Below are 57,671 nucleotides of genomic sequence, written 5' to 3'. Positions count from 1 at the left end.
CAAATGCAGATACTGGTTGAAACCTTATTTTTTTCTCTCCAAATGCATTTGTTTCCACAATGCTATTATCGATAGTTTTGAATTTCCCCTTATGATTTTCAGAAGAGTAATAATACAACCTACTATGAAGAGTCAAGATATTATTTTTCGTAAGGTCAATATCCGTATAATTTTCGTGGATAATATCCAGCACTTCCCTATATCCATATATTTCCTCTTCATTTCTATTTCTAGGTTCACTTTTTTTATTCATCAATTCTTCTAATCTACTATCATTTGTAGAAATCCCTTCGATTGCATTAGAAGATTTTGTCGACTGAATCTTCGCAACCTCCACCATCTTTTCAAGTACATCCGAAAAATTTGCTACATAAAGTTCCTGTTTGCCTTTATATTCGTAAATTTTTGATATCAAATTGTACATATTTGCAGGAATATTTAGATTTAATAATTTTGAATAATCAAATTCTCTCATACATTCTCACCATCTTTCTCGCCATTATACCATAAATGGCGTAGATAAATCAATATTGGCGAGATTAATCTCGCCATTTTTATCGATTTGGCGTAGATAAATTAAATGTGGCGAGGAAAAAATTTTATTACTACAATTTCTGGCTCCAATATATTTTCAGTATCAATGTTATAATTATTTGTGCAATGGCTACTGCTGTAAGTGCGATGAACACTTCATAGTTTACATAGGACATGACGCAGGCGATTACTGCTATGACTAATGACAATATTGGTACAATGTTTTTTCCGGATTTCATTCTTATTAATATTTCACGTTCGTCTGTTTCTTTTGTATACATTTCTTTTAGATATTTTTCATCTCTGTAGGCTCTTATCAAACATCCCATGTAAAATACGCAAACTAATTCTATTCCTGTGAAAAATCCCAAAACATAGTCCGTTCTATCTGTAGTCTTTGGTGATATATCTTTCAAAAAGTCCGCTCCTAGAACAATAGCTAAGAGAGCTATGACGCAAAATACTACTAGCAAAGATATTCTACGCGCTATTTCTTTTCTGTAGTTTTGTAAGTTTTTCATTTAATCGTCCCCCTCCATTGTAAATATGTCTTCGATTTTCATTTCGAAAAATTTCGCTATTTTGAATGCAAGTGGGAGTGATGCGATATATTTTCCGTTTTCTATCGATGTGATAGTTTGTCTTGTCACTCCAACTTCACTCGCCAATTCTTCCTGAGTAATTTTGTTTTCTTTTCTTAATTGGGAAATAATATTTTTCATTTTTTCTCCTTTGCAAAGTTCACTTTACATTTTTAGTATAGTATGCTTTACATATTTTGTCAAGTATGCTTTACATTTTTGAAATAAAAAAACTACGAGCCTTATCACCCGTAGTTTTCGTTTTAAATATCAAATTAAATTATCTGTATAATCCACCAACTGATTTCAAGTTGGAGTTGATGATTTCCATTACTTTCTCGTAAGCTTCTGTTGATGACATTTCTACATTTTCAAGCGTTCTTCTTTCAGAAAATTCTACGATATCTTCAGCAGCTTTCTTACCGACTGTTATTCTTAGTGGAATTCCTATCAAATCACGGTCGTTGAATTTTACTCCTACTCTTTCTTTTCTATCATCAAGTAGAACTTCTACTCCTTGAAGAAGTAATTTTTCATAAAGTTTTTCTGCAAGAGTGTTTTGTTCTTCATCTTTTGTGTTAACAATTGTGATGATCACATGATATGGAGCTACAACTAATGGCCAAATCATTCCCTTGTCGTCGTGGTTTTGTTCTACAATTGCGCTGACACTTCTTGTTACGCCGATTCCGTATGATCCCATCCAGAAGAATTGTTCTTTTCCATTTTCATCAAGGAATGTAGCGTTCATGCTCTTGGAATATTTTTGTCCCAATTGGAAGATATTTCCAACTTCGATTCCTCTTTTGAATTTCAATGGAGATTTTGTTTCAGGATCGATATCTCCTTCTTGTACCATCAACAAATCTTCCACGATTTCTCCTTCGAAATCATCTCCATAGTTTACATTTTTGATGTGATAGTTTTCTTCATTCGCTCCAACGACGAAGTTTTTCATTTGCTTAACTCTTGAATCGATTATGATTCTACAATCTAATCCTATTGGGCCTGTAAATCCTGGTGAACTGTTCAATGCCAAGATGTCTTGTTCTTCCATCATTTCGATTTCGTGTTCTGGACATTTCAGATAACTTACAAGTTTGGACATGTTAAGTTCACGATCTCCTGGTATGAACACTATTACAGGTTTTCCTTCTACCATCAAATCCACAGCCTTCAAACAATGTGCTGCGTCAACATTCAAGAAATCACTTACTTCTTCAATTGTTTTGCAGTTTGGTGTGAGGACTTTTTCTGATGAAAGTTTTTCTACATTTTCATCGTTTACTTGATAGTAGACGTATGCTTTTTCGTCTGTTGCTGCGAAATCACTGTCATCGCTGTAGCAAATCACACCTTCACCTACATCACTTAATGCGATAAATTCGTGTGAACTGTTACCACCCATTGCGCCACTGTCTCCTGCTACGATTTTGTATTCCAAACCAAGTCTGTTGAATACAACTTCATACGCTCTCCACATGTTCATGTAAGCTTCACCCATTGCTTCTTCGTTGACATCAAATGTATAAGCATCTTGCATCAAGAATTCTCTGGAACGATTGATTCCAAATCTTGGTCTTTTTTCATCACGGTATTTTGTTTGGATTTGGTAAATATTAAGTGGAAGTTGCTTGTAGCTTTTGATTTCACCTTTTACTAAATCTGTAAAATATTCTTCTGCTGTTGGTCCAAGGCAAAATTCACGGTTGTTTCTGTCTTTGAGCTTGAACATTTCTGGTCCAAATGTCTTCCATCTTCCAGATTCTTCCCAGATTTCACGAGGTTGAGTTATTGGCATGTGAATTTCTTGTGAACCGTAGTTGTCCATTTCTTCACGAACTATGTTTTCTACCTTTCTTACAATTCGATATCCCAATGGCAAATAACTGTACAATCCTGCTGCTGTTTTTCTAATCATGCCAGCTCTTAATAGAAGCTTGTGGCTTGCTATTTCTGCATCTTGTGGATCCTCTCTTAAAGTTGGCATATAAAATTTATTCATTCTCATAATTTATAAGTTCCTTTCTTTTAGTAGTTATATGTATCTAAAAAAAGATCCCTCGTCACGAAGACGAAGGATCGCTATACCACTTCTAGTTTGTTAGTTATAAGGTGACAACCCTATGATTTTGACATAATCTCCGAGTTAGGTTCATTCTATCGTAAATGAAAGTTTCCACCTTACACTTTCTCTCTGAAAAATCGTATAGAACTAATATTCTCTTCATCGATACATTAGATTGTATCAGAATAGAATGTTTTTGTAAAGATTACTATTTTATTTTTTCAATAATTCTTGATTTTGTTTCAAAATTATTGTCTGTTCCTGTGAATGAAGAATCTTTTACTGCCAAATCACTCATAGCATCGATTATGTCTTTGAATTTGTTCAAATCTTTTGTCTTGTTGGATAATTCATCAATTCCTTTTTCTTTGTATTCTTTTAATTTGGAACTGAATTCTTTTTGTCCAGATGAAAGCTTGTCACTACCTGATTTTAATTGTCCAGTTGATGAATCTAATCGTCCAAGTCCATCGTTTAACATATTGATTGCGTTACTCATTGGAATGATGGCTTTTTCATTTATTTGTGACAATGAAGATAAAAGAGCTGATTGTTTGTTGAACTCTTGCAATCCACCAGATAATTTCTTAGAGCCTTCAACTAATGCACTTGAATTCTTATCCAATTCTTCCATTCCATTTAAAAGCATTGCCATTGCTTGTTCGTTTTGCAATGTACCTTCTTTTAATGATTGTGATCCACCTTTGATTTGACCTGTTGCATCGTCAAGTTTGTCGATGGAATCCTTTAATGTTGATAATCCATCTGCGCCATTTAATGCGCCACCCATTTGTCCCAATCCTTGAGATAATTGGTTAGAAGAATCCACAAGTTTTGATTTTGATTGATTCATGGCAGCTGATGTTCTCATAAGTGCATTTGATAAATCGGCGTTTCCTTGGGACAATGCACTTGAACTTTGTGCTAATTCATTTAATGCTGCTTGTAGTTTTTGTTGCCCAGCATTTTGTGAACCAGCATTTCTGATTGATTGTGCTTGAACGTACATTACGTTTTTTTGTGCTTGAAGATATGCTATTGTGTCGCTTAGTTGTCCATCTCCATTTTTTGCTTGTAATTGTTGGATTGCGTTGTTCAATCCTTCGGCAGATGTTTCAAGTCCAAGGGCTATTTTTTCTGCGTTTGCACTTCCATCAGCACCACCTGCAAGTTGTGCTACTTGTTGTAGTTTTTCGTTGAATTGTGCGCTTGAATCTTTTAATTGTTGAGATTTTCCAGAAATTTGTTCAACTGTATTTGCTAATTGACCATAACTTCCTGCCAAACCATTCAATCCATTTGATAATTGAGTTGATTTTTCAAGTAATTGGTCTTTTTGTGCGCTCATTTGTTTCATGTTTTCAGTTCCTGCTCTTAATTGTGAAGTGGCATCTTTTAATTTGCCAACTCCATTGTCCAAATCAGTCGCACCTTTCGCTAATTTTTCTGATCCTTCTTTGATTTTGGCTGTGTTTTCTTTGATTTTTCCAACTGCAGCTGTGTAGTCTGAAATTCCGTTGTATAGTTTCAAGCTACCGTCATTCATTTGAGCTACATATCCTTGTATAGGGCCTACTTTTGATTGTATTCCTGAGAATTTGCCTTGCATTTGTTGTGTTGATGATGCAAGTTTTTGTGAACCATTGCGTAGTTTGGTAACTCCTGTTTGCATTTGTGAAATTCCTGAGTTTAGTTTGTCTTGTCCTTCAGATAATTTAACTGATGCATCTACAAGTTTTTGTGAATTATCTTGTAATTCTTTAACACCGTTTTGAAGTTTATCCAATGAATCGATGTTTTTCTTTTCTTGGAAAAATTCATTAGTGATTACAGAATAGATTTCTACTGGTTTGTAATCCTTGATGTCCATTTCAACTGAAACTTCGTCTTTGAATTTGTTCAATTCTTTGTCTTCTACAATCCCACTCAAGTTTTGTTTCATGCCTGGTGTCATAACTGTAGTTACTATTTCGTTTTTGCCGTCTTTTACGATTTTAACATCGTCTGATGATACGTTGTTTACTTTTTCATCGTCAAATGTCATCGCTGCTACAACTACATATGGTGAATATACATTTCTTGATTGTCCGTCAATTGTCTTCTTTTCGTATCTGTTGTTTTTAGAAGTGATTACAATCTTCAAATGCCCAGATTTTCCTTCCAATTCAGAAGCTTTCATTTCTTTTCCATCCAAGAAATATTTTACAGATACATCCACTGGAAGTTTCTTGTCAGTGTCACCTTTGTAGTAGATATCTTTTTTGTTTTCATCTAATTTCAAATATCCGTTTTCAGATTTTAGTTCTTTGTCTGTTTTCAAATCTTTTACATTTGTCAAATTAGATTTGTCGTTTGCTTTTATATTTTTATCTGAATTTAACCACACAGAAACTGACTTGTCTTTGATTTCATTACCTTCTACTGTTACATAAACAGTTTCTGATTTTTTGATTAAATCTTGTTGTTCTGCAAATGATAAATTAGCAAATGTCATCGAAGAAATTAATGACAACGCTAAGATTTTTTCGATATTTTTCTTCATGTTTGTACTCCTTTACGCTAAATTTTTAGTTGTTTTCTTGATAAATGGGAATGTAACGCTCAATATTGCTGGAAGTAATATGATAATTACAAGCATACTGATGATTGCTCCCCTAGCAAGTAACGTACATATTGTGGATACTATTTCCATTTTTGAATAAATTCCTACGCCAATTGTAGCTGCCATGAATGATAAGGCACTTGTAACAATTGATTTGGAAGTTTCTTTTACTGATGTTTTCAACGAACCATTTAAATCTTTACTCTTTCGATATTCGTACAAGAATCTGTCCGTCATTAATATAGAATAATCTATCGTAGATCCCAGTTGGATTACGCCGATTACTATTGATGTGATAAACGGAATTGTTTGATTGAAGTAGAATGGGATTGCCATGTTGATTTGAATTGCAAGTTCTATGGCTGCTATCAATACAACTGGAATTCCAAATGATTTGAACGATATTGCGATGATTATGAATACTGCAATTAATGATGCTATGTTAACCATCTTGAAATCTTGGTCAGAAATATCTGTCAAATCGTCTGTAAGAACAGCTTCGCCTGTCAAATATCCGTCCTTGTCGTGTTTTGCAATTACATCACGCATTTGTGTGATTTGTTTGTTCACCTCTTCAGATGCTGTTTGGTATTTTGAATTAACCATAATCATTTCGTAGCCGTTTTTTACGAAATTATCTCTGAGTTTATCTGGTAAGAATGTTGCAGGAATTGTAACTCCAGTAATCGAACTTGTTCCAACAACTGAATTTATTCCGTCGATATGTTTTAGTTCATCAATCATAGAATTCATAGCAGTGTTAGATAAATTGTCTTTTACGACGATAAAATGAGTACTTGCCATGTTGTAGTCTTTTTTCATTTTATTAAGAGATACAATGGAGTCCAAATCTTGTGGCAATGATCTATCCAAATTGTAGTATAATTTTGTGTTTACAGATCCATAAATCGCTGGAATAAATAACACTACAAATACCATTGCCAACACTTTTCTCTTGTCTACGACGAAATTTGGTAATTTGTTAAATTCTGGAAGTAATACCTTGTGATTGTATTTGTCCACAGCTTTTTCTGTAAGAAGTAGCATTGGTGGAAGAACAATCAAAGTAGATAAAAGTCCGATGAAGACCCCTTTGCTCATTACAAGTCCAATGTCTTTACCCAAAGACAATCTCATCAATATTAAAACCAAGAATCCTGCAAAAGTTGTAAGTGAAGATGAGAAAAGAGATGAGAATGTCGCTTCAATTGCTTTCGCCATTGCCTTTGCGTGTGAATCTCTCTTTTTCTTTTCCGCTGCATATCTGTGATACAAGAAAATCGAATAGTCCATCGTTACAGCAAGTTGCAACACTGCTGCGATTGCCTTGGTAATGTAGGATATTTGTCCCAAAAATATATTAGTCCCAAAATTATAAATAACTGCATATCCTATATTCAACATAAACACGAATGGAATTACAGTCGATTCATTCGTCAAGCTTAACACCACAAGTCCAAGTGCCACAGCCAACATTACATAAATCGGCGTTTCCTTGTCAATCAAATCCTTCGTATCTTTTACAAGAGCACTAATTCCGCTCAAATATTTTTGTTTCGATTCGATTTTTTTGATTTGTTCGATTGCCTTCATAGTTCTCATTGAAGATGAGGATTCGCTAAATTTAACCATCATCAACGTACTATCTTTTGCGTAGAACACATCTCTAATATCATCTGGCAAAAATTCGTTGGGAACAGTTGGCCCAATAATCGAAGTCTTAGATATAACATCCTCAACCCCGTCGATTTTTTGCACTTGTTCTCTCAATTTCTCGGCATCATTGTCGCTGCCTTCTAAAATCAACATCCCAGTAGCTGCGTTTTTGAAATCTTTATCCAAAATAGATTGACCTTGTGTTGATTTCAAATCAGTTGGCAAATAAGATAAAATATCGTAATTGATATTTGTCGCCTTGTAACCAATTATTGATGGAATCAACAACAAAGTCATAACCAAAAGCACTAGCTTGGGATGATTAGCTATAAATTCTGAAAATTTCTTCATGTAAATCACCCTTATCTATTTAAAATTTGTTTAATCACCTCAACCAAAACAGACTTCATTTCATCAATCGATAAAATAGAATCCTTTCTGATTGCAAGTTTGCAAGTTGAAATCACAGTCTCAATAGTCAAAGAAAGAATATACAATTTTTGTGAATCAGAATATTCCTTTGAGAACAACTGTGAATACTTGTTCAAAATGTATTTCAGTGTAGTGTCCGCTTCGGCAAATCTTTCTTCATTTTCAACCTTCGCATACAACGCCCAGTTCAAATTGCTCGCAACAAGTTCAAACTCAAAAGGATGAGCAATGTAATAATCAATTATAAAATCTGTAAAACTAATAAACCTCTCGACATGATCTTCTTGCGTGCATTTTTTCTCGGCTTCAAGCACCAAATCAACAACCTTTGACAGGACGATTTGTTCCTTCAAATCTTCCTTGTCCTTAAAATACGAATAAAAAGTTCCCAATCCCAAATCAGTGTTATTCATAATATCCCTGATAGTAGTCTTCTCAACGCCCTTTTTCTCAAACATCTTAATTGCAGATTGGATTATTTGTAATTTATTATCCTTTTTCTTTTCATCCAAATACGACACAACTAACCTCCTTTCATCTATTGAACAACGTTCATTTCTTTTGACGTTTTTTATTGTACCACTTTTTTGAACTATGTTCAACAATTTTGAAAAAATTTTTTTATTTTTATTTTTATAATTTAAAACATTGAAAATCCAACATTTGTTTTGCAAATTTCGTTTTTATTTGATATTTTTTAATTTCATAAAACAAAATTTTTGAAATTTTGTAACATTTTTTATAAATTTTCGGGAGTTGGAGTCTGATGTAAATTTGAGCAAAAAAAATACCAGAGCCACAAAATGCTCTGATATTTTTCATGAAAGGAATTGTGTATGATAATTGTAATATTTAACCTTTTACAGATCCTTGTGTTAATCCTGAAATAAGTTTGTTTCTAAAAATAATCGCAACTATTGCCGGAATAACTAATGATACCAATCCGCACAATGCAATTAATCCGTAACTTATATCGTTTCTACCCATAAATTCCGACAAAATAAGTGTGACAACTTTGTTTTCCGGTGAAGATAGAAGTATCAATGGAATTTGGAATTGGTTCCAACTCATTATAAACACCATCAAAACACAAGTGAGTATAATTGGATAAGAGATTGGAAGTATTACGTAGAAAAATATTTGTCTTTCGTTTAATCCTTCTACTTCCGCAGCTTCGAGCAATTCTTTCGGCAATGTTTTGAAATAGTTCATGATTATCCAAGTGGTTATCGGAATAAATGCCGATACGTAAATTATGGATACGTAGAATAATTTATCCAAGAATCCAAATCTCGCAAATGTCGCATATATTGGAATTATTGTCGTAAATACTGGAATTACTATTGTTATCATCAAAAATTTAATGATGAAATTTTTCGCAAAGAATTTGTATCTATAAAATGCATATCCCGCCAAAACTGCTGTCGGTATTCCAATTAATATTGTCAACGCTGCCATTTTCAACGAATTCATCAATCCACCAAATAAAACTTCGTGTGATTTGGTAGTTGCATCGAAAATTTCTTTGTAATTTCCCCAATAAATTTCTGATGGCAAAAAGCTTGTAGTGTTTTTTAACATTTCATATTCAGGAGTAATTGTGATTACAAAACACCAAATAAGTGGTCCCAATGTAAACAATACGAATAATATGATGCACAAATATTTAATTATCTTTTCAAATAAACTGTCTTTCATATTCACTCCTTAATTTGCATCCTTGATGTAGAAATATCCAATAATTCCGGATAAAATCATAATTATATAAGTGATAGCTGATCCATATCCGAAATTCAAATAACTAAATGTGTGCATGTAGTTGTAAATCAACAACGTTGCTGCTTCAAGCTTGTATCCTGTTATCGTAACAACTTCGTCGAACACATTGATTGCTGCCATTGTGATTTGGATAAGAACTATTGCCATCGATGGAAGTAACATTGGTAGTGTAATTTCTCTAAATTGTTGGGCTTTTGATGCTCCGTCAACTAATGCTGCTTCGTACAAATCATCTGGAATGTTTTTCAATGTAGAAAGTATTAGTATCGCACAAAATGGTACAACTCTCCACGCGACAACGACACTTACTACAAATAAAGTCGTCTTCAGATTCACTGTCCACAAAACTGGTTTTTCTATTAAATGTAAATTTATCAATATTTTATTCATAAGTCCATATCCAGGATAAAATATAAATTTCCAAATAATACCATTTACCAACGGTGGAAGTGCCCACGGAATTATCGCAATAGCTGTAAGAATAGGGCTTAGGCGAAGTTTTTCGTTCAAAATCAATCCTACGATTACGCTGCATACAAAAGCTATGATTACTGTAAGCAAAAGTATGATTAAACTGTTTTTGAGTGCGGCGTAAAAATCAGGTGATTTCAAAACTTTTTCGTAGTTTTTGAGTCCAATCCATTTTATATTGTATGGTTCTGTCAAGTTATAATTTTGTAAACTGAAAAAGAACGTCCTGATTACTGGATACACTACTGTTGTTATGATGATAAACAATGCTGGAAGCAAAAGTAGGTATCCTTTTTTGCTTTTTTTCATTTTTGCTCCTTAGATTTTACGATAGTAAAAAAAGCTCAAATTCCGAAAAATTTGAGCTTAGTTTGTTATTTATTTTCTTCAACTATCTTATTAACATTTGTTACCATTTGTTTTGCTGCTTGTTCTGGTGTTAATTTTTCGTTAGCCATTTGGTTGATAGTATTGAATATTTCTGTGCTCATTTTTGTATAATAAATAGGAACTCCATTAGGGAATGGTGTTTCGATTACTTTTGCAAGTTCTAACATAGCTCCTGGGTTTTTGATTTTACCTTCGTTTAGAAGTTGTTCAATTACAGAAGTTCTTGTAGGTAAGTTAGATAATGCATTATACAATTTGTATTGTGTTTCTTTTGAAGTGTACCATTTTGCAAATTTCATTGCAGCTTCTTTGTTCTTGCTATATGGTGATACTCCGATTGCTTCAGCAAATGGTACTGTAGCTGTAGCTTTTTTGTCTTTTCCTGGTAATACTATTGGCATTACTTGGTCAACTACTTTTGATTTTTCTTTGTCGTTAACACTCATTACGTTAGATGATGGTCCTACCATGAATGCACATTCGCCATTTTTCAATTTATCAAATGCACCAGAAGCTGTTCTGTTAGCTGGATCTGATAATCCAGGACGATTTATTTTATCCAAGATTGTAAGAGCATCCAATGTAGCTTCTTCATTTAATGTGTTGTCATCATTAAATACTTTGCCATTTCTTGTGTAAGCTAACCATAAGAATGTAGTAGTTGTTTTTTCATCAGCTGCCATTGGGTTACTAATAGGATATTCGCAAACCTTCTTTTCTTTTAGAACTTTTGCATCGTTGATAACATCATCCCATGTTTGTGGCTCTTTTGTTAAACCAGCTTTTTCATACATGGCTTTGTTGTAGAATCCGATTCTGTAGTCGTTAGAATATGGAATTGCATATAACTTATTGTCAATCATAAATGTTGAAGTAGTCTTCATATCTTCCAAATCTGCCTTGTCCATTTCGATTGGTTCTAACCAGCCAGCTTTTTGGAATTCACCAACCCATGACCAGTCAACTTCATAAACATCTGCTGCTGCATTCTTTCCTGCTGCTGCTGTAGAGATTTTGTTTCTGATATCATCCCAGCTCGTTGGCATTACATTTACTTTAATGCCTGATTCTTTTTCAAAATCAGCCAACATTTCTTTTGTAGGAACTCCCCATTCAGGAATCATAAGTGAAACTTCTTTAGTTTCTGCTGAATTTTTATCATCAGTTGTTCCTTTAGAGGATTCATTTGTGTTTCCTTTGGAGCATCCGCTCATAAGTAGTGCTGTAACCATTAAGAATAAAGTTACTTTAAAAAGTTTTTTCATAGTATACTCCTTTAATTTTTATATTGACACAGATTCGCCTGTGTTCTTATCAAAATAATTTAATATGGCATCATTTTTTATTCTAAGAGAAATCTTATCTCCAAGTGAATATTCTGTTTCTCCGGAATATTTTATAGTAAGTTTGATGCCTTCTCTTTCAACGTGAACGAATTTTTCGCTACCCAAATTTTCGATAACAGTAATTACATAATCGTCGCCTTCAACTATACGCAAGTTTTCTGGTCTAAGACCAACACACAAGTTGGATTCGATTTTCTTTCCAGACGCGATATAAAAATCCTCAGCTCCCAATATATTAATAGTTGGGCTGCCAATGAATTCTGCAACAAAAATATTGATAGGATGCTTGTAAATCTCATCCGGGGTGCCTATTTGTTGGATAACTCCATCTTTCATGATAACTATTCGGTCTCCCATAGTCATCGCCTCTGTTTGATCGTGAGTTACATAAATCATTGTCGTTTGTAAATCTTTTTGTAGTTTTACAATTTCTGCTCTCATTTGAACTCTAAGCTTTGCATCCAAGTTACTCAACGGTTCATCCATCAAGAAAACTTTTGGATTTCTGACAATAGCTCTTCCAAGAGCGACTCTTTGTCTTTGTCCACCTGATAATTGTCCAGGTTTTCTGTTGAGCAAATCTTGCAAATCCAAAATCTCAGAGACTTTCTTGACCTTCTCATCAATTGTATTCTTGTCTACTTTTCTAATCTTCATCCCAAACGCCAAGTTATCGTAGACGTTTTTGTGAGGATAAAGTGCGTAATTTTGAAAAACCATAGCGATGTCCCTATCTTTTGGACTCACATCATTTACGCATACATCGTCAATGAAAAGTTGTCCTGATGTGATATCTTCCAGTCCTGCTATAATTCTCAAAATAGTAGATTTCCCACAACCTGATGGCCCAACAAAAACGACAAATTCCTTGTCCTTTAGTTCCAAGTTAAAATTTTCGATAGCTTTGAAATTGTTCTCATAAGTTTTGCAAATATTGCTAAATTTTAAAGTTGCCATTTCTACTCCATAAAAATATATTCTTCTAATATATATTATATCCCTTTTATTGAATAAAAAATCGATTTACTTATTGAAATATCCTATAAATGGGCGCCTTTTATACCAAATCCCACACCCATGCACTCCGGATGAAGTTTCATATTTTTTTGAAGAGAAGTTTCGTTGTTTTTATCGTGATTTTTGTAAATTCTTTCCTTCGCCATGGAAGAATCGTCGATATTTATTATTTTTTCAAATAAGTTTTGAAATTGCAAAATTTTTGAACTAGGTTTCAAAACATCTCTCATATTTTCATATAACAACCACGAATAACAAACGTAGTATTTGTACTCATTTGAGAAAAACTCATCTGCAAGTTCAAAAGATTTCTCACAAGATTTTCGTGAAATATCTTCATTCTCCATTATGTGAACCATAATTACATCTTTATTTACGATATCTTCAAACTCTTTCAAATCTTCTTGTTTCATCTTCATTTCATCAAGATTAATCCTACCAGTTTCAAATTGAAGAGAACCTAATTTGAAAATATTCAGATAAAACATTCTTAAAAGCCATTTTCCTTCGAATCCTTCAAGACCGTATTTTCCATTTCTCAACTTGTAATCTGAAATTCTGAAAATCAAATCGGAAATAGTTTGGAAGAACACTTTCTCATCAATTTTTTCTCTTTCATACGACTTTTTCAGAAAATCCAACATGCTCACAAGAACCACGGCGATTTGTTCATCGGATAAATTTTGAATATAACTATCAGCTTCATATCCTTTTTCAATACATTTACAAGCTTCGTTCAAAATATCTGGGCTAATCTTTTCGATTAAATAATCCATATCACAAGACTTGTATTTTTCAGTCGTTTGATCATAATCTTTGATTATTTGATAAATTCTCGATCTCAGTTCGTATGTCTTATTGATATTTAATTTTACATATTCGATAAATAAATTTACTGTATCCATTTAAAAAAATCCGCAGTCTTTTAAACTGCGGATATCTCCTTTTATTTTATATTCATGATAAAATCTCTTTTTTCCATAATTTCTTCTGTTTTTGGTCCATAAGAAACGTAAGAGATTTCTGTGTCTAATTCTTTTTCGATAAATGTCATGTATTTCAAGAAGTTTACTTCAAACACATCGTTCCAACCGTCAAATTCTTTGTAGATTGGTTTTGCTTTTTTGAAATCATTAGAAATGAATGGCATTTTTTGTTCAACTCCATCTATTTCATATCCAACGCATACTTTTACTTTATCGTAGCCGTTCAATACGTCTGCTTTTGTCATGACGATTGAGTTGATTTTGCTCTTTTTGATTGCATAACGTAATTGTGCAAGGTCAATCCAACCTACACGTCTATTTCTTCCAGTTGTAGCACCGAATTCATTGCCTAATTTTCTAAGCTTGTCAGCTTCTTCATCGAACAATTCTGTTGGGAATTCTCCTTCTCCAACTCTGGATGTGTATGCTTTTACAACTCCCATGATTGTGTCATCATCAGTCAATGTAACATCTGCACAAGATGCGCTGTAGGCAGTTGTAGTGCTTGATGTAACGTATGGATATGTTCCTGAGTCCAAATCAAGCATGATTCCTTGTGCGCCTTCAAACAAAACTCTTTTGTTTTTGATTTCATCTTCAATTTCAGATGCTGATGTGAATGTAACGCCTAATTTTAGTAATTGGTCGAATTTGTCAAGCAAATAATTTACTGTTTCATCGACATCGATGTGCATTTTGCCTTCGTAGATGTTGTTTTTCAAATAAACTATTTCTTCAACGCGTTCTCTTAACAATTCATCGTCAAACAAATCAATAATTCTAACGTTTTGTCTTGCAGCTTTGTCTTGATAAGCAGGTCCGATACCTCTTTTTGTAGTTCCGATAGGATTTTTTCTCATAGATTCCAACAATCCATCTTCTTCTTTATGGTAAGGTAGAACGATAAATGTTTCTACATCGACCATGAATCTCTTGGAAATTCCTGGGAAATCAGCTTCCAAAACTTTCAACTCTTCAATCATTTGTTCTAATTCGATTACCATTCCTTTTGCCAAAAATCCCTTAGAATCTGTGTCAAAAGTTATAGATGGTAGTAAATGATGTACGTATTTTTTGTCTTTAAAATAAATAGTATGTCCTGCGTTGGCTCCACCAGAAGATCTTACAATAATATCATTAAATTGAGAAAAATAATTTACAACCTTTCCCTTACCTTCGTCTCCCCATTGTGCGCCAATTATCGCTAATTTATTCATAACAACTTCCTTTCAAATTATTAGATTCATTTAACTGTTAAGTTAACTACAAATCACAACTACTAATTATACCATATTCCGCCATTTAAAAATAGTATGAAAACTGTAATTTGACTGATTTGTTATTTTAAATTATTCTTTCATTTATATTATACACCAAGTTATATCTAATTCTGATACCAACAAAAAAGTCCTCACCAAATCTCTACCAAAATCCAATGAGAACTTCGCTATGTTACGATAAGAATATTTCAATTTGCTATTAAATCATATTAAAATTAAGAAAATTACGTAAAAAATTACCAAAGACAAAATTATGCCAATTTTTAACTTTTTTGATATTTCCGATAAAAATATATTTGCGGCAAAGCTAAACATATTTATTCCCACTAAAAGAATCAATGTGATTTTTGGTAATTGAATATTTCTCTTGTTAACTATAAATATTAAAATTACTGTTATTAAATAAATTAATTTGCATATTCCAGATAAGTACTTTCTTCTCATTCTTCTCCCTCTTGATAGTGAATATTCTTATCACTTATATATTAATTTTCGATTTCTCATTTGTCAATAAAAAAACTAGCTATTTCTAGCTAGATTTTCTCTCAATATTCTCTTTTAATAATATCCACGATTTCTTTCTTGTAATCGTCTGTATTTGGATAGCCCACAATGAAATATCCCTTGTCTTTAACTTGACCGACTATCATTTGGTTTCTGTATAATTTGTTCTCTCCAGTTCCCAAATATCTCATGTCTGTCACAAAACCAATTATAATTCTTTTCTTGTCAGTAAATTTGTATTCTTCTTCGTAATCTTTCATCACAGAAAAAGCCATGATTTCTCCTGCAACACCATCGTCAATCGACAATCCATCAAGACATGCTATAAGAATGTCTGCTTCTCTTAGCTTCGCCATGTCATTTCTTGCGATGTCGATGTCAGTGATTGTAGCATCATTGTCTTTTTTGTTGTTTATCGAATCATTTCGTTGTGGCACATACAAATCAATGTCCACTTCTTTCTCTATAAATCTCGCCAAATCTTCAGTCCAACGAAACATTGCGTCGTTGAAGAAGTGCGATGCAAAATATCCTTTCATTTTTCACCTCAATTAATTTTATCATAATAATTTACCTAAATTATATACCAAATGCACTTTAAATCCACACCAGCATTTTATTATATAGATAACAAGGAGGAGCTTATGATTAAATTAAATAACGTTAAAGTTCAATACAAAGACAAAATTGCTGTTGATATTAAAGATGAAATCGTCCTAGAAGATGCTCATAAAATAGGAATTATTGGATCAAATGGTGCCGGAAAATCCACGTTAATTAAGGCAATTTTGGGATTAGTTAATTATAGTGGAAGCATTTCAAGTGATATACCCAAAGAAAAAATTGCAGTTCACATGCAGTTTAACAATTATTCAGAAACGGTAAAAACAAAAGATATTATTCAAATGATTACTAATAAAAAAATAGAATCAGATGAAAATTTGATGGATTTAATAAAGTATTTCGATTTCGAAAAATTGCTTCACAAATCATTTAAAAAATTATCTGGTGGAGAAAAACAAAAACTCACTTTGATTTTGGTTATGTGGCAAAATTCTCCAGTCACTATATTTGATGAGGTAACAACAGGGCTAGATTTTGTGAGTCGACAATCATTAATGGAAAAAATAGTAGAATACTACAAAGACAAGTCGACAACAATCCTCATGGTTAGTCATTATTATCAAGAATTAGAGGATATTTGTGATAAGTTGTTGTATTTACATGAAGGAAAAGTTCTTTTCTATGGGAAAAAAAGAGAGATGTTCTTAAAGTACTGTACAAGTTCAGTTATTTTAACCGAAAAAAACAGTATAACAGAATCACTTATACCAAAAGATATAAGATTAGAAGCAATGGAAAACAAAATAGCTGCAGGATTTCATGATATAAATACAGAGAAAAGATTGATATCCACTCTTGTGGATAATGATCAACAATTCGAACGTTTGAATGATTCTATTGAACTTACAGTTCTTAATGCATTGAAGAAGGAAGGAGCAAAATAATGAACAAATACATTTTTAAGTTTGAAACAAAGTTACTTTTACAAAACTTTACAAGTTTATTTTTCGGAATGGTATTTCCAATATTGATGTCGTTTCTAATAATATCGGGACTCAAAGATGTTCCTGCACCTCTCATTGATGAGGTAAAAAGAAGCATAGTTTTAAGTATTAGCATTATAAGCCCATTTTCTATATTCTTAGTTGGATTATCAGCATTATTTGCTAAAGATTTGGAAGAAGGTGTCTATGATAGGTTAGACTTGTTTTCAATTAATCATTTATCAATGGCAAAGTACAAATTTATAGTCTATTATTTATTCTGGACTGTATGTAATATTTTTTATTTTGTGGTTATGAAATACACTTTAGGTGTTAATATTCCTTTAATATCAATAATAAAACACACAGGATTTGTAACTTTGATTGCTGTTGCTTCTTTTTTTATCGGATATTCTATTTGCATATTCTTTAAAAAATTCTCTATTTCTTTTTCCCTTTCAATGGGAATATACTTTTTGAGTATGATACTTGGAGGAATGATGGGGATTCAAGTAGAGGATATGCCAAAAGGAATCAAGAAGATTGCACAATTAATTCCAATTAGTCACTTTTCTTCTATAGAATATGTGAATGAAGTAGCAAAAGGAGCAAAATTAAACTATTCATTCTTTCAATCTTTAATCGTATTAGTCTTATTATCATTAGTATTATTTACTATATCTATTTACAAAAACAAACGCAAATCGAACTAACAACTACATTTTTTATCAACTTATTATATAATTATTGTAGGATGTGATGGTATGAAAAAAATATTCTTTTTAGAAGACGAATTGCAAATAAGAGAGATTTTAACCGAATACATGAAAATAGCTGGATTTGATGTGTGTCAAAGTTCAAATGGCGATGAAGCGATTAAAATTTTAAGTAGTAATAGTTTTGATGCTATCATTTTAGATATTATGGTTGAGGGAGAAAACAGCGGAATAGATGTATTAAGGTTTATACGAAATACCCCGTCTATATCAAACTCTAACGTATTGATGCTGACCGCTCTTGATGATTTAAATACTCAAATTAGTGCTTTTGATCTGTATTGTGACGATTATATTGTCAAGCCAGTTCAGCCAATACTATTGATTAAAAAACTAGAAATGATAATGAAAAGAAGAAGTTTTTCACAAAACACTTCACAGGTGGGATTATCCTTAGATGAAGAAGGTTTTCGTGTATTATACAATGGAATGGATTTGAAATTAACAGTTACAGAATTTCAAATTATGTCGTTGTTTCTAAACAATCCAACAAAAGTATTTTCAAGAGAAAATCTCATTAATTCTCTCTACAACACAGATTTTTATGGAAGCAGTAGAACTATAGATTCCCATATAAAAAATTTAAGGAAAAAACTACCCAAAGACTTTATTAAAACAGTTATAGGAGCGGGGTATAAGTTAAATGAAGAAGCCTAAATTAAATATTTCATCAAAAAATTTTCTCTATAATATCATCCTCACTCTCTTGATATGTACTATTATATTTTCCTATATGGCTTTTTATATGCCCAATGTATACTTAGAAAAAAAAATAGAATCAGCAGAGAATATTGCATCATCAGTTCATGATTCATTTATAAAAAACAAAAATTACAATAATCTAAATGAAATCGCAAAAGAGGGTATGTATTCATATTTTATTCCTAAAGGAAAAGATAAAGTTGTGTTTTCAGGTCTGCGATTTAATTTAAGTATGACAATTAAAAATGAAAATATAAAAAATCTTTTACGCTCTCTTGAAACCGATGAGTTCAAAGAGATAAATTCTAAAAATTCTGAAAGATTAATAAACCCTTTAATAAAAGAAGCAAAAAAAGAACTAGAAAAATACGTTATAATTGATAGTTACAGTAATATCAATAATGTATCAAAAGACACTTTTAGTATTAAAAGAAAGAATAATTCAATACTAATTAAAGCAGAGTCCAAAACAAAAGATTCTATCGCTACTAATCTTATTTTAATATCAAAACATTCTGAAGGAACTTATGTTTCTATATATCCTTATATATTTAACAGCATTTCCGATATAAAATCTACTGTGATTTCTGCATTTCCTGTGATTTTCTTGCTTATAGTAATGATAGTGTTCTTACTAAATAAAATCTACTCAAAATCAATAACACAACCAATTCTAAAGATGAATAATTTCACTAAAGTATCCAAAAACCAAAAAAACGCCAAATATGATTTGGAAATTCATACTAACGATGAGATCGAAGAACTTTCTAATAACTTGAAATTACTGTACGAAACACTAACTGAGAATTATAAAATATTAGAAAAAAACACGAAGAAAAAAGAAATCTTCATCAAATCTACATCTCACGAATTGAAGACACCTCTTCAAACTGCTATTTTATTGAATGATAGTATGATTGAAAAAATAGGAAAATACGAAGATACCGACAAGTACTTGCCAGAACTTAGGAAAAAATTATACCAAATTCAAATTCTAATAGATGATTTATTATTCATGAATAAAATTGATGAAAATCCGATAATGGAAAATTTGAAATTATCAGAGATAATGAAAGAATCCGTTAAAAATCATCATGATTTAATAGCTGAGAAAAATTTGAAAGTAACGATTAAAGGAGAAAAATCCGACATAGTAGATTATGACCATTTCAGAATAATTTTTGATAACTTACTAAAAAACGCAATAGAATACACAGATTTCGGAGGAAACATATGCTGCGATTTTAATGATGTTATTGAGATTTCAAACAATCCTACAACTGTAGATAAAAATCTTTTAAATAAAATCACACACCCTTTCGTATCATCCACAAAAAATAAATCTAAAGGAATTGGAATGTATATCGTCGAAAACTTACTTGAAGATATGAATTATAAAATTAAAATAGTGTATTCAAACGAAACATTCACTGTGAAAATTTTAAAAACCAATTAATCTCTTAATCATTAACGAAAACATTAACTATGAGCTCAAATAATTGAAACAATGTGATTATATGTGGTATTATAAAAATATATTTTAGGAGGTTCTCAATATGGAAAATTTAGATTTTTTACAAGAAATTTTAATGACTTCTTCTCCATCTGGCGACACTAAAGTCGTTATGGAAAAAGTTAGAAAAAAATTCGAAGAATTAGGAAAAGTTGAAATCAACTTCACTAACAAAGGTGCAATGGTTGTTACTCTTAGAGGAGAAACTGACGAAAAACAATCTACATTCGCAGCTCACGTGGATACATTGGGATTAATGGTTAAAGAAATCAAACCTAATGGAAGATTAAAAACATTCTTAGTTGGTGGTTATGCATACAACTCTGTTGAAAATGAATACGTAACTATCTCTACAATGTCTGGCAAAAAATACACTGGAACATGCTTAAACGACAAACAATCAGTTCACGTTTACGGTCCAGAAGCTAAAAGCAACGAAAGAACTGCCAAGACTATGGAAATCAGAATCGACGAAAAGGTAGAATCAGCCGAAGATGTAAAAAAACTTGGAATCAACGTTGGCGATTTCATCTATTTGGATTCAAGAACACAATTAACAGAAAGTGGATTCGTAAAATCAAGACACTTAGATGACAAAGCTTGCGTATACGTATTGTACGAAACAGTTAGATATTTTGTAGAAAACAACATCACTCCAAAACACACACTTAACTTCTTCATCTCAAACTACGAAGAAGTTGGCCACGGTGCATGCTACGGAATTCCAGAAGAAACTGACGAATTCATCGTTGTTGACATGGCTGCTCCTGGAGATGGACAAACATCTTCTGAATTTAAAACAACTATCTGTGCAGCAGATTCTTCAGGCCCTTACGATTTGGAATTAAAAGAAAGATTGGTTAGAATTTGTGAAGAAAATAATATTCCTCACGCAGTTGACATCTACCCATTCTACAGTTCAGACGGATCAGCAGCATTAGAGGCAGGATATAATTTGAGAGTTGCTTTGATTGGCCCTGGAGTTGATGCATCACACGCAATGGAAAGAACTCACCAAGAAGGATTACAAGCATCTATCGATTTATGTATAAAATACATCGAAGACAAGAAATAAATCAAACTTAATTAGCCGAATTATTCGGCTAATTTTTTTGTGAAAATGGCTTTATCCTGCTAAATTTCTTCGCAATGAAAAATATACATTATCAAATTTTCAAAAAATTTTCCCAAAATTTTAAAATGCTATCTGTTTTCTTACGGGAAAATTGTAGGAAAACATTGATTAACTGGGATTTTTTTATTTTTCTTATAAAACTTGACAATCTCAACATTTGTTTTCCCGAAAAGATATTTTTCGCATAAAAATAAGTCGTCTATGAAAACGGTATGCATAAAAATCATTCGTTTTCCTAATTTTTCTTTACAAAAATTTTTCAAAAAACTTTGAAAAAGTGCTTGACATAGCTGTTTTGTGGTTATATAATACTTAATGCAGTGAGGGATATGAAATGTATTATCATTTGGATATTCCTTGGATATTAAATTCGATAATTTCTTTCGGTGAATATTCACATTTACTGAATGGAAAATCACATATAAATATTAAATGAGGGGGAATTAAAATGATTAAGAATAACAGAAAATATTTAGATTTTGCAAAGAAAACATCTCTTGGTTTGAACACAAACATGTCTTCAATGACATTCGCAAGTGTCGATCATTTTAACGAAAGATTCTCTCCATTGTTTGGATCAAGAAGAATCTTCAAAAACAGAAAAAACGCATAGGGGGTAAAATTTATGAGAAGAAATAATATTAGAAAAAGTTCACAAATTAGTTTTAACACAAGTATGGCGAGCATGAATTTTGCTCAAGCGGATAACTTTTACGAAAGAATAACACCATTATTTGGTTCAAGAAAATTAAGAAAAAATAAAAAACAAGCGTAATTATAAAAAGAATAATAAAATAATAAACAATTAATAGGGGGAAAATAAAATGTTCACAAAAACAACACAAAAACAAATCAGAAATTTCGGTAAAAACTGTACAGTAAGCTTAAGCTCAAACATGGCAAGCATGAACTTCGCACAAATGAATGACTTCTACGAAAGAGTTAATCCTCTTTTCAATTCTGAAAGAAAATCAAGAAAGAGCAGAAAACAAGCTTAATTAAATAATTCAATTCCAGATTAAGATATTGAGAAAATCCAATCTGTTAACGCGTCAAATTTATTTGACGTTTAAATACAAAATCCAACTTCTATATGAAGTTGGATTTTTTTTGTTTATAGATTTTTTGATAAAATGTCACAGATTCTTTCTGATGCGTGGCCATCTCCGTAAGGGTTTGTGGCTTCACTCATTTTGTCGTATTCATTTTTATCGGTAAGAAGTTTGGTCATTTCGTTGTAGATGTCTTCTTCGCAAAGCCCAGTTAATTTTAATGTCCCTGCCTCTACTCCTTCTGGTCTTTCTGTTGTGTCTCTCATTACCAAAACAGGTTTTCCAAGCGCTGGAGCTTCTTCTTGAATTCCGCCTGAATCTGTCATTACGAAGAATGATTGTTTCATGAAATTGTGAAAATCAACTACATTCAACGGCTCAATTAGTTTGATTCTAGGATGATTGTCAAATACTTCGTTTGCGATTTCTCGTACTTTTGGATTCAAATGTATCGGATAAATCACATATATATCTTCGTTTTCGTTGACAACTCGTTTGATTGCTCTGAAGGAATTCTTCATGGATTCTCCCAAGTTTTCTCTTCTGTGCATTGTTAGAAGAATCATTTTCTTGCCTTCAATCAAATTTTCGTTTTGATAATTGTCAACAACTGTTGTCTGAAGTGCATCTATTACTGTGTTTCCCGTTACGAAAACTTTGGATTCGTCTTTGTTTTCTCGAAGCAAATTATCCCTTGCAGTTGTAGTTGGTGCGAAGTGGAAATCTGCCAACGATCCTATGGCTTGTCTGTTGAATTCTTCCGGATATGGAGAGTATTTGTTGTAAGTTCTCAATCCAGCTTCCACATGACCTACTGGTATTCTCAAATAAAATGCGGCAAGTCCTGCAACAAAACTTGTCGAAGTATCTCCGTGAACCAAGACAATGTCTGGTTTTTCTTCTTCTAATATAGATTTTATTTTGTCTAAAATAGTTGTGGTAACATCGAACAAGCTTTGTTTTTCTTTCATGATATCCAAGTTGTAGTCTTCTTTTATTTCGAAAACGTCCAATACTTGACGCAACATTTCTTTGTGCTGTCCAGTTACAAGTACACAAACTTCGAATTCGTCTCTTTTTTTGAGTTCTTTTACAAGTGGACACATTTTAATAGCTTCTGGTCTTGTCCCAAAAACCACCATTACTTTTTTCATTTTTTACCTCTTTTTAAAAAAAGGCGCTGCAAATTTAGCGCCCTTTAATTTATTTTATAATTTGTAGAAATTGTATTTGTTTTCAGCATCGATGTTTCTTGTATCAAGTACAACTTTGTCTTTTAAAACATCCATGTTTTGTCTGATTTCATCGTGACCAATCATTACGATTACGAAATCAACATCATTTAAGAATTTATTCAAATCATGGTATTGATTTTCCACAACTTCTCTTTTTACCATTGGATCGTAAACTTTTAATCCATCTCCCAAATGTTCTTTTTGGTGTTGTAATAATTGAAGTGTTGGTGATTCTCTCACATCGTCTACGTTTTCTTTGTAAGTTAATCCATAAATACCAACTCTTGAAAAATCTTTTAAGTTGTTTTCTTGCATAATATTGTAGGCACGTCTAAGAACATATTCTGGCATTGAATCGTTGATTTGACGAGCTTTGTAGATTATTTCAGTAAGAAGTGGATAATCTCCAACTAAAAACCATGGGTCAACTGAAATACAATGTCCACCTACACCAGGTCCTGGTGAAAGAATGTTAACTCTTGGGTGTTTGTTAGAAATTCTGATAACTTCGTTGACATCAAGTCCACCTTGACGACAAATTTTAGCCAATTCGTTTGCGAATGCAATGTTGATATCTCTGAATGTATTTTCAACAACTTTTGTCATTTCAGCAGTTTTGATGTTAGTTAGATTGATTTCACCTTTACAGAAAGATGAGTACACTTCTTTAACTTTTTCGCCGTATTTTGGATCGTCAGCGCCTATTGTTCTAGCGTTGTGTTCCAATTCGTAAACCATGTTACCAGGAATAATTCTTTCTGGAGCGTGAACCAAATTCAATTTCTTGCCGGATTTTTCCATGTATTCATTAACAACAGGTCTAACGTAAGTGTCGATTGCTCCTGGTGAAATTGTCGATTCAACAACAATAATCGCATCTTCTTCTGCAGGTTCCAATACTGATTCTACAGCTTTTACTACATAAGAACAATCCAATTTCTTAGATACAGGATCGTATGGAGTTGGCGCTGTAATGATATAGAAAGAAGTAGATACTGGTTTTAATGAAAAAGTAATGTCTGCATTCAAGGCTTTTTCGAAAAGCTCATCCATTCCTTTTTCTTCAAAAGTTAATTTTTTATGCTTTAATTTGTCAATTACTTCTTCTTTAATATCTGTTCCCACTACCTTATTACCTGATGTTGCAAGCATCAAAGCTGTAGGTAGACCTATGTAACCTAAACCAATTACATTAATCATAATATTCTCTCCTTTAAAATAAATTTTCTATTCTTTTTAATAATCTTTCGTTGTTTTTTTGTGGATTCAATTCTGATTGCATTTTTCTGCAGTTTTCTTGAAGCGAATGGTAGAATGATTGGTCATCTCTAAGTTTAATCAAAACATTTCTCATTTCCTCGTCCGATTCGTGATCAACCGCAACTCCCACATTCCATTCGTTCACAACTTCTGACAGATAAGTGTCTCTTGCGACAATTATAGGAAGTTCTGCGTGGATAGATTCGTATAATTTATTCGGAAGTGCAATCCTAACATTTTTCATCGACGCATCGTACACTGAGAATATGCAGTCGCATTTCGAATAAAGCTCTGCAATCTCATCGTCATAGTAAAATTTGCCGCGATATTCGATGAAATCTTTCGTTTCAGAAAGCTCTTTGAAGTACGTTCCGCTCTCGAAACCTGCCATCATAAGATTCATTTCCAAACCTTCCATCGCTTTCACAAGCTTTTTCAATTCGTTCAAATATCTAAGCCCACCGATGTAGCCAACAGTGAAAGTATCGTGTTGGTTTTTTACTCTTAACTTATCATAATCCTTGAATAATTCCAAATTTGGAATATTAGGCATGAACACCAAATTGTCCTTGCTGTATTTCCCATCGAAGTGTTCCCAGAATTTCATGCTTGTCATAATCATCAAGTCAACGAATGCGAGCATATTGTTCTCTCTTTTTTTCAAAATAGAAGACACAATATTCATCGGGAAACTCTTCTTGTCATCAGTCAAATATCTGTGGATATCTGGCACTTCGTATATAATCTTAACCTTGTTGTCGTTATTTTTCTTGTATTTGGTAGCTATCTCTAGCATATCATAACTTTGGACATGAATTAAATCTGGTTTAATTCTCTCCAATATTTTATAAGCTTTCTGTGAGAATTTGTAAGTTGGAATAAGTCTTTTCATAGGATTACTGTTGTCAGCATCTATGTTTATTATTTCCTTCTTGCAAAAATCACGCTTGAAATCATATTTTTCATCCCCACCTTTATCCCAGCAAATCGCATACAAATCGAACTTATCTTTTACTAGATCCATTCTTTTGATCAGCCTTGGAGGGGGCGTTGTATTAATCAAAAAAGTATATTTTTTTTGATTTGATTTTTCCATTTCTCATCATCCTATTAATATATTTAACAGTTAAAATTATATCACAACTTCATTAAATTTGCTCATTTTTTCTGTAATCTTTAGAATTTCTTAACGTTTGAAATCAAATAATCCTACCTGCAAAATCAGCAAGTAGGATAATTTATTTATAAATTTTTCATTTCTTTTGTTAGTTGTTCGATGGCTTTTTCTGATTGATCTTTCTGTATATAGGCTGTGAAAACTTTTCACATACCCTTTTTAACCCGAATATTCTATTAGTTATCAACAGCAAATTCCATCTTTTTTAATTTGCCGTTTTCGATAATAAAATTTTTGTGCGCAATTTTTTCAAATTCTTTATCATGACTTACAACAATTATAGTTTTCCCCAGTTTATTTAGTTTTACAAGTGTATCAATTACTATCTTTTTGTTTTCACTATCTAACGATCCTGTCGGTTCGTCTGCTAGCATTATTTCGTATGGCTTAACCATATTTCTCGCGAGAGCTACTCTTTGCTGTTCTCCACCTGATAATTCAAATATTTTTGACTTAAGCTTGTCTTCTATTCCCATATCCATAAGAGCTTTTTTGATAAGTGATTTTTTATCTGTACTTCTACTGTATTTTACTGCCAAATTCAAATTTTCTTGAACTGTCATATTATCAACTAGAGCAAAGTTTTGAAAAAGATATGCTATTTTATACCTTCGTAAAAGTTCAGATTCTTTTTCATTTCTAAATGGATTATGTTTAGAAAAGCAAATCAATTCCCCTTCATCATATTCTTCAAGCGTCCCAATAATATTTAATAGCGTTGTCTTTCCTCCACCACTTTTGCCAAAAATGCAAATAAAATCCCCTTCGTAAATTTCGAGATTAATATTTTCTAATATTTTATGGTTACCATATTTTTTCGATATATTTTTCAATGAGATTTGAGGTTTGTCAATATTCACTTAATTCCCTTCCTTTAACTTTGTCACTAAATTTTTTTCGTTCTTTTTTATGTTAATAATTTCATATATAAAACAAATAATAATGCTTGCAGAATACATTAATAAACAAATCAATAATTTTCTTAAACTCCATCCATCTTTTGGCTCGAAAAACTCAAAGTTTCTAAAATATATCGTGAATAGTATTATCATATAACAAATAATAACACTTACGATAAACCCAACTATAATCTGAAGTATTTTAGTTTTATGGATAGATTTAAAATCATACCCAAGCAATCTAGAAACGTAGATTTTTTGTCCATAATTATAAAAATATGATTCTTCATCTATTTTTATCGTTACAAACAATATTAAAACCGATAGCAAAAATCCTAAAAAATATATGGTCGTTTCCGTCTTATACATTTCTATTTTTTCAACGACCTCGTCATATACGCTCGTGACGAAAAGTATATAGTCAGACGATTGTGTTTTTTGAATGGCTGGTTTTAAATAATCATAGCCCTTATTCGGATTTGGGATGTAGGGATGAAACTTGCCGTTAACCAGTGACGGTATTTTAATCTCTCTGGTAGGTGCTAATTCTTTGCCATTTACCATGACTAAAACATAATTAAATATATCTGGACTAATTATATTTTGCTGGCAATCAAACGTAAAAACATACTGCTTTTTCTTGATTTTGATGTATTTCTCACTGACATCGTCTTTTTGATTCACGCAATTAAAAATATGTGATTTTCTTATATTTTGCTTGTCAAATTCCGTTATTGTAATATTTTCAGGAACAAATACAATCCATTCATCAGAATTTGGCGTATGAGTCGTCAGTGGATTGTTTTGTGAATCAATCAAGTTGGTTGTTTCGACATAATTCTTATTAATATAAGCATACCTACCTCTAAAAGCCTGTTTATTTAAATATTCATCATCATTTTCATATTGAATATTTGGTGCGAAGAAAAGTATTGCCCCTTTAGAATCCAATTCATCCCACAAACTACTTAACTTTGGTGCGACTATTTCTTCAAATTTTTCATCATTTTGAACATAAGTCCACGGCCACGCACAAGCTACATTTGCATAATTCTTCGATTTTTCCCACGCATCAAAAAATGATGTAGATGCAAGGTAGTCGTTCAATCCAAATACAGTTACTGTTAGAAGATACAGGACAACAGAAAATGAAATAACTTTAAAAATCACAGGGCTTGTTTTGTATATTTTTTTGTAGCCTTTTAGCCACGAAATGGTGCTGACATTTTTAACTCTGAAGTAAAGCATAAGAAAATATAATATTGTCAATAAAATTCCCATTAAAACAAGTGATATGAATATTTGTTTGACTGCTATTGCAAAGCCAATCATCGAGCCCGGGTGTGTCAAATAAAACAACACGCCAAACAATGCCATCGACGAAATCAATATTGTAATTGCCAACAAATTCATCGCCTTTTTACAGCAAAAACTCATTTTGTCATGACCCAATAGAGAAATTATAGATATTTCCTTGGAAAGTGATGAATTGTAAATTACAACGCTGAACGCCAAAGCAAAAACAATTATTAAAATAAGCATCGCGTATAATATGGCTTGTTTTTGTGTGATTTCACTAGCAACCGAAAAAGATTTGTCAATTGTAGCATCAATTTCCAATTCTTTTCTACCATTTAATTCGTCGATAAATTTCCCAATATTAGAAGGCGTTCCTTTAATGTGATAATCTCCATTAAAAGTGTGATTTTCAATCTTAGAATATTCAATAAAATCAACTTCCTTGCTTGTCAAAATGCTGTGCTCGGTTACATTTTTAAATCTATTAATTCCGTTGTAATTTTCATCGATATCAATGTTCTTAAATGATTTCTTAAACCACATCGCATCATCAAGATAAACAAATATATTTATTTTCTGTTTTTCTTTTAATGAGTTTTTGGGTTTGTAAACTTCTTTTATGAAACTAATTTTGTTTTTCTTAGCAATTTTTTGAATTTCAAGAATGTTTTTTTCAGTATTTTGTGGCTTAGTGGTTATATTCACAGTGGTGTCGAACTCTCTTATAAAAAACTCCATCAAACGTGAATCTTTGTAAGAGAAAAATCCTAACCCCACAGCAAAAATCAACAAAAATGTCAATAAGCGTATTATTTTTTTCATAAACTATTCCCCCTTATGACTTGCCAATAAAAAACTAACCTTATAAAGTCATTATAGGTTAGTCTTCAAAATAAGAGATTAAGTTTTTTTGTATTAATTCTTGCTTTTTCCTTTCTTTTTTAATATACGGGAATAATTACATTCGCAATTACCAAATTATCTTTATTGTACACATCAAATTTTCCATTCAAATGTGCTACAATATCATTTACAATTGTAAGTCCAACTCCTGAGCCATTGTTTTTTATGCGATTTCGTGACATATCTCCGCGATAAAATTTATTTTTCACCAATTTCCAATCTACGTTCAAATCATTTTCGATTTCATTTTTAACCGTCAAATTTAATGATTTATCCTTTATCTCAACTTCAACAATTATGGTTGTACCCTTTTTTGAGTATTTGGTCGCGTTCGATACCAAATTATCCAAAATCCTCACGAGTAATTCAGCGTCTGTATTAATTTCTTTACAAGAAGTATTTGCAAATCTAATATCCAAATCGTTATCGTTCACCAGTGTTTTTCTTTCTTCTTCCCATTGTTTTAAAAATAGTTCTGCATCAAACTTTTTGATGTTAATTGGAATTTCATTTAAATTGAATTTCAAATAGGAGAAGAAATCCTCGCTCAAACTGTTTAGTGATTTCACATTTTCGTAGATAACTTTTATGAACTTTTTTTGTTGCTCATAAGTTAAATTATCTTCATCGTAAAGCAACGTTGAATATCCCAATAAATTTGATAGAGGCGTTTTGATATCATGTGCCAAATACGTCAGCAAATCTGTTTTTTCCTTATATGCTAGTTCATAATTGTTTTCCATTTCTAAAATTTGTTTTCGAATATTAATGAAATCCAATCTTTCGTTGGATAGAGATTCGTGAAATTCTCTTATCTCAGGAATTTCGCCTTTAATGTATTTAATTCCAGATACAAAATAATCGCGATATTTTTCAAATTGTTTGTTCTGAATGTAAAAACATCCGATGGTTATTACAATTGCGCCTAGCATAATGAAAAAATAATGACCATATCCAAAATAAATCTTATATATTGAACTCATCTCGGCTTCTGTGTCGATATTGTAAATTATCAAGGTGTCTATCAATTGATGAAAAGCAAATGTAATAAAAATTCCAACAGCTATCCATAAACATTGATACAGAATGATTCTTTTAATATATGAATTTTCTTTACGCATTAATCTTATACCCCACTCCCCATATTGTCTTTATTATTGAACTTATTCCGCATTGTTCGAATTTAGCTCGTATTCTTCTTATGTGAACCATAACGGGATTTACCTCTGTTGACAGCACTTCATCTTTCCAAATTTTGTAATGTATTTCATCCATATTGTGAACATCGTCTGGTTTTTCCATCAACAGCCATAAAATATCAAATTCTTTCGGCGTTAAAATTATTTCTATTTCATTATAAAAACTTTTATGAGTTTTTCTGTTCAATCGCAAACTTCCTACAACGAGTTCGTCACGTTCGTGTTCTTCATTGTCTAAAGGTTTTACAGAAGAAAATTCATAGCTTCTCCTGAGATTTGACTTAATCCTGGCGACTAATTCTGTTGGCTCAAAAGGTTTTATGATATAGTCATCTGCACCCATATTTAATCCTTGTACTTTATGAATAGAATCTTCCAGAGCAGTGAGCATAATTATTGGAATTGTGGATTTTTCTCGTATTTGTTTGCATATCTCAAACCCATTTATATCTGGAAGCAATAAGTCCAAAAGTATTAAATCATAATGATTTCGATTAAAACTTTCAACTGCTTTTTTACCAGTATGAAAAGTTTCTATCTCCCATCCTTCTGGAATCAAATACATCCTAATTAATTCTGATAAATCAATATCATCTTCAACTACCATAATTTTCATGTTTTTTCTCGTCCTCAAATCTTTTATTATATTTCATCTTGTTCAACCAGTTTTTTATCTTCAATAAACAAAATCCTATCTGATATTCTTTGTGCTTGGTCTGTGTTGTGTGTTGAAATTATGATGGTGTAGTTTTGTGACAAGTTTTTCAACAGATTTTCTATTGCCAATGTGTTTTGCAAATCCAAAGATGAGCAAGGTTCATCAAATATCAGTATTTTGGGATTTGTTGTGAGCATTCTGGCTATGCAGAGTCTTTGTTTTTGTCCTCCAGAAAGTTTGTTGGCATTCATTTTCAGATTGTCTTTTAATTCTTCGTACAAGTTTACGCTTTTTAATATTTGCTCTATTTTTGTTTTTTTGTCGTAATTTTTGCCTAAGAAATATTCCAATGTATATGTCAGATTTTTTTCAATTGACATGTCAAATACTGTAGAATCCTGAAATAGCATTGAGATTTGTCTTCTCAAATCGATTAGTTTGTATTGTGAGATGTCTGTGCCGTCGAATAATATTTCTCCCGAATATTGTCCGCCATTTTCTGATAAAAATCCATTCAAGCAAGACAAGAGTGTAGATTTGCCCGACCCAGAATTTCCCATTATGCTAATTATTTCGTTTTTTTCAACGGTCAAATTCACATTTTCCAATATATTTTTTTCTTTGTAGGATATGTCTAGGTTATTTATTTGTAATATGCTCAACTAATTTACCTCCCGAAAATACTAGCACCACATAAGCCAATATGTGTAGAATTATCAATATCATAATAAGCACCAACGCCGTCGCATACGCTTTTTCGATTGCAATTGATTGGCTAAGTAGCATATGCAAATGAAAAGGCAGTGCTGTAACTGGTTTGAACAGACTTATCGAATTATTCATGAATACTGCTCCTGTGAGTAGAAGTGGTGCTGTCGCTCCTATTGCATAGCTTCCTGCCAACAGCGAAATCGTGATTATATTTCTAGAAATCATTGGCATTACGAGTTTTCTTATCATGTACGTCTTGTCAATTCCAAGTGAAAAGCTGTCTTTTATTGTGTTTTTATTGATTTCTGCGATTGATTTTTCGATGTTCACTTCTACAAATGGAAATACAATCAACGAAAGTGCGATTGCTGCTGTGAGTAAACTTTTGGATATGTTAAGTGTTACTATGAAAAATCCGTACACAAACATTCCTATTATTATTGAAGGAATGGATGCAATGCATTGAATTATTAGAGAAATTACTGATTTCAAGATTTCTGATTTGCAATAAAAAACTCTGTAAATTGCACAAAAAACACCCAACAATGTTGAAATTCCCATCGCAATTATCATCAACCAAAAAGATCCAATTATGCTAGATTTGATTCCACCCGTAGTTCCTAATGGAAGCCCTTGAGGATTTTGTGTAAGAAATTCTAGATTAACAGACGATATTCCTTTGGATATTAAAAAATAAAAAATCTTGAACACGAAGAAAAACACGACTGCAAATGATAAGTATACCCATAATTTAATCAAAAAATCCTTAAACTTCGTCATAATTATCCGTCCTTTTTTTAGTCACAAAAAGTATTACATCAAGTATAATTACGAAAACCAAAAGCACAAATGAACTTGCATAAAGGGCGTGATAGTGCAAACTTCCCGCTTCACTCATCCCCACTTCGAGTGCAATTAGTGATGCAATAGTTTCTGCTTTGGAGAAAAATTTGGGCAATATCGGTGCGTTTCCTATCACCATCATTACTGCCATTGTCTCTCCAATAGCTCTTGAAAATGCAAGAACAAACCCACTGAATGCGCTTCGTAGACTTTGTTTGAGTACGATTTTTCTGATGAAATATTCCTTGCTAATTCCAAAACAGTCCGATTGTCTCTTGTATTTTTGTTTTATCTTTTCAAAAGTTTCAGTCAACACTTCCACAAAATACGGCAAAATCATTATGGATAATATGACACTTCCTGCAAACACCGATTCTCCTGCTGCCATTTTAAAATTTTTCTCGAAAAATTTCACGATTACAAACAACCCGAAAAACCCGTAAATAATCGAAGGAATTCCCGCAAGAATTCTGATTATCCAACTCACTAAAGTTTTCACTTTTTCATTCGTGTAAAACACAATCATAAGTGACAATCCATAGCTAATTGGAAACGAAAATACGCAAGCCAACAATGCAATGTAAAAACTTGCGAGAATTATATTGAACGCTCCGAAACTTCCATCCATTGAATCCCACGTCTTTCCAAACAAAAATTTATTCACACTGTACTGTTTGAAAAAAGGAAGCGATTCTTTGAACATAAATCCTATTAGTATTGCCAATAAAGCTATGGAAAAGAAAGCAAAAATATACACCAAAGTTTTAAATATGTTGTTTTTTGTTCTCATAACTACCCCTCAACTTTTCTATTATGTACAAAAAGCAAAGTGATATCACTTTGCTTTTGAATTTATTTATTAGGAATGAATCCCATATCTTTGATAGTTTGCTTTCCTTCTTTTGAATTTAGATAATCGATGAAAAGTTGTTCTGTTTTTGTCAAATCGCCGCTTTTCATGATGATCAAAGGTCTTGAAATGTAATATGATTTGTTCAAAATATTTTCTTCAGTAGGTTCTACTCCGTCAACTTTCAAAGGAATTAATTTGCCTTTGTTTTGATTTGCGATACCGAATGATGCATATCCAATTGCATTTGGATTTTCGATAATCTTAGAAACCAAAGCTCCCATTGTTGGTGCTTGGATTGCATCTTGTCTAACTTTTACATCCTTCATTACTTTCTTTTGGAATACCTCGTGTGCACCGCCGCTTAGATCACGAGTTACAACTACGATATCTTCTTGTGGAAGTGATGGGTCAACATCGCTCCATTTTTTGTATTCACCGGAGAAAATCTTTACGATTTCTTCTTTAGTTAAGTTACCTTTTTTTGCCGCAATTACTTTGTTTTGTGGATTAACAGCAAGTGTCAATGCGTCTAAACCCAAGTTGTATTCCTTGTAATCTTTAACTTTTTCTTTTTCCTTATCTTTTACTTCACGCGCTAACATTCCGAAGTTTGCAACGTTGTCCAACACAGCCTTGACTCCTGCGCCAGATCCACCAGCTGATACATAAATTGTAATGTTCTTGTCTGGTAATGAAGAATCAACCTTGTCCCAAGTTACATTCTTTTCGATAAAAGTTGTTGAAATCTTGCTGATAACAGGTGCCAAAGTAGATGAACCACTGAAGCTGATTTCGTAATTTTCTTTTGCTTTTGAATCTTCTTTTGATTCAGTTTTTTCATTGGATTTAGGTTTGTCAGAATTATTGGCGCATCCTGTAAATCCTATCGCCATAACCATCATTAAAACTAATAATTTGTAAAGCTTTTTCATATTACCCTCCTAAATTTTATAGTTATATTATATCACATTGTTTTTTTTAATTTATATAAAACATCTATAAATACACCCTCATTTATTGAAATATTCTATAATTAAGATTTCTCTTGTTGTATTTGATAAGATTATATTACAAGGACAATTCAATTTGTCTAAAAAATAGGAGGTAATTTATGGATAGTAAAGAAGTATTGGCTGAACAATCAAAATTATTTAGAGAAAATTTACCAGATGTGACTAAAAATTTCTCGGATTTATGTGGTACTGTTTTTAAAGACGGAAAATTATCTTTGAAAGAAAAAGAATTGATAGCTCTTGCAATCGCAATTACTGTGAAATGTGAAGGATGCGTTGTTCATCACACTACAGGCTGTGTTGATGCAGGATGCACAATGGAAGAAATTTCAGAAATGATTGGCGTATGCGTTGCTATGGGTGGTGGCCCATCAAAAACATTTGCTGGCAAGGCATTACAATTGGCTGAAGAATTATTAAAATAATTACGATTGACTAGCTGCAAAATTTGCGGCTAGTTTTTTTGGTGGAAATTTTCTTCGATTTGGAATATGATTATGTTAAAAGGGGGATTTTATGAACGCGGATTATACGAAGAAAATGATAATGGAAAATTTAATCAATCTTCTCAACAGAATACCTCTGAATAAAATTACGGTGGGAAAACTAGCTGAAGAATGTGGAATCAACAGAAACACGATTTATTATCACTTTAAAGATTTGAATGAAATCATAGACACGATTTTTGAAATCAGATTGAAAAGGGTGTTGAATGAATCGGATAATATTTCTTGGGAGGATAGTTTTATCGAAGAAATGCAGTTTGCTATTGATAACAAAACTGCGATTTACCACATTTACAATTCTATTTCTAGAAAAACACTGTCTGATTATTTGTACACTAAATCGGGACAAATTATGAGAACTTACATAGAAAATGTGGACAAGGAAATTCACGCGAAGAAGGATGACAAGGAGATTATTATTAAATTCTTCCAAAGTGCAATTACGGATTTGGTTATCAGATGGTTAACTTCAGGAATGGATGAGGATATCGAGAAAAAAATAAAAAGGATAGGATTTTTATTAAAAGATACCGTTAAATCTTCATTAACTAGGAGTAAAATGAATTAATTTGTTAGATTTTTTGTCATTTTTGTTAGAATTTTAGGCAAATACACCCTTTTGTCCAAAGACTTTGATTAACGTTTGAGATACAATGAAGTTAAGATATATATCTATTGAACTGATTCTAAAAAATTTTAATATATGAAAAGGTGGTTATATGAAAATTCTAGAAGCTGGAAAAAGATATGGATTTGATAAGGTATTCGATTACGTTGCGAAGGATCCTCAAAAACGAGGGGTACAATTAGTCGAATGGGCAGAAAACCTTTCTCACGGAGATTTCGCGCCTCAAATTGAAATTATAAGGGAAGTTTTTGAGGACGAAAATCATCCTTACCATAGTTTTGTGATGAAAATTTTCCAAGAAGTTGACAAAAAACAAATTAAAAAAGTAGCGTATAACTTTTTTATGAATGCGTCTGTTTTGGGATGGCAAACTCAACAAAAATACAGAGAAGAATACAATTGTAATATCCCATGGGCAATTTTGTTGGATCCTACTTCTGCATGTAACTTAAAATGTACTGGATGTTGGGCTGCTGAATACGGCTACAAACAAAACTTAAGCTATGATGAGATTGATTCTATCATCACTCAAGGAAAAGAATTAGGAACTTACATGTACATATACACAGGCGGTGAACCTCTTGTGCGTAAAGATGATTTGATTAAATTGTGTGAAAAACACAACGACTGTGTATTCTTATCATTTACTAATGCAACTTTAATTGACGAAGATTTCGTAGACGAAATGCAAAGAGTTGGTAATTTCATTCCTGCGATTTCACTTGAAGGTTTTGAAGAAGCAACTGACGGTAGACGTGGAGAAGGTGTTTATAAAAAAGTAATCAAAGCAATGAAGATGCTACAAGAACGTCATTTGATTTACGGTATTTCTTGTTGCTATACTTCACAAAACTTTGATTCAATTACAAGCGAAGAATACTACGATTACCTAATAGAGTTAGGGGCGTATTTTGTGTGGTACTTCCACTATATGCCAGTTGGAAATGCTGCTGTAACTGATTTACTACCTACTCCTGAACAAAGAAAACAAACTATCGAAAGATTAAGAAAATATAGAGCAGAAAAACCATTATTCGCACTGGATTTCCAAAACGATGCTGAATATGTTGGAGGTTGTATTGCAGGTGGAAGAAGATATCTTCACATTAATGCATCCGGCGATGTGGAACCTTGTGTTTTCATTCACTACAGCGATTCTAATATCAGAGAAAAATCTTTGTTGGATTGTTTGAGAGCTCCCCTATTTACAAAATATCACGACGGTCAACCATTCAACGATAATATGTTGATGCCTTGCCCAATGCTTGAAAATCCAAACGAACTTAGAGAAATGGTTCATAGCACTGATGCAAAATCTACTGATTTGGAATCTAAGCAAACTGTAGATTCACTTTGTGGTAACTGCGATGAATATGCGAAAAACTGGGAAATTGAAGCAGAAGAAATCTGGAACAAGAGTCCAAAGAAAGAAAGATTCAAAGGTTCATATCACACAATGAATCGCAAAGAAACAATGAAATCAAAATAATTTCAATGAGCAGCTTTTAATAAGCTGCTTTTTGTATGCACAAAATTTTCTGTTGAATAAAAAATATTTAACTGGGTATAATTTTGTAAGAGGTGTAATATGAGATTTATTGAAAAAAGTACAATTTATTTGGCTGGTGGATGTTTTTGGGGAGTGGAAGCTTATTTCAAAAAATTACAAGGCGTCATCGATACCGACACAGGCTATGCGAATGGCGAGGGAACAGACACCGACTACAAGAAAATAAAACAAACTCATCACGCAGAAACGGTGAGAATTGTCTACGATAAAAACAGATTGGATTTGGCAGAAATTTTGCTGCACTATTTCAGAATTATCAATCCAATTTCTGTGAATAAGCAAGGAAATGATGTCGGCGAACAATACAGAACAGGAATTTTCTACGAAGATGAAGAAGATTTGGAAGTTATCAATTCTGTTATGAAATACATTCAATCAAAATACGATGAAAAGCTAACTGTTTTGGTTGAAAAATTACAAAATTTCGTGTTGGCAGAAGATTATCACCAAGATTATTTGGACAAGAATCCCGGCGGATATTGTCACATTAATTTGAATGCTTTTGATGAAAATTTGGATACGACTGAATACAAGAAAATGAGTGAAGAAGAAATGAAGGAAAAATTGTCCGATGTGAGCTACAGGGTTACGCAAAACGAAGCGACTGAACGCCCTCACACATCATCTTTCAATGATTTTGATGAAAGAGGAATCTACGTCGACATAGTAAGTGGTGAACCGTTGTTTTCTTCAAAGGACAAATACGATGCGGGCTGCGGCTGGCCATCTTTTACGAAAACTATCACGTCAAGTTCTGTAAATTATTCTGACGATCACAAATTATCCAGAGTTCGAACTGAGGTTAGAAGCAAACACGCTGACAGTCATTTGGGTCATGTGTTCGACGATGGTCCATTAGAAAAAGGCGGTCTCAGATATTGTATTAACGGTGCAAGTTTGAGATTTGTCCCATTAGAAAAAATGGAAGAAGAAGGATATTCAAAATATATTCCGTTCGTATAAATTTATTAATCACAAGGAGGATATTCCTCCTTTTTTGTGTGCAAATAAATAATTGTGCCTGTTTAGGTGTTTACAAATTGTAAGAAAACTGCGATAATATATCTGAAATTACATATTAGGAGGAAAAAATGGATAAAAAGAAAGCAAATTTATTCGCCAAATTAGCATTATTAATAGTGGCGATTCTTTGGGGAAGTTCATTGACTGTGGTTAAGCAATCTTCCAAAACATTTAATCCCAACTTTATTTTGGCTATAAGATTTACGTTGGCAGCAATTTTATTATCGATCATTTTCTGGAAGAGACTTCGCCAAGCAAAATTTGACGACTTAAAAAGCGGACTTTTGATCGGAATATTTTTGTTCATGGCGTATTCATCACAAACATTGGGCGTTAAATTCGCAGATCCAGGTAGAAGCGGATTCTTGTCTGCATCTTATTGCGTAATCGTGCCGTTTTTGGGTTGGATTGTATTCAAACAAAGACCAGACAGATACAATTTGTCGGCGGCGGCTTTGTGTATAACGGGAATATTTTTCATATCTCTTTCGGGATCGAGCGCTCACGTGGATAATCCATTGGCATGGCTTGGAGATTTACTAGCTTTACTTAGCGGATTGTTGTTCGCATCGCACATCATCGCAGTAAGTGCACTTGCAAAAGGTCGTGATCCTATTGTCATGACGATATTGCAATTTATAATGGCGGCTGTGTTGTCTTGGATAACTACGATTGTAATAGAAGACAATTCACACATTGTCGTAACTTCAAGATCTGTGATGGAATTATTGTATCTAGCAGTAATGTGTACAGCTGTTGCACTACTTCTTCAAAACATCGGACAAAAATACACAAACCCATCTACTGCGGCAATTATTTTGGGATTTGAATCGATATTTGGAATTTTAATTCCTGTACTTATTGGAATCGAATCATTGACAGTTTACTCAGTAATAGGATTTGTATTCATATTCGCAGCAATTCTTGTCAGCGAAACCAAACTTTCTTTCTTGAAAAGAAATGTTGTGACAGCAGAATAAATAGTACTTTTTTAGTACCAATTAAAAAATAGATAGCTAATTGTAGCTATCTATTTTAAATTTGGCGGAGAAAGTGGGATTCGAACCCACGTGGGAAATAATCCCAAACGCATTTCGAGTGCGCCCCGTTATGACCACTTCGATATTTCTCCAAATATAATAATATTATAGCACTTTTGTTGATTTAATCAAAAAATGTGTTTTTGTTTTATCTTTGATATAATAATATTGAGAAATAATTGGAGGAAATATGAAAATTATAGGACTTACACCACTTTACGATGTGGCAGAAAACAGACTTTTTATGCTTAGAAAATACATTAAACTTATCGAAAGAAACGGAGCTTACGCAGTGATTCTTCCGTTTAATTCTGACAGGAAATTCCTAGAAGAAATCGTCGATAGACTGGACGGAATTGTGTTCACAGGTGGGCTTGATGTCGCACCATCATATTATGGAGAAGACAAGATTTTGGAATGCGGAATTTCATCAAATGTTAGAGATGAATTGGAATTTAATTTGATGGATATTTGCTACAAAAAAGACATTCCTACTTTGGGAATTTGTCGTGGACTACAGATAATGAATGTATATTTGGGTGGAACTTTGTATCAAGATTTGAAAAAACAAAAAGACATTTCCATCATTCATTCCCAAGACAAACCATACAACGATTTGGTTCACGAGGTTACGAATTACGGAATGTTCAAAGAAAAATTCGGCGACAAGTTTTATGTGAATAGCCTTCATCATCAAGCAATCAAAGATGTGGCAGAGAAGCTTGAAGTGTTGCAGAAATCTTCTGATGATATAGTAGAAGCAGCTTATGTTAAGGACAAGAAATTTTTCTTGGGAGTACAATATCATCCCGAAATGGCGTTGGATACTTTGAAACAAGGCCACGAAATTGTCAAAATGTTCTTGGATTCAATAGAATAGATTAAATAGATTAAAAAATGTTATGTAAACCTGTGATTGTCACAGGTTTTTTGTTTTCCTAAACCTTAGGAACAAATCTTATCAGAATTTACGCTTATCATTTACGTAAGCTTGATTGAAAATATTTCTGTCTATGTGAAGGAAATCTAGTATTTCGTAGCTTTTCGGATATCTTCCTGAAAGTACGATTTTCCCATCTACAATTGTGATTGGAAGTTTCATTCCATCATCGATTCTCTGTGTAATACCATGTTGTTCGAACATTTCGGGATTTTTGTTTAATTTGAACCTGTCGACAACTATCTTTTTCGTTCTCAATTTTTGCAAGAAAAATGACAACATCACAGAATTTCTATTATCCATTTCGTTTTCGAACAAATTATTCTCGTCTACTTTGTTCTCAAAAATCATCATTTTCATACTATCACCTATTATAATTATATCAGATATTTTTGTGCTTTATTTGTGATAAAATAGTTGTAACAAATTCAAGGAGATTACGATGCAACTTTTAAATGAAACACAAAGACAAAAATATTTGGATATTTGGCACAGAGACAATGGAATATCAAGTTCTGGTCTGAAAATAATCGCCTGTATATCTATGCTTATCAGTCACATTGTGCAATGCAATATGCTCCAAAAATTCAACATTTATCCTACGATGACACTCATATCTTCTGATTGGAGAGTCACAGTCGGAGCGTTGATGCTTTTTATCGGAAGAATTGCGTTTCCTATTTTTGCATTTTTAATCGTGAATGGAATGTTTCTAACTAGAAGCGTGGAGAAATACATAGTTAGGTTGTTTTCGTTTGCAATTATCTCAGAAATTCCTTTTGATTTGGCAGTTAGCGGTCAAATGTTTGACTTTTATAACCAAAATGTGTTCTTCACATTGGCACTTTCTGCAAGTCTCATATTTGTCGTAGAAAAAATCGAAAAATTCGATCAATCAAATTTGGTGAAGGCTATTTTAAAAATAATTTCTGTGGGAATTTTTTGTGCAATCGCCAATTACTACCACACAGATTACTCCATGCTTGGAATCCTCGCAGTGTTCTTGTTGTATTTAGGATCGACTTCCAGAAGAAACACATACATTGCGATACTGTTCGGATATTTCTTCGAAGCGTACATGTATTTGTTCGTGTATTTGTCGATTCCTATCATTCACTTTTACAACGGCAAAAAAGGTAACATCAACAAATGGGCATTCTACATTTTCTATCCAGCGCATTTGCTTGTGATAAGTTTCGTTCGTGATTTTATTTTATAGTTTGTATTTTGAGCTGAAATACATTAAAATTATATATTATAAATAATGGAGAATTTTATGAAGAAAACTAAAAAACAAAGTGAAATATCACTGGAATCTTTTGTGACAATCGCTGTCGTTTTTGGACTTTTTGGCTACATTGCAAGGATTATGGGTCTTGGCAATATGTTCAACACATTGATGAAAACAGCACACGATTTATTGCTTAATACCGTGTTTTTCATAATGGCAATTGCTGTGTTGACTGGTGCTTTGTCCAAAATTTTCAGCGAATTTGGAGTAATTGCTCTCATCAACAAAATTATCAGTCCTGTTATGAAGCCACTTTACAATTTGCCAGGAGCATCAGCGCTTGGAATATTGACGACTTTCTTGTCGGATAATCCAGCAATCATTGGACTTGCAAAAGACAAAGGATTTGCCAAATATTTCAAGAATTATCAGCTTCCTACGTTGTGCAATTTGGGAACATCATTTGGAATGGGATTTATCGTGTGGACATTCATGTCTTCACTTGGAAATGGAACAGAATTTTTGAAGGCTGCATCTCTTGGATTGTTGGGAGCAGTCGTAGGATCTGTAGTTTCTGTTAGAATCATGATGCATTTCACGAAAAAATTCTACGGTGATAGTGATGAAAATGTGGAGCTTGAAGAAGAGCAAAATGATGAAGAAAAAGAAGATTTGACTTTGATGGAGAGAATTTTGAATTCGATGCTCGAAGGTGGAAAGTCCGGTGTGCAAGCAGGAATGGATATTATCCCTGGGGTTGTTGTGATTTGCACTTTGGTGATGATACTCACATCCACAGGAACTGTCGAAAATGGAACTGTAGTCTACACAGGAGCAGCTTATGAAGGAGTCGGTTTGATTCCAAAAATTGGCGCTGTGTTGAATCCTGTTTTGAAACCATTATTTGGATTCAGCTCATCAGAATGCATCGCATTCCCACTTACAGCTTTAGGAAGTGTCGGAGCAGCGCTTGGACTTGTTCCAAAATTATTGGAAAAAAATTTAATCACAGGAAATGACATCGCAGTTTTCACAGCGCTTGGAATGTGTTGGTCGGGATATTTGTCCACACATGTTGGAATGATGGATACATTAAACGCAAGAAAACTCGCACCAAAAGCAATTCTATCTCATACAATCGGAGGAATTGCAGCTGGAATCAGCGCACACTTCTTGTATTTATTATTAGGATAAAAAAATCCAACTTTGCTTATTGAAAAGTAAAGTTGGATTTATTTTTTTATTTGATTAATTTGGACAAAGTTTTAAATTCAGCACTTCCCGCTCTTTTTAAAATATCGAAAATCAATGTTTCGGAATTGATAACCAAGCAATTCATTTCTCTGAAATTCGCTATCGCATTCATTTTATTTTCAACACGTCTACTTGTAACACAATCTTCAAGCACAATCATCTTGTAATCGTCAATCAAATCACGTATCGTTTGGTAAACACAAATGTGAGTTTCCGCTCCTACAACCACGATTTGTTTTCTTCCAGTTTTTTTGATTTCATTCATAACATCATCAAGCTTTGCAGTAAAATCAACCTTGTCGAACACCTTCGTCTCGTATTCCTTCAAACATTCGACAGTATCTCCAAGTCCTTTCGGATATTGGCGTGTAGTAATCACAGGAATATCGTAAATTCTCGCCATCTCCAACACAGCCTTCGTATGATTTATTACATATTCATTGTCGTGAAGAACAGGCACCAATTTTTCCTGTAAATCAATCAACAAAATTATCATATCGTCTTTGTTCACATTAAACTTTTCCATATCTCACCTCAAAACTATCATACCACAAAAAAGCACGCAATTAAGCGTGCTTAGAATTATTTATCTCCCAATATTTTTATAAATCAAAAAGCTTATCAATAATAATATCCCTACTCCAGCTACAATTGCGAATATTTTTAGTTTGGAGTTTAGCTGTTCTGCTTTTTCTTCACTGGTGTCGATGATTTCTTCGGGGATGAATTTCTTTGCGACCATCATTAATGATGGAGCGAGGATTAAATCATCCAAGATTCCTAATCCTGCTAAGAAATCCGGTACGAAATCAACTGGGCTTACTACGTAAATCACTGAAAGTGCCAATATGATTTTCGAGAATAATGGTGTTTGTTTGTTAAAAAATGCATACCACAATGTTGGTATTTCGTTTTTCAAGCCAAATATTTTTTTGATCATTTACTCACCTCAACGATATTATACCATACATTGCACTATATATCGTATTACATAATAGTTACAATTTGGTCTATTTTTTGATTTTTCCTATTAATCCGCCAATAACTGCTGGAATTATCCAAATGAAGCTTTTGATTTGCATTGGAAATACGGATTCGATTAATTTCAACAAGCCAAAATCCAATTTGAAGCTGTTGAGTAGAATTAAAAATCCAAAAATTGATGCGCCTATGATTGCTCCGAGTTTCGTGTTTTTTTCGAATGTATCTTTGTTGAAAAGGTTCAAGAATATTAACACGATTGCTACTGGATAGATTGCTGAAAGTATTGGCGCGGATATTTTCAAGATTTTTTCCACTCCGACTACTGCAAAAAACGCGCTGAACACAGTGGATATGATTATTATCAAATCGTATGACATGATTCCATTTGTTTTATCTTTGAGCATATCGCCGAAAAATTCTCCTACAGTTGTCGTAAGTCCGATTGCTGTTGTGAGGCATGCCAATGTCATTGCAATGCAGATTAATATTTTTCCAAACACTCCCAATTGTTGGTTGCAAATGTACAATAGCAATTCTATTCTTTCCATGTTGCCCAAATTTAGATTGGAAGTTGTCGCGCCGATGAATAATAATCCCCCATATACAAAACATAGTCCAATGGCTGAAATAGTTGCAGATTTTATCGTGTAATCTTTGATTTTGTCTTCATCTTTGATTCCGTTTTGCATGAATCCTTTGGTAACTACGATTGCAAATACAATTGATGCCAATGCATCCATTGTTTGATATCCTTCTTCAAAGCTTGATTGGAAGACTTGAATTTGATATGTATTCACGGGTGTTGCGACAGGAAATAAAATTCCTTTGAAAATAATCGCAAGAAGAGTCGCAATCAATAATGGTGTCAAAATTTTTCCCAAATTATCTATTATCTTGTTAGGTTTTCTTACGAATAAATACACACAAACAAAAAATATTGCTGTGAGCAAAATGGAATTTGCTCCTTTGAAGAATCCTTTTTGTATTACTTCTACCGTTGTAGCTGCGGTTCTTGGAATTGCAAGTCCAGGTCCAATCGCAAGCATAATTATTGTTGAAAATATCAGTGAGAATCGAGGATTTATAGTATTTCCGATTTTTTCAATTGTTCCTCCACATTTTGTCGCTGCCAATAATCCCAGAAACACAAGTCCAACCGAACTCAACAAGAATCCAATCATAGCTATCAAATATTGATCGCCAACTTTGTTTCCAAGATATGGTGGAAATATCAAATTCCCTGCTCCGAAAAACATTGAGAATAGTGCAAACCCACTAACAATTATTAGTTTTTTATCTTTCATCTTTACCTCTGTATAATTATTTTAAATTTTTATCATTTCTTACAATTCTATCACAATTTTGTCCAATAAACAACAATTTTTCCTAAAAAACAAACTTGTGCGAATATTTGTTTTATTATAAAATACGGATAGGTGATGTTATGGAATTAAAACGTAAATTATCAATATTATCAGACGCTGCCAAGTACGATGTCAGTTGTTCTTCCAGTGGTTCCAATAGAAAAAACACTACGAATGGAATTGGCCAGGCACACAATTCTGGAATATGTCACAGTTGGTCCGAAGACGGAAGGTGCATATCCTTACTGAAAATTTTGCTTACGAACAAATGCATTTACAGTTGCGAATATTGCATAAATAGAAAAGAAAACAACGTCGAAAGAGCAGAGTTTACTCCAGAAGAAGTAGCTGATTTGACTATAAATTTTTACAAAAGAAATTACATCGAAGGATTATTCCTGTCGAGTGGAGTTGTAAAAAGCCCCGACTATACGATGATAAAGCTGATTAGAGTGGCGGAAATCCTTCGTAACGAGAAAAAATTCAACGGATACATTCATATGAAGGCAATCCCTGGTGCAAGCGAAGAATTAATCGAAAGACTTGGAAGGCTTATCGATCGTATGAGTATCAACATAGAACTTCCGACAAAATCAAGTTTGAAGATGCTTGCTCCTCAGAAAACTTATGAGTCCATCGAAAAACCGATGAGTTTCATCAACGAATCCATAATGCAATACAAAATCGACAGGAAAACAATCAGAAAAACTCCTTTGTTTTTACCAGCCGGTCAATCCACTCAAATGATTGTTGGTGCAGCTGGAGAATCTGATCTTACAATTATCAACAAAGCTAGTAGCTTATATGAAGATTACAAACTCAAAAGAGTTTTCTATTCTGGATTTGTCCCTGTAATCAAATCAAAATATACAGAGAAAATCAAAAAAGTTCCCATGTTACGTGAACATAGGTTGTATCAAGCAGATTGGCTGATGAGATTTTACAAATTCAAATCAAATGAAATCTTGAACGAAAAAAATCCGTTTTTTGATTTGACGTTGGATCCCAAGGCATTCTGGGCAGTGCAAAATGTAGCGAATTTCCCAATAGAAATAAATCGCGCATCTTATGAAGAACTTTTGCGTGTTCCTGGATTTGGTCCAACTTATGCGATGAGAATAATAAATGCGAGAAAATTTGCCAACCTTAGCTTCGATGATTTGACCTCTCTCAAAATCTCTCTAAAAAAAGCGAAGAACTTCATCCTCGTAAATGGAGTTTATCGCGGACAAAAATACAACACGCAAGACGATTTGCTAGAAATTTTGAGAATGCAAGAAGGAAAAAATATCACGCAACTTAGTTTTTTGGAGTAGATATGAGATACAGTTATGACAACAGCTTAGATGGCTTGTTCACCGTGATTTTTGAACAGTACAAACACATCGAAAATTCGATTATCGTAGTAAAAACTGAGCAATTGGATTTTTTGAATGACGACATATACATTGAAACAGATGTTGACAAATCATCGCGTGTAAGAAAATCTATAATAGACAATTTTGGATTCAATTTTTATCGTAGCATCAACTACGCATTTGTCTCAGAAAACCCAGACAAGTCGACCATTATCGCTAAGACAATCAAGAATATGTACAAATACAACTACAACTTCATCAACTCTTCCGACAAAATCGCAGTCCAATTCAATAGTCTGTGCAAATATTCAACAAGAGAACTTCACGCATACAAAGGACTTCTTAGATTTAAAGAAATCCAAGACAATTTCTTATTCGCAGAATTTGAACCAAACAACGATATTTTGGAATTACTAACATATCATTTCAAAAACAGATTGAGAAATGAAAAGTTTGTGATTTACGATAAGAAAAGAAACAAGTGCGCGATTTATGTGGACAAAGAGTTGGCGTTTTACGATGTACAAGAAATCTTCAAACAAGAATCTGATGAAGAGAAAATGTTCGAAGATTGCTGGATAGAATTCTACAATTCAGTCGGAATAAAAGAACGACACAACCTGAAACTTATGCAGAATAATATGCCGAAAAAATATTGGAAATATTTACCAGAGAAAAGCAAAATTTACGATAATGAAAAATAATTAATTTAAAGGAATACAAATATGAAAGAAACCGAAGAAACAAACAAAAAATTAGTCAGTCAATTAATTGAAAAAAGTATAGAAGCTTTTATCTTAGGAATTGAAATTTATAATAAGCCAACAATAAAATATAGAATAGAAGGATTTAGTTTTTTTATCTGTAATGCATGGGAATTGATGCTAAAAGGCGAATTAATAAATCGTGAAATACCTATATACTATAGAGACAGCCCAGAAAGAACTATTACTTTATCTGAATCAATAGCAAAAATATATTCTGATAAAAACACAAGAATAAGGCTTAATCTTGAAAAGATTATTGATTTAAGAAATATAAGCACTCACTTTATAACTCAAGACTATGAAGTAAAATACGCTCCTCTTTTTCAAGCGTGTGTATTAAATTATATTAATGAAATCAATAGATTTCACAGTGTAGATATAACTAAATATATACCTCAAAATTTCTTAACTATTTCTGCTCATTATCAACCTTTATCTAACGAGGAAATTAAATTGAAATACCCTCCAGAGATAGCAGAAAAATTCATTAAAGAAGCAAATGAGGTTGATGTACTTATGGATGAATATAATTCAGATAAATTTTCAGTTAAAATAAAGCAAGTTTTGTATATAACTAAGAAGAGAGATGATGCTGATTTCACAGTTCGTATAGAAAAAGATTCTAAAACACCTATTGAAATAGTGAAAGAACTTAAAGATCCTGCTGATACTCATAAATACTCTTTTAATAGTGTGGTTACAGCTGTTCAAGAACGTTTGAAAAGAAAAAATATTGTATTATCTTATGAGAAAGGTTTTACTGCATATGTTCTAACTCAATTTATCAATTTTTATAATATTAAAGAAAATGACAAATATTGCTATAAGCATAAGATTGGAAATAACAATAGCTATACATATTCTCAACAATTTATCGAATTTATAGTTGATGAAATAAGTAAAGATCCATTAAATATTGTTGAAAGTCTTAAAGATGGTAATAAGAAATTGAATAGTTCTAGAGAAGAAAACAAAAAAAGATAACCCCAGGCACATAGGAATGCTCGATATAAAATATCTACCCCTTTCTGGGACCCAGCGTTAATCCTTCACAAGTTATCTTTGTTAACTATATTATAGCATATTTTCAACAAAACAAAAAGAAAACTTATCTTAAACTCAAAAAAAGCCCTGAGAATTCTACTCAAGGCTTTTCTTTTGGTACTCCCACCCGGATTCGAACCGGGGATGCCCCCTTAGGAGGGGGGTATTATATCCAGCTTAATTATGGAAGCACATAAAAACCGAATTAAATCGGCTTATGATGCAAGAAGTGCTTCTAATAATTCGTAAGTGTATTTGGCGCTTCTTTTTATTCTAGTTAATGTGTCTGCTTTTTCGTAAGGTTTCTTGACAACAAGGCTTACTTCTCTCTTGTCGCCTTTTCCAGTGTCAATTATAACTTTCCCTACGACTTGTCCTTTTTTCAAAGGAGCTTTCAAATCTTTTTTGATGTCGACTTTTTGTTGCAGACCAGTTTTATTATTATACAAAATAGATACGTCTTCTGTAGGATAAATCTCAACTTTTTTATCAACGACACTGTCGACTGATTTCGTTTCGATTGGTTTTTCACTGTTTAATATATTCATTGGCTCGAATGAATTTCTGACGTATTCTAGCATTATTTTTTGGTAAGTATTTCTGTCGTATTTTGTTGGAGCTCCCATCAAAACAGATACTACTTTGTTTTTAGGATTGTTTGGTTTCAAACTCATCGTAGTTATCAAACAGTATCCAGCTTTTTCAGTTGTTCCTGTTTTAAATCCATCTACGCCTTCTATTTTTCCTAAAAATGGAATTGTAGTTGCAGCTTCGTATTTTCTACTTGGCATTACAAGTTTTTGTGTTTTTGTGTAATTCAAAACTTGTGGGTAATTGTTGATTGTATAAGTTGTTAATTTCGCCAAATCTTTTGCGCTCATCAAATTTTCCTTGTCGTTTTCAGGATAACCTGATGCAGAATAAAACTTCGCAGATTCCAATTCCAATTCGGCTGCTTTTTTGTTCATTCTTTCGACAAATTTTCCCACAGATCCTTCTGATTTCACTGCTAATTCGTCTGCGGCATCATTGCCACTGACTATCATCATTCCTCTTATCAAATCATTTACAGTTAATTCTTCGCCTTTTTTAAGTTGCATTGTGCTTGCTTCAGGCTTAGCATATTGTGTTTGGATTTTGATTTTATCGTCGAGTTTGTATTTGTTTGCGTTGATATCTTCCATAACCAAAACATAAGTCATGATTTTAGTTAAGGATGCTATAGCCAAAGGCTTGTTCTCGTTGTAATTCAACAATTCTTGGGAATAATCCTGTTCAATTGTGTAATATGCTTTTACTTTGTCTTCAAATCCCAACTTCGAGTCCGCTTTTGATAATGCAGGTTGAAATACAATAGCAAGTACTAACATTAAGGGTATTATTTTTTTAATACTCTTCATTTCTCACCTCACCTTTTCGATATAACTTCTTCGTACACTTTTATTACATCATCTGTAATATTTTCTTCGGAATATACTTCTTTGATATCGTGTGATATTTTCTTTCTGTCGTATTTTTCAATATTGTCGTGCATATATCTTAACGCTTCGGCTAACTTCTCAACGTTAAATCTATCAACCAATATTCCATTTTCTTCATTTATTAAATGTTCTGGCCCACCGCACTTGCTCGCAACTACAGGAAGTCCTGCAGATAGTGCTTCCAAATACGCCAACCCAAAAGTTTCTGAATACGAATACAAACAAAACATATCCGCATTATTGTAGCCCTCAACGATTTTTTCTCTTTTTGTTAGTCCAGGAAGAAATACTTGGTCGGTCAAATTCAACTCTTCGACCATTTTAATTAAAGGTTTTCGTAAAAATCCGTCTCCATAAATCGTAAGCTTCACATTTTTATCGTTTGAAAAAGCAATGTTAAACGCCTCAATTAATTCTTGTGGACCTTTTGTCGTGATTACATTTCCAGTGGATACTATGTTGAAGATTTCTCCTCGTTTGAAATTCTCGTTGTTTTTGAAAATCGTAAGGTTTGGAATAATCGCAATTTCTGTAGAATCCTTGCCAAATTCTTCTTTTATTTTCTCTTTGAATTTGGGACTTACAGTTATTAGCCCGTCTGTCCTATCGTAAGTTTCTTGGGCAATTCTTCTGTAAGAAGGCTTGATAGTATCTTGATTTACAACAGAATTGCATTCAGTAAGTACGAATGGAATGTTCAACTCTTTTGCAAGCTTGGATGTGTAGTATCCTTGGTCTGTAAAATAAGTGTGAAGCACATCTGGTCTTCCTTCGATTTTCTCCACTTTTTTGTAGAAATGTCTAAGTACCAAATAAGAAAAGTCATAAAGGCTTTTGAAGATATATCTTCCAATTGGAAAATGAAAGGAATACACTTTGACATTATCTTTTATAAAATATTCACTTTTATATTTTCGAAAACGTCTAAGTGATCTGAAATCAAGAGCAATCAACACAACTTCTACGCCTTTTTTGGCGAGTGCAATTGCCTGATCCAGTTCAAATATTCCGTTCATTTTGTATTTATCCGTCGGATAACCTCTAGCGATTATATAAGCCTTCATTTCTTTTCCTATCTTAATTTTAGTTTACTAGTCTATTATATCAAATCCTGTGTATTTTTGTAGCACTTCAGGAATTTTTATAGATCCATCAGCTTGTTGATAGTTTTCTATTACAGCTGCAAAACAACGTCCAATAGCAAGTCCAGACCCGTTTAATGTGTGAACGTATTGTGGCTTATTATTTTCGTCACGATATCTAATATTTGCACGTCTTGCTTGGAAATCTTCAAAGTTAGAACAGCTTGAGATTTCAACGTATCTGTTGTAACTTGGCATCCACACTTCGATGTCGTAAGTCATTGCAGATGAGAATCCCAAATCCCCAGAACAAAGTCTAACAACTCTGTATGGAATTTCCAACAATTGCAAGATTTCTTCCGCGTTATTAGTAAGTTTTTCTAATTCGTCATAACTTGTAGAAGGTTCAACGAATTTTACCATTTCAACTTTTTCAAATTGGTGATTTCTAATCAAACCTCTCGTGTCACGTCCAGCACTTCCTGCTTCTCTTCTGAAACATTGAGTAAATGCTGTGTAATAAATTGGCAAGCTTCCTTGTTCCAAAATTTCTCCTCCTAATAAATTAGTTACTGGAACTTCTGCAGTAGGAGCAAGATACATATCGTCTTTTTCGCAATAAAACATATCTTCTTTGAATTTTGGAATTTGACCAGTACCCATCATCGCACTTGGGCTCATCAATACTGGAGTATTCATTTCAGTGTATCCTTGTTTATCAGTGTGAAGATCCACCATGAAATTCATCAAAGCTCTTTCAAGTCTAGCGCCTTTTCCTTTGAATACAGAAAATCTTGATTTGGAAATCTTAGTTGCTCTTTCGAAATCCAAAATATCCAAGTCAACACCCAAATCCCAGTGAGCTTTTATATCGAAATCAAATTTACGAGGTTCTCCCCATTTTCTCATTTCCAAATTTTCAGTATCATCCAAACCAACTGGAACATCCTTGTTAGGAGTGTTTGGAATTTCCATCAAATATTCTCTGATTTCATCGTCGATATCTTTCAAATCATCATCCAAATTTTTGATATCATCAGACAACTTCTTCAAATTTTTGAAAAGTTCTGTAGTATCTTCTCCGTTTTTCTTCATTTGTGGAACTTGTTTAGATAATTTATTTTGTTCTGCCTTCATTGATTCTACTTTTTGAATAACTTCACGTCTTTTTTCATCAGTAGCCAAAAGTTTTTGAATAGGATATTCTCCTCTTCTTTTTTTAAGCGCTTCAACGATTTCTTCTGGATTGTTTCTAATTCTTTTAATATCTAACATAACCTTCTCCTTATAAAACAATAAAAAAACTCATACCAAGGGACGAAAATTACGTTTCCGCGACTGCCACCCTAATTAGCATAAGCTCTCTCAACTAATAACGCATCGAAGTTAGATTCATTATCTTCATATACTTATTCTCACCACACATAAGCTCTCTGAATTACTCCAATAATTACTATTTCTTCATCAACTGCAATATTCAACTATATTAATGTATATTTTACCACAAACTATCCATTTGTGTCAATGTATAGCTTGATTACAACGTTTTTGGATTTTTGTATATTCATCATTTTAAAAACAGATCAGCTTTTTAAACGCCAATCTGTTTCTATCTTTTATTTTTTATTTATAATCGTATTAATCGCCGCCTGCACAGCCTTATACCTGTCTTCATTGGTGTGAGATGCAAGACAAGTTATTAGATACTTCTTTCCGTCTTTCTCGTACAATACGACAATGTTGTACGATGATGCCATCGTGCCCGTTTTGATGCCCTTTACATCTTTGTTGTAAAACGCTGACTTAGAATCCAAAAATTCATTAGTATTTTTCCAAGTCATTTCTCCTTGAGGAGTTTGAATTGTAAAATAACTCTTGCCCATACATTTTTTGACAAAATCATAATCAATAAGTTTAAGTGCAACTCTATTAATATCTTTTAAATTGGTATCTGCCTGTGTGGAAAATCCACTCGGATCGAACAAATGAGTTTTATTGTAACCTTCATCTGCGAGGTACTTGCTGAGATTTTTTACAAAATAATTCACATATTTTTTTGCGCTGTAACCATCTCCCAAGTCTTTTTTGCCGATATTATATGCCAATGCAAAAGCCGCATCATTTCCAGATGGCACAAGCATAGCTTGCATGATTTGCTCTGCTGTATATTTGCCAGGCTTTAAGTGTGCCATTGATGAGCCTTGTGGTACTAGATCTAATAATTCTTGATTAACCTCTATTCTATCTTCTAATTTTACCTTCGTTAGTGCGTAATCAATCGCAAAAAGTTTCGACAAGCTTGCAACCGTTGGTAATTGTCCGCCGCCTTCATAAAACAAATATTCTTCTTTATCTATGTCATACACCGAAAAAGAAAGTGCATCTTCTGGAATCTTCAACTCTTTAGTATCTATTTTGAAATCAATTCTATCGTAAAATTTTCTAAATGTTCTGGATTGTAAAATTCTATAGCCACGCAATTTCAATAATACAAAACAGAACACCAAAAGAATAACCCCTATAATTAAAAATATTTTGCGCTTGTGTTTTTTCATAATTCACCTCTGTATCTAAATTATCCTATATCACAATGTGAATTACAATACTTGTATCCAAATTGTAGATTTGTTGAAAACATCAAACAAAAAACACCAAGCACAATCTCTCACAAGATTTGCTCAGTGTTATTTCTACATATCTTTGTTTGCATTTTGGAAAAATTTTGCAACATATCCTATTACAACTAAAACCAAGAATACTTTCATCAAGAATTTCAAAATACTAATAGTAATTCCCATAATTCCTGTCAAAATATTCAAAGCCAAAATAGCCAAGAATATATACAAAATGTATTTTAAATATTTGTTATCCATACTCCACTTCCTTTATATTTCTTCTTTTGCGAAAAATCTTCTGTAAATAAATCTAATTACCAAAACTACTAGCGCTATTTTTATGAAAACTTTCAAAAACGAGAATGCTACTGCCCCAATTGCCACTAAAATTCCTACAATTGCTCCGGCTAATCCCAATACCAATCCAAAAGCTCCCAAAATAGCTGCGAAAACTATTGATAAAATAACTATCAACGTTACAAACGCTAAAGTAATCATAATTGCCTCCCTTTGTTTCGTACAGTACCTTTTATTACATTATAGCATAATAATCCCTTATTCACAACAAGCATTAGGAGATAATTCAAAAGATTTTATAAAAAACTTGCCACTTTTTTGTTCAAGTTTAAGTTCCGATTTGATATCATCTTCCAAAACAATTTCCTTGGAATTGATTTTACACACCGCAGGTTCGAACGCCCACTCTTCATCATTTTCCATCACATAATACGAATTGTCATCCTTCAAATACACGACATTTTCCTTGTTTTTCACATCATCACTTGAAATATTTGCGTATTTCAATAAAACAGCATCCACCAAATTCTTGTCCACCTTCAAAATCTTGGCATCGGCTCTTGTTTGTTTGAACGCATTTGGATTTTGTTTTTTCAATTCGTCTATCTTGGATTTGTCCTTGTCAGGATCTAGCGTTTCGCTTGGAAAATTCGCCACGAAGTTTTTCAGCGTAATATCTTTTGGTGATGCGAAGCTTTCTCCGTAGAAAAATGTGTCTATTGAATTTACAACATCTTTGCCATTATAATTGTATGGCTTGTTGAAGTTCGCTGCGATTTTTTCCACATCAGATTTTTCCAACCTACCGTCTTTTGAAATGTCAACATTTTTAAATCCATCATTCAAATAATCCGCCACATAGGCCTTGTTTTCTTCGGTAATTTCTGGCATTTTCTTCGAACAAGATGATACAAATACAACGCCGAGCATCACAAGTAAGATTTTAAATAATTTGTTTTTCATATTTCCTCCCATTATTTCACTAATCTTATTATATATGAAAATCAAACAAAAAACACTGACGGAAGTTTAACCAACTCCCAAATCAGTGTTTTCAACTAACATCTCGACTTTCGGATGATCTTTCAAATCGTAATGATTTTCCAAAAACCACTTCACAAGCTCATCATCTCTTTTGATTGGCGTGGAATTATTGATGAAAATATTAATAGTAATCCATTTGAAATTCGAAAGGCCAATCTCGATGTCACGCTCAATCATCTCCTTAGTTTGACCCTTAATTCCAACCATTAAACACGCAGAATCAAAATAATCAGACACCTCTTTTACATCATGAAATTTCGCGTTTTTGTTGAGGACATTTTCTCTAAAATCGTAATCGAACGATTCAATCCCCGTCTTAAATAAAATCTCGCATCCGAAAAATTCCCTGATTTCGTGAAGTCTATGTTTAAAAATATAATGCGCTTCAAAAACCAACGTGTGAATATTCTTATCGTGAATTAAATTCTTGATGTCTATTTTCGTTTGCTCGGGAAGTTCGAACACATTTCCCGAATTAATACATTCCAAAACACCAAATTCGCCAGTCACATTTTCAAGAATCTCGCGATTCTCACGAACAGCATCATCCATATCCATCGTATTGTCTTCAATGTAATCGCAAAAAGTGCATTTGCCCCAAAAACAAGGTCTGCCTTTCAAAAGCACAATCTCGCGTTTTAATTTTTCTTCAATCTTAGCGTATCGATTCAATCTTAATCCTCTTAACAGCAGTCATCACAACAGTAAATGAAATGAGCCTGTCGACAAATTCCATGAAATATTGGTTGATAAAAGATGCCGCAGCAGGATTTACTCCCTTGTTTATCATGAATCTTACAATAACATCACTTCCTGAGCTTGTAACCCCACCAAAAATATATCCTTGAATAATAGCGCCCAAAATAGCACCTGGAAGTACAGCCAATAAAAGTGCAGGAATAGTGTGCAATTTCTTGAAATATCCCTTTTCGTATAAAATTCCAACCATAAACACCATAAGCATACCCGTAGGCGCAAATGGAAGTGCAAATGGATCGAAAAGAATTTGGTTCATAACAGACGATAAAAACGCCGTCACAATCCCGTATTTCCATCCAAATAACATACACACCAATAAAGATCCTATATGATCCAATAACAAAGGAACCTTCGTACTAACAGCGATAAAAGCACCTAGGCAGTTGATTGCAATGCAAATCGCTATAGTAGTCAACAATTTCGTATTCGTTTTTCTCAATAAAAAAACCTCCTAATAAAATATAGGAGAACTCAAAAATAACGCCTTGTTTTTTTATACTTGGAGCTCTCAAACAAGTCCTGAAATAAATTTCAGTTTTAACTAGGCAACAGTAATTTTACCAAATAATTAAATTTATTGCAAATTAGATTGTTTCAAAAAAGTAATTTCAAAAAAGCAGAAACCGATTTGTGGTATTGTGAGATATAATAAACCGCAAAAACTCGTAAGTCGCTCATCTGACTACAAAAATTGATAAATTCAACGCTTATGAAACTAAAATCGCGAACTCGCTAACGCTCAAACAGCGCGATTTTTACGTTTCATTTCGCTTGAATTTAGAACAATTTTTTCCGAACGATTCGCTCCTTTACTTGCGTTTTTGGTTATAACAAATTTCTCTCCAAATCGGTTTCTACTTTTTATTGCTAACATATTTTTGAGTTGAAAATTTCGTAAAATTCCACACACACCCTCTTCTTACCCACCAAAAAAACGCCTCTTACGAAGCGTTATTTAATACATGTTTAATTGATTTTTCTGGTATGCCTATTGGTTCCACGACATATTCTCCTTCATAGTCTTGCAACGACTTTTTCGGTAATTGCAATGTCACAAGAAGGTCTGCCTTCACTGCCACGTTGTGGATTTTATTTTCATCAGAATCAAGTCCCGATGGCATATCCACACTCACAACAAAAGCTTGTGAGTCGTTGATCATGTCTATTACACCTTTGTAAATTCCTTCGATATCTCTTTTGAGTCCCGTTCCAAAAATGCTGTCGACAATCAAATCATTTTCTGTTATGTCGAATTTCGTGTTTTCGTCTACAAATTCAATCTCCACGTCTAATTTTTTCAAAATATCGTAGTTGATTTTAAAATCCGTCGACGCTTTTTCTAGTTTTCCAATGACATACACTTTCACATATTTTTTTGCGTTGTAGATATCTCTTGCAACTGCCAATCCATCTCCACCATTGTTTCCAACAGATGCGAACACGTACGCTTTGGAAAAATTCTTGTCCAAAATATGTTTTGAAATTTGTGCTTTGGCATTTTCCATCAAGACAATCGATGGAATTCCGATTTCATGAATCGTGTAGTGGTCGATTTGTCTCATTTGTTCAGCTGTTACATAAATCATAGTCCGTTTTTGAACCTCTCTTCTCTTATATCCCTGCCGAAAAATTGTATCGGTATGAATTCGCCCTTGATTCTCGATGAAATTCTCTGATCGTATTGACTTTGCAAATCATCAAGGTCGATATTTGTCGAAATTATCGTAGTTTTTTGGTTTTGAATTCTGTAATTCAACAGATCAAACAATAAACTGATGTTGGTTTCTGTTGAATTTTCCGTTCCCAAATCATCAATCATAAGCACATCGCAGTTGTAAATAATATCTTCAACCTCTGGTTGTGGCGCTTCGTTGAAATTCTGATATCTTATCGAAAAAAGCTGCTTCAATAATTGCATTGCAGACAAATATATCACAGAAAATCCATTTTCAATGATTTCTTTCGCCATGCACGATAACAAATACGTCTTTCCTGTTCCAACTTGTCCGTACAACAAAAGTGACTTCGCGTTTTTAGTGTAATTCTTCGAGTAATATTTCAAATTCTCGCTAATTGCTTGCATGTTTTCACGTTGGGACATTCCTTGTGAGCTGTCTTTTTTCGTGTCAAACACGTTGATGTCAAACCTATCGAAGTTTTGTTGTTTCATTTGCTCGTTAAGTGAACTTTTCTCACGAGCAATGTTCACCATGATTGTTTTCTTGCAAGAACACATTTTTCCGTTGTAAACTCCAGTATCCTC

Annotated in this window: 59 protein-coding genes and 2 tRNA genes (2 of these 61 running past the window's edge); 19 read left to right on the top strand and 42 right to left on the bottom strand. The window is 32.9% G+C overall.

Annotation, left to right across the window (positions count from 1 at the left end; genetic code table 11):
* The 14 genes from FMG_RS00765 to FMG_RS00695 all read right to left on the bottom strand — a co-directional run.
* On the bottom strand, nucleotides 1-475 hold the beginning of the coding sequence (locus tag FMG_RS00765; RefSeq protein WP_012290208.1) for a Fic family protein. The gene continues 569 nt to the left of window position 1, outside the view; the window shows 475 of its 1,044 coding nt (coding positions 1-475); it begins with the start codon at nucleotides 473-475; its stop codon lies beyond the left edge, outside the window.
* 130 nt (nucleotides 476-605) lie between these two features.
* On the bottom strand, nucleotides 606-1,055 hold the full coding sequence (locus FMG_RS00760) for a hypothetical protein (RefSeq protein WP_012290207.1): 450 nt from the start codon (nucleotides 1,053-1,055) through the stop codon (nucleotides 606-608).
* Entirely contained in the window at nucleotides 1,056-1,256 is a 201-nt protein-coding gene (locus tag FMG_RS00755) for a helix-turn-helix transcriptional regulator (protein ID WP_002841109.1), read from the bottom strand.
* A 139-nt stretch (nucleotides 1,257-1,395) separates the two neighbouring features.
* The gene (locus tag FMG_RS00750) at nucleotides 1,396-3,126 is read right to left on the bottom strand and encodes a proline--tRNA ligase (RefSeq protein ID WP_002841123.1); all 1,731 of its coding nucleotides are present in this window, start codon (nucleotides 3,124-3,126) and stop codon (nucleotides 1,396-1,398) included.
* A 265-nt stretch (nucleotides 3,127-3,391) separates the two neighbouring features.
* Nucleotides 3,392-5,725, bottom strand: a complete 2,334-nt coding sequence (locus tag FMG_RS00745; RefSeq protein ID WP_012290206.1) for a hypothetical protein — start codon at nucleotides 5,723-5,725, stop codon at nucleotides 3,392-3,394.
* A 12-nt stretch (nucleotides 5,726-5,737) separates the two neighbouring features.
* The gene (locus FMG_RS00740; RefSeq protein WP_012290205.1) at nucleotides 5,738-7,792 is read right to left on the bottom strand and encodes an efflux RND transporter permease subunit; all 2,055 of its coding nucleotides are present in this window, start codon (nucleotides 7,790-7,792) and stop codon (nucleotides 5,738-5,740) included.
* Between the two features lie 11 nt (nucleotides 7,793-7,803).
* Complete coding sequence (locus FMG_RS00735; protein WP_012290204.1) at nucleotides 7,804-8,394, bottom strand: TetR/AcrR family transcriptional regulator; 591 nt, start codon at nucleotides 8,392-8,394, stop codon at nucleotides 7,804-7,806.
* Nucleotides 8,395-8,725: 331 nt separating this feature from the next.
* Entirely contained in the window at nucleotides 8,726-9,571 is an 846-nt protein-coding gene (locus tag FMG_RS00730) for a carbohydrate ABC transporter permease (protein WP_012290203.1), read from the bottom strand.
* Between the two features lie 9 nt (nucleotides 9,572-9,580).
* Nucleotides 9,581-10,432 (bottom strand): carbohydrate ABC transporter permease, encoded by an 852-nt coding sequence (locus FMG_RS00725; RefSeq protein ID WP_012290202.1) that lies wholly within the window; start codon nucleotides 10,430-10,432, stop codon nucleotides 9,581-9,583.
* Between the two features lie 65 nt (nucleotides 10,433-10,497).
* Entirely contained in the window at nucleotides 10,498-11,778 is a 1,281-nt protein-coding gene (locus tag FMG_RS00720; RefSeq protein ID WP_012290201.1) for an ABC transporter substrate-binding protein, read from the bottom strand.
* Between the two features lie 18 nt (nucleotides 11,779-11,796).
* A complete protein-coding gene (locus FMG_RS00715) occupies nucleotides 11,797-12,816 on the bottom strand; it encodes an ABC transporter ATP-binding protein (RefSeq protein ID WP_012290200.1) in 1,020 nt (339 codons plus the stop codon).
* An 83-nt stretch (nucleotides 12,817-12,899) separates the two neighbouring features.
* Nucleotides 12,900-13,781: an acyltransferase domain-containing protein gene (locus FMG_RS00710; RefSeq protein WP_012290199.1), complete on the bottom strand. Its 882-nt coding sequence runs from the start codon at nucleotides 13,779-13,781 to the stop codon at nucleotides 12,900-12,902.
* A gap of 41 nt (nucleotides 13,782-13,822) precedes the next feature.
* Nucleotides 13,823-15,079 carry an adenylosuccinate synthase gene (locus FMG_RS00705; protein ID WP_002837377.1) on the bottom strand — a complete coding sequence of 419 codons (1,257 nt, stop codon included), beginning with the start codon at nucleotides 15,077-15,079 and terminating at the stop codon, nucleotides 13,823-13,825.
* Nucleotides 15,080-15,687: 608 nt separating this feature from the next.
* Entirely contained in the window at nucleotides 15,688-16,185 is a 498-nt protein-coding gene (locus FMG_RS00695; RefSeq protein WP_002841973.1) for a nucleoside 2-deoxyribosyltransferase, read from the bottom strand.
* Between the two features lie 105 nt (nucleotides 16,186-16,290).
* Here FMG_RS00695 and FMG_RS00690 point away from each other — a divergent pair, with 105 nt between their 5' ends.
* From FMG_RS00690 to FMG_RS09770, 8 genes are all read left to right on the top strand, one after another.
* Complete coding sequence (locus FMG_RS00690; RefSeq protein ID WP_002841971.1) at nucleotides 16,291-17,154, top strand: ATP-binding cassette domain-containing protein; 864 nt, start codon at nucleotides 16,291-16,293, stop codon at nucleotides 17,152-17,154.
* Nucleotides 17,154-17,906, top strand: a complete 753-nt coding sequence (locus FMG_RS00685; RefSeq protein WP_002841972.1) for an ABC transporter permease — start codon at nucleotides 17,154-17,156, stop codon at nucleotides 17,904-17,906. Before FMG_RS00690 ends, FMG_RS00685 begins: the two co-directional genes overlap by 1 nt.
* Before the next feature lie 51 nt (nucleotides 17,907-17,957).
* Nucleotides 17,958-18,626: a response regulator transcription factor gene (locus tag FMG_RS00680; protein WP_012290198.1), complete on the top strand. Its 669-nt coding sequence runs from the start codon at nucleotides 17,958-17,960 to the stop codon at nucleotides 18,624-18,626.
* Nucleotides 18,627-18,714: 88 nt separating this feature from the next.
* Nucleotides 18,715-20,127: a sensor histidine kinase gene (locus FMG_RS00675; RefSeq protein WP_227930492.1), complete on the top strand. Its 1,413-nt coding sequence runs from the start codon at nucleotides 18,715-18,717 to the stop codon at nucleotides 20,125-20,127.
* Nucleotides 20,128-20,227: 100 nt separating this feature from the next.
* Nucleotides 20,228-21,259 (top strand): M42 family metallopeptidase, encoded by a 1,032-nt coding sequence (locus tag FMG_RS00670; protein ID WP_002840171.1) that lies wholly within the window; start codon nucleotides 20,228-20,230, stop codon nucleotides 21,257-21,259.
* Nucleotides 21,260-21,767: 508 nt separating this feature from the next.
* Complete coding sequence (locus tag FMG_RS00665) at nucleotides 21,768-21,932, top strand: hypothetical protein (protein WP_002835797.1); 165 nt, start codon at nucleotides 21,768-21,770, stop codon at nucleotides 21,930-21,932.
* Nucleotides 21,933-21,944: 12 nt separating this feature from the next.
* Entirely contained in the window at nucleotides 21,945-22,094 is a 150-nt protein-coding gene (locus tag FMG_RS00660) for a hypothetical protein (protein WP_002837370.1), read from the top strand.
* 49 nt (nucleotides 22,095-22,143) lie between these two features.
* Entirely contained in the window at nucleotides 22,144-22,317 is a 174-nt protein-coding gene (locus FMG_RS09770) for a hypothetical protein (protein ID WP_002837401.1), read from the top strand.
* Nucleotides 22,318-22,433: 116 nt separating this feature from the next.
* On the opposite strand, the gene wecB is transcribed toward FMG_RS09770, so the two are convergent.
* The 11 genes from wecB to FMG_RS00605 all read right to left on the bottom strand — a co-directional run bounded on the left by wecB (nucleotide 22,434) and on the right by FMG_RS00605 (nucleotide 34,340).
* Nucleotides 22,434-23,525, bottom strand: coding sequence for a non-hydrolyzing UDP-N-acetylglucosamine 2-epimerase (gene wecB, locus FMG_RS00655; RefSeq protein ID WP_002837406.1), 1,092 nt, complete (start codon nucleotides 23,523-23,525; stop codon nucleotides 22,434-22,436).
* Between the two features lie 54 nt (nucleotides 23,526-23,579).
* Nucleotides 23,580-24,806, bottom strand: coding sequence for a nucleotide sugar dehydrogenase (locus FMG_RS00650; protein ID WP_012290196.1), 1,227 nt, complete (start codon nucleotides 24,804-24,806; stop codon nucleotides 23,580-23,582).
* A 13-nt stretch (nucleotides 24,807-24,819) separates the two neighbouring features.
* Nucleotides 24,820-25,962 carry a glycosyltransferase gene (locus tag FMG_RS00645; RefSeq protein ID WP_012290195.1) on the bottom strand — a complete coding sequence of 381 codons (1,143 nt, stop codon included), beginning with the start codon at nucleotides 25,960-25,962 and terminating at the stop codon, nucleotides 24,820-24,822.
* 257 nt (nucleotides 25,963-26,219) lie between these two features.
* Complete coding sequence (locus FMG_RS00640) at nucleotides 26,220-26,903, bottom strand: ATP-binding cassette domain-containing protein (RefSeq protein WP_012290194.1); 684 nt, start codon at nucleotides 26,901-26,903, stop codon at nucleotides 26,220-26,222.
* Nucleotides 26,904-29,063 (bottom strand): membrane protein, encoded by a 2,160-nt coding sequence (locus FMG_RS00635; RefSeq protein ID WP_012290193.1) that lies wholly within the window; start codon nucleotides 29,061-29,063, stop codon nucleotides 26,904-26,906.
* A gap of 119 nt (nucleotides 29,064-29,182) precedes the next feature.
* Entirely contained in the window at nucleotides 29,183-30,265 is a 1,083-nt protein-coding gene (locus tag FMG_RS00630; protein WP_012290192.1) for a sensor histidine kinase, read from the bottom strand.
* Complete coding sequence (locus tag FMG_RS00625; protein WP_012290191.1) at nucleotides 30,258-30,959, bottom strand: response regulator transcription factor; 702 nt, start codon at nucleotides 30,957-30,959, stop codon at nucleotides 30,258-30,260. The genes FMG_RS00630 and FMG_RS00625 overlap by 8 nt, the downstream gene beginning before the upstream one ends.
* Before the next feature lie 26 nt (nucleotides 30,960-30,985).
* On the bottom strand, nucleotides 30,986-31,663 hold the full coding sequence (locus FMG_RS00620; protein ID WP_012290190.1) for a phosphate ABC transporter ATP-binding protein: 678 nt from the start codon (nucleotides 31,661-31,663) through the stop codon (nucleotides 30,986-30,988).
* Nucleotides 31,641-32,492: a PstA family ABC transporter permease gene (locus tag FMG_RS00615; protein ID WP_012290189.1), complete on the bottom strand. Its 852-nt coding sequence runs from the start codon at nucleotides 32,490-32,492 to the stop codon at nucleotides 31,641-31,643. The genes FMG_RS00620 and FMG_RS00615 overlap by 23 nt, the downstream gene beginning before the upstream one ends.
* Nucleotides 32,479-33,345 carry a phosphate ABC transporter permease subunit PstC gene (gene pstC / locus FMG_RS00610; RefSeq protein ID WP_012290188.1) on the bottom strand — a complete coding sequence of 289 codons (867 nt, stop codon included), beginning with the start codon at nucleotides 33,343-33,345 and terminating at the stop codon, nucleotides 32,479-32,481. Before pstC ends, FMG_RS00615 begins: the two co-directional genes overlap by 14 nt.
* Nucleotides 33,346-33,407: 62 nt before the next feature.
* Complete coding sequence (locus FMG_RS00605) at nucleotides 33,408-34,340, bottom strand: phosphate ABC transporter substrate-binding protein (RefSeq protein ID WP_012290187.1); 933 nt, start codon at nucleotides 34,338-34,340, stop codon at nucleotides 33,408-33,410.
* A gap of 179 nt (nucleotides 34,341-34,519) precedes the next feature.
* Between FMG_RS00605 and FMG_RS00600 the strand changes: the two genes are divergently transcribed.
* The 5 genes from FMG_RS00600 to FMG_RS00580 all read left to right on the top strand — a co-directional run bounded on the left by FMG_RS00600 (nucleotide 34,520) and on the right by FMG_RS00580 (nucleotide 39,128).
* Entirely contained in the window at nucleotides 34,520-34,846 is a 327-nt protein-coding gene (locus FMG_RS00600; protein WP_002837424.1) for a carboxymuconolactone decarboxylase family protein, read from the top strand.
* 91 nt (nucleotides 34,847-34,937) lie between these two features.
* Nucleotides 34,938-35,495 (top strand): TetR/AcrR family transcriptional regulator, encoded by a 558-nt coding sequence (locus FMG_RS00595; protein ID WP_002837410.1) that lies wholly within the window; start codon nucleotides 34,938-34,940, stop codon nucleotides 35,493-35,495.
* A gap of 151 nt (nucleotides 35,496-35,646) precedes the next feature.
* Nucleotides 35,647-37,044 carry a radical SAM protein gene (locus tag FMG_RS00590; RefSeq protein ID WP_012290186.1) on the top strand — a complete coding sequence of 466 codons (1,398 nt, stop codon included), beginning with the start codon at nucleotides 35,647-35,649 and terminating at the stop codon, nucleotides 37,042-37,044.
* A 99-nt stretch (nucleotides 37,045-37,143) separates the two neighbouring features.
* Nucleotides 37,144-38,088, top strand: a complete 945-nt coding sequence (gene msrB / locus FMG_RS00585; protein WP_012290185.1) for a peptide-methionine (R)-S-oxide reductase MsrB — start codon at nucleotides 37,144-37,146, stop codon at nucleotides 38,086-38,088.
* A gap of 128 nt (nucleotides 38,089-38,216) precedes the next feature.
* A complete protein-coding gene (locus FMG_RS00580) occupies nucleotides 38,217-39,128 on the top strand; it encodes a DMT family transporter (RefSeq protein WP_002840209.1) in 912 nt (303 codons plus the stop codon).
* Nucleotides 39,129-39,190: 62 nt separating this feature from the next.
* Here FMG_RS00580 and FMG_RS00575 read toward each other — a convergent pair.
* Nucleotides 39,191-39,280: transfer RNA gene (locus tag FMG_RS00575), tRNA-Ser, on the bottom strand.
* A gap of 98 nt (nucleotides 39,281-39,378) precedes the next feature.
* On the opposite strand from FMG_RS00575, the gene FMG_RS00570 reads away from it, so the two are divergent.
* Nucleotides 39,379-40,068, top strand: a complete 690-nt coding sequence (locus tag FMG_RS00570) for a gamma-glutamyl-gamma-aminobutyrate hydrolase family protein (protein ID WP_012290184.1) — start codon at nucleotides 39,379-39,381, stop codon at nucleotides 40,066-40,068.
* 81 nt (nucleotides 40,069-40,149) lie between these two features.
* On the opposite strand, the gene FMG_RS00565 is transcribed toward FMG_RS00570, so the two are convergent.
* The gene (locus tag FMG_RS00565; RefSeq protein ID WP_012290183.1) at nucleotides 40,150-40,488 is read right to left on the bottom strand and encodes an arsenic metallochaperone ArsD family protein; all 339 of its coding nucleotides are present in this window, start codon (nucleotides 40,486-40,488) and stop codon (nucleotides 40,150-40,152) included.
* An 82-nt stretch (nucleotides 40,489-40,570) separates the two neighbouring features.
* Here FMG_RS00565 and FMG_RS00560 point away from each other — a divergent pair, with 82 nt between their 5' ends.
* Together FMG_RS00560 and FMG_RS00555 are read left to right on the top strand one after the other, a co-directional pair.
* The gene (locus FMG_RS00560) at nucleotides 40,571-41,347 is read left to right on the top strand and encodes a TraX family protein (RefSeq protein WP_012290182.1); all 777 of its coding nucleotides are present in this window, start codon (nucleotides 40,571-40,573) and stop codon (nucleotides 41,345-41,347) included.
* Between the two features lie 57 nt (nucleotides 41,348-41,404).
* Nucleotides 41,405-42,553 (top strand): CD0519/CD1768 family membrane protein, encoded by a 1,149-nt coding sequence (locus tag FMG_RS00555; protein WP_002840196.1) that lies wholly within the window; start codon nucleotides 41,405-41,407, stop codon nucleotides 42,551-42,553.
* A gap of 46 nt (nucleotides 42,554-42,599) precedes the next feature.
* Here FMG_RS00555 and FMG_RS00550 read toward each other — a convergent pair whose 3' ends face one another.
* The 3 genes from FMG_RS00550 to brnQ all read right to left on the bottom strand — a co-directional run bounded on the left by FMG_RS00550 (nucleotide 42,600) and on the right by brnQ (nucleotide 44,901).
* Nucleotides 42,600-43,139, bottom strand: coding sequence for an isochorismatase family protein (locus FMG_RS00550; RefSeq protein ID WP_012290181.1), 540 nt, complete (start codon nucleotides 43,137-43,139; stop codon nucleotides 42,600-42,602).
* A 60-nt stretch (nucleotides 43,140-43,199) separates the two neighbouring features.
* Entirely contained in the window at nucleotides 43,200-43,553 is a 354-nt protein-coding gene (locus tag FMG_RS00545; protein ID WP_012290180.1) for a YkvA family protein, read from the bottom strand.
* A gap of 70 nt (nucleotides 43,554-43,623) precedes the next feature.
* On the bottom strand, nucleotides 43,624-44,901 hold the full coding sequence (gene brnQ, locus FMG_RS00540) for a branched-chain amino acid transport system II carrier protein (RefSeq protein WP_012290179.1): 1,278 nt from the start codon (nucleotides 44,899-44,901) through the stop codon (nucleotides 43,624-43,626).
* Nucleotides 44,902-45,041: 140 nt separating this feature from the next.
* Here brnQ and FMG_RS00535 point away from each other — a divergent pair, with 140 nt between their 5' ends.
* The 3 genes from FMG_RS00535 to FMG_RS00525 are packed head-to-tail and all read left to right on the top strand — an operon-like array spanning nucleotide 45,042 to nucleotide 48,070.
* Nucleotides 45,042-46,277 (top strand): putative DNA modification/repair radical SAM protein, encoded by a 1,236-nt coding sequence (locus FMG_RS00535; RefSeq protein ID WP_012290178.1) that lies wholly within the window; start codon nucleotides 45,042-45,044, stop codon nucleotides 46,275-46,277.
* A 2-nt stretch (nucleotides 46,278-46,279) separates the two neighbouring features.
* Nucleotides 46,280-47,023, top strand: a complete 744-nt coding sequence (locus FMG_RS00530; RefSeq protein WP_012290177.1) for a TIGR03915 family putative DNA repair protein — start codon at nucleotides 46,280-46,282, stop codon at nucleotides 47,021-47,023.
* 21 nt (nucleotides 47,024-47,044) lie between these two features.
* Nucleotides 47,045-48,070, top strand: coding sequence for a DUF3644 domain-containing protein (locus FMG_RS00525; RefSeq protein ID WP_012290176.1), 1,026 nt, complete (start codon nucleotides 47,045-47,047; stop codon nucleotides 48,068-48,070).
* A 175-nt stretch (nucleotides 48,071-48,245) separates the two neighbouring features.
* On the opposite strand, the gene FMG_RS00520 is transcribed toward FMG_RS00525, so the two are convergent.
* The 12 genes from FMG_RS00520 to FMG_RS00465 form a co-directional block, all read right to left on the bottom strand.
* Nucleotides 48,246-48,321: transfer RNA gene (locus FMG_RS00520), tRNA-Arg, on the bottom strand.
* 24 nt (nucleotides 48,322-48,345) lie between these two features.
* Nucleotides 48,346-49,530: a D-alanyl-D-alanine carboxypeptidase family protein gene (locus FMG_RS00515; RefSeq protein ID WP_012290175.1), complete on the bottom strand. Its 1,185-nt coding sequence runs from the start codon at nucleotides 49,528-49,530 to the stop codon at nucleotides 48,346-48,348.
* An 8-nt stretch (nucleotides 49,531-49,538) separates the two neighbouring features.
* Nucleotides 49,539-50,675 (bottom strand): glycosyltransferase, encoded by a 1,137-nt coding sequence (locus FMG_RS00510; RefSeq protein ID WP_002837427.1) that lies wholly within the window; start codon nucleotides 50,673-50,675, stop codon nucleotides 49,539-49,541.
* A gap of 27 nt (nucleotides 50,676-50,702) precedes the next feature.
* The gene (gene serS, locus FMG_RS00505; RefSeq protein ID WP_012290174.1) at nucleotides 50,703-51,968 is read right to left on the bottom strand and encodes a serine--tRNA ligase; all 1,266 of its coding nucleotides are present in this window, start codon (nucleotides 51,966-51,968) and stop codon (nucleotides 50,703-50,705) included.
* A gap of 341 nt (nucleotides 51,969-52,309) precedes the next feature.
* A complete protein-coding gene (locus tag FMG_RS00500) occupies nucleotides 52,310-53,248 on the bottom strand; it encodes a serine hydrolase (RefSeq protein WP_012290173.1) in 939 nt (312 codons plus the stop codon).
* Between the two features lie 135 nt (nucleotides 53,249-53,383).
* Nucleotides 53,384-53,566, bottom strand: a complete 183-nt coding sequence (locus FMG_RS00495; protein WP_002840632.1) for a hypothetical protein — start codon at nucleotides 53,564-53,566, stop codon at nucleotides 53,384-53,386.
* 12 nt (nucleotides 53,567-53,578) lie between these two features.
* Nucleotides 53,579-53,806, bottom strand: a complete 228-nt coding sequence (locus FMG_RS00490) for a hypothetical protein (RefSeq protein ID WP_002837438.1) — start codon at nucleotides 53,804-53,806, stop codon at nucleotides 53,579-53,581.
* 57 nt (nucleotides 53,807-53,863) lie between these two features.
* Entirely contained in the window at nucleotides 53,864-54,568 is a 705-nt protein-coding gene (locus tag FMG_RS00485; RefSeq protein WP_002840672.1) for a hypothetical protein, read from the bottom strand.
* A gap of 66 nt (nucleotides 54,569-54,634) precedes the next feature.
* Complete coding sequence (locus FMG_RS00480; protein ID WP_012290172.1) at nucleotides 54,635-55,321, bottom strand: radical SAM protein; 687 nt, start codon at nucleotides 55,319-55,321, stop codon at nucleotides 54,635-54,637.
* Nucleotides 55,305-55,847: an ECF transporter S component gene (locus FMG_RS00475; protein WP_002842027.1), complete on the bottom strand. Its 543-nt coding sequence runs from the start codon at nucleotides 55,845-55,847 to the stop codon at nucleotides 55,305-55,307. The genes FMG_RS00480 and FMG_RS00475 overlap by 17 nt, the downstream gene beginning before the upstream one ends.
* A 502-nt stretch (nucleotides 55,848-56,349) precedes the next feature.
* A complete protein-coding gene (locus FMG_RS00470) occupies nucleotides 56,350-56,994 on the bottom strand; it encodes an NAD(P)H-hydrate epimerase (protein WP_012290171.1) in 645 nt (214 codons plus the stop codon).
* Nucleotides 56,991-57,671: the 3' portion of an ATP-binding protein gene (locus FMG_RS00465; protein WP_012290170.1), read on the bottom strand. The gene runs 297 nt beyond the window's last position; only the last 681 of its 978 coding nucleotides appear in the window; the start codon falls outside the window, past its right edge; the stop codon is at nucleotides 56,991-56,993. The genes FMG_RS00470 and FMG_RS00465 overlap by 4 nt, the downstream gene beginning before the upstream one ends.

Source organism: Finegoldia magna ATCC 29328 (assembly GCF_000010185.1).
Classification (GTDB): domain Bacteria; phylum Bacillota; class Clostridia; order Tissierellales; family Peptoniphilaceae; genus Finegoldia; species Finegoldia magna_H.
The sequence above is the reverse complement of the archived record's forward strand: the minus strand, read 5'-3'. Positions and strand labels throughout refer to the sequence as shown.

Coding starts and splice junctions, on each gene's coding strand:
- FMG_RS00745 (WP_012290206.1), bottom strand. CDS start 5,725: ATGAAGAAAAATATCGAAAAAATCTTAGCGTTGTCATTAATTTCTTCG.
- FMG_RS00615 (WP_012290189.1), bottom strand. CDS start 32,492: ATGACGAAGTTTAAGGATTTTTTGATTAAATTATGGGTATACTTATCA.
- FMG_RS00515 (WP_012290175.1), bottom strand. CDS start 49,530: ATGAAGAGTATTAAAAAAATAATACCCTTAATGTTAGTACTTGCTATT.
- FMG_RS00595 (WP_002837410.1), top strand. CDS start 34,938: ATGAACGCGGATTATACGAAGAAAATGATAATGGAAAATTTAATCAAT.
- FMG_RS00690 (WP_002841971.1), top strand. CDS start 16,291: ATGATTAAATTAAATAACGTTAAAGTTCAATACAAAGACAAAATTGCT.
- FMG_RS00490 (WP_002837438.1), bottom strand. CDS start 53,806: ATGATTACTTTAGCGTTTGTAACGTTGATAGTTATTTTATCAATAGTT.
- FMG_RS00635 (WP_012290193.1), bottom strand. CDS start 29,063: ATGAAAAAAATAATACGCTTATTGACATTTTTGTTGATTTTTGCTGTG.
- wecB (WP_002837406.1), bottom strand. CDS start 23,525: ATGAAAAAAGTAATGGTGGTTTTTGGGACAAGACCAGAAGCTATTAAA.
- FMG_RS00670 (WP_002840171.1), top strand. CDS start 20,228: ATGGAAAATTTAGATTTTTTACAAGAAATTTTAATGACTTCTTCTCCA.
- FMG_RS00500 (WP_012290173.1), bottom strand. CDS start 53,248: ATGAAAAAACACAAGCGCAAAATATTTTTAATTATAGGGGTTATTCTT.
- FMG_RS00565 (WP_012290183.1), bottom strand. CDS start 40,488: ATGAAAATGATGATTTTTGAGAACAAAGTAGACGAGAATAATTTGTTC.
- FMG_RS00580 (WP_002840209.1), top strand. CDS start 38,217: ATGGATAAAAAGAAAGCAAATTTATTCGCCAAATTAGCATTATTAATA.
- FMG_RS00560 (WP_012290182.1), top strand. CDS start 40,571: ATGCAACTTTTAAATGAAACACAAAGACAAAAATATTTGGATATTTGG.
- FMG_RS00555 (WP_002840196.1), top strand. CDS start 41,405: ATGAAGAAAACTAAAAAACAAAGTGAAATATCACTGGAATCTTTTGTG.
- FMG_RS00740 (WP_012290205.1), bottom strand. CDS start 7,792: ATGAAGAAATTTTCAGAATTTATAGCTAATCATCCCAAGCTAGTGCTT.
- FMG_RS00675 (WP_227930492.1), top strand. CDS start 18,715: ATGCCCAATGTATACTTAGAAAAAAAAATAGAATCAGCAGAGAATATT.
- FMG_RS00470 (WP_012290171.1), bottom strand. CDS start 56,994: ATGATTTATGTAACAGCTGAACAAATGAGACAAATCGACCACTACACG.
- FMG_RS00625 (WP_012290191.1), bottom strand. CDS start 30,959: ATGAAAATTATGGTAGTTGAAGATGATATTGATTTATCAGAATTAATT.
- FMG_RS00720 (WP_012290201.1), bottom strand. CDS start 11,778: ATGAAAAAACTTTTTAAAGTAACTTTATTCTTAATGGTTACAGCACTA.
- FMG_RS00760 (WP_012290207.1), bottom strand. CDS start 1,055: ATGAAAAACTTACAAAACTACAGAAAAGAAATAGCGCGTAGAATATCT.
- FMG_RS00705 (WP_002837377.1), bottom strand. CDS start 15,079: ATGAATAAATTAGCGATAATTGGCGCACAATGGGGAGACGAAGGTAAG.
- FMG_RS00485 (WP_002840672.1), bottom strand. CDS start 54,568: ATGAAAAACAAATTATTTAAAATCTTACTTGTGATGCTCGGCGTTGTA.
- FMG_RS00630 (WP_012290192.1), bottom strand. CDS start 30,265: ATGCGTAAAGAAAATTCATATATTAAAAGAATCATTCTGTATCAATGT.
- FMG_RS00685 (WP_002841972.1), top strand. CDS start 17,154: ATGAACAAATACATTTTTAAGTTTGAAACAAAGTTACTTTTACAAAAC.
- FMG_RS00550 (WP_012290181.1), bottom strand. CDS start 43,139: ATGGAAAAGTTTAATGTGAACAAAGACGATATGATAATTTTGTTGATT.
- msrB (WP_012290185.1), top strand. CDS start 37,144: ATGAGATTTATTGAAAAAAGTACAATTTATTTGGCTGGTGGATGTTTT.
- FMG_RS00680 (WP_012290198.1), top strand. CDS start 17,958: ATGAAAAAAATATTCTTTTTAGAAGACGAATTGCAAATAAGAGAGATT.
- FMG_RS00600 (WP_002837424.1), top strand. CDS start 34,520: ATGGATAGTAAAGAAGTATTGGCTGAACAATCAAAATTATTTAGAGAA.
- FMG_RS00535 (WP_012290178.1), top strand. CDS start 45,042: ATGGAATTAAAACGTAAATTATCAATATTATCAGACGCTGCCAAGTAC.
- brnQ (WP_012290179.1), bottom strand. CDS start 44,901: ATGAAAGATAAAAAACTAATAATTGTTAGTGGGTTTGCACTATTCTCA.
- FMG_RS00570 (WP_012290184.1), top strand. CDS start 39,379: ATGAAAATTATAGGACTTACACCACTTTACGATGTGGCAGAAAACAGA.
- FMG_RS00665 (WP_002835797.1), top strand. CDS start 21,768: ATGATTAAGAATAACAGAAAATATTTAGATTTTGCAAAGAAAACATCT.
- FMG_RS00530 (WP_012290177.1), top strand. CDS start 46,280: ATGAGATACAGTTATGACAACAGCTTAGATGGCTTGTTCACCGTGATT.
- FMG_RS00750 (WP_002841123.1), bottom strand. CDS start 3,126: ATGAGAATGAATAAATTTTATATGCCAACTTTAAGAGAGGATCCACAA.
- serS (WP_012290174.1), bottom strand. CDS start 51,968: ATGTTAGATATTAAAAGAATTAGAAACAATCCAGAAGAAATCGTTGAA.
- FMG_RS00660 (WP_002837370.1), top strand. CDS start 21,945: ATGAGAAGAAATAATATTAGAAAAAGTTCACAAATTAGTTTTAACACA.
- FMG_RS00545 (WP_012290180.1), bottom strand. CDS start 43,553: ATGATCAAAAAAATATTTGGCTTGAAAAACGAAATACCAACATTGTGG.
- FMG_RS00510 (WP_002837427.1), bottom strand. CDS start 50,675: ATGAAGGCTTATATAATCGCTAGAGGTTATCCGACGGATAAATACAAA.
- FMG_RS00725 (WP_012290202.1), bottom strand. CDS start 10,432: ATGAAAAAAAGCAAAAAAGGATACCTACTTTTGCTTCCAGCATTGTTT.
- FMG_RS09770 (WP_002837401.1), top strand. CDS start 22,144: ATGTTCACAAAAACAACACAAAAACAAATCAGAAATTTCGGTAAAAAC.
- FMG_RS00605 (WP_012290187.1), bottom strand. CDS start 34,340: ATGAAAAAGCTTTACAAATTATTAGTTTTAATGATGGTTATGGCGATA.
- FMG_RS00495 (WP_002840632.1), bottom strand. CDS start 53,566: ATGGATAACAAATATTTAAAATACATTTTGTATATATTCTTGGCTATT.
- FMG_RS00645 (WP_012290195.1), bottom strand. CDS start 25,962: ATGGAAAAATCAAATCAAAAAAAATATACTTTTTTGATTAATACAACG.
- FMG_RS00650 (WP_012290196.1), bottom strand. CDS start 24,806: ATGATTAATGTAATTGGTTTAGGTTACATAGGTCTACCTACAGCTTTG.
- FMG_RS00715 (WP_012290200.1), bottom strand. CDS start 12,816: ATGGCAACTTTAAAATTTAGCAATATTTGCAAAACTTATGAGAACAAT.
- FMG_RS00695 (WP_002841973.1), bottom strand. CDS start 16,185: ATGAAAGGATATTTTGCATCGCACTTCTTCAACGACGCAATGTTTCGT.
- FMG_RS00590 (WP_012290186.1), top strand. CDS start 35,647: ATGAAAATTCTAGAAGCTGGAAAAAGATATGGATTTGATAAGGTATTC.
- FMG_RS00730 (WP_012290203.1), bottom strand. CDS start 9,571: ATGAAAGACAGTTTATTTGAAAAGATAATTAAATATTTGTGCATCATA.
- FMG_RS00755 (WP_002841109.1), bottom strand. CDS start 1,256: ATGAAAAATATTATTTCCCAATTAAGAAAAGAAAACAAAATTACTCAG.
- pstC (WP_012290188.1), bottom strand. CDS start 33,345: ATGAGAACAAAAAACAACATATTTAAAACTTTGGTGTATATTTTTGCT.
- FMG_RS00525 (WP_012290176.1), top strand. CDS start 47,045: ATGAAAGAAACCGAAGAAACAAACAAAAAATTAGTCAGTCAATTAATT.
- FMG_RS00710 (WP_012290199.1), bottom strand. CDS start 13,781: ATGGATACAGTAAATTTATTTATCGAATATGTAAAATTAAATATCAAT.